This window comes from Actinokineospora sp. UTMC 2448 (assembly GCF_024760565.1).
Classification (GTDB): Bacteria; Actinomycetota; Actinomycetes; order Mycobacteriales; family Pseudonocardiaceae; genus Actinokineospora; species Actinokineospora fastidiosa.
Map to the genome: position 1 here is coordinate 6,278,954 of NZ_CP031087.1, position 56,011 is coordinate 6,334,964.

At 72.0% G+C, this 56,011-nt stretch carries 53 protein-coding genes (1 of these 53 only partly in view); 13 read left to right on the forward strand and 40 right to left on the reverse strand.

The features are described 5' to 3' along the window. Positions 1–18: 18 nt before the first annotated feature. The 19 genes from Actkin_RS28860 to Actkin_RS28950 form a co-directional block, all read right to left on the reverse strand. Positions 19–738, reverse strand: a complete 720-nt coding sequence (locus Actkin_RS28860) for a barstar family protein (RefSeq protein WP_258904985.1) — start codon at positions 736–738, stop codon at positions 19–21. 317 nt (positions 739–1,055) lie between these two features. After that, entirely contained in the window at positions 1,056–1,631 is a 576-nt protein-coding gene (locus Actkin_RS28865) for a YdeI/OmpD-associated family protein (RefSeq protein ID WP_229786682.1), read from the reverse strand. A 152-nt stretch (positions 1,632–1,783) separates the two neighbouring features. Continuing rightward, complete coding sequence (locus Actkin_RS28870) at positions 1,784–2,227, reverse strand: hypothetical protein (RefSeq protein ID WP_258904986.1); 444 nt, start codon at positions 2,225–2,227, stop codon at positions 1,784–1,786. Between the two features lie 110 nt (positions 2,228–2,337). Then, positions 2,338–2,745: a PaaI family thioesterase gene (locus Actkin_RS28875; RefSeq protein WP_189209638.1), complete on the reverse strand. Its 408-nt coding sequence runs from the start codon at positions 2,743–2,745 to the stop codon at positions 2,338–2,340. Beyond that, complete coding sequence (locus Actkin_RS28880) at positions 2,742–3,500, reverse strand: thioesterase II family protein (protein ID WP_189209637.1); 759 nt, start codon at positions 3,498–3,500, stop codon at positions 2,742–2,744. Before Actkin_RS28880 ends, Actkin_RS28875 begins: the two co-directional genes overlap by 4 nt. Further along, a complete protein-coding gene (locus Actkin_RS28885; RefSeq protein WP_258904987.1) occupies positions 3,497–4,456 on the reverse strand; it encodes an LLM class flavin-dependent oxidoreductase in 960 nt (319 codons plus the stop codon). The genes Actkin_RS28880 and Actkin_RS28885 overlap by 4 nt, the downstream gene beginning before the upstream one ends. Continuing rightward, a complete protein-coding gene (locus Actkin_RS28890; protein ID WP_258904988.1) occupies positions 4,453–5,994 on the reverse strand; it encodes a long-chain-fatty-acid--CoA ligase in 1,542 nt (513 codons plus the stop codon). Before Actkin_RS28890 ends, Actkin_RS28885 begins: the two co-directional genes overlap by 4 nt. 10 nt (positions 5,995–6,004) lie before the next feature. After that, on the reverse strand, positions 6,005–10,930 hold the full coding sequence (locus Actkin_RS28895; protein WP_258904989.1) for a type I polyketide synthase: 4,926 nt from the start codon (positions 10,928–10,930) through the stop codon (positions 6,005–6,007). Positions 10,931–10,940: 10 nt separating this feature from the next. Next, positions 10,941–11,333 (reverse strand): acyl carrier protein, encoded by a 393-nt coding sequence (locus tag Actkin_RS28900; RefSeq protein WP_258904990.1) that lies wholly within the window; start codon positions 11,331–11,333, stop codon positions 10,941–10,943. 139 nt (positions 11,334–11,472) lie between these two features. Continuing rightward, positions 11,473–12,693: a beta-ketoacyl-[acyl-carrier-protein] synthase family protein gene (locus Actkin_RS28905; protein WP_189209632.1), complete on the reverse strand. Its 1,221-nt coding sequence runs from the start codon at positions 12,691–12,693 to the stop codon at positions 11,473–11,475. Next, positions 12,693–12,929 carry an acyl carrier protein gene (locus Actkin_RS28910; protein ID WP_189209631.1) on the reverse strand — a complete coding sequence of 79 codons (237 nt, stop codon included), beginning with the start codon at positions 12,927–12,929 and terminating at the stop codon, positions 12,693–12,695. Before Actkin_RS28910 ends, Actkin_RS28905 begins: the two co-directional genes overlap by 1 nt. A gap of 48 nt (positions 12,930–12,977) precedes the next feature. Further along, a complete protein-coding gene (locus Actkin_RS28915) occupies positions 12,978–13,967 on the reverse strand; it encodes a VlmB-like protein (protein WP_258904991.1) in 990 nt (329 codons plus the stop codon). Between the two features lie 4 nt (positions 13,968–13,971). After that, complete coding sequence (locus tag Actkin_RS28920; protein WP_189209629.1) at positions 13,972–14,475, reverse strand: hypothetical protein; 504 nt, start codon at positions 14,473–14,475, stop codon at positions 13,972–13,974. Between the two features lie 17 nt (positions 14,476–14,492). Further along, positions 14,493–14,981: a type II toxin-antitoxin system RatA family toxin gene (locus Actkin_RS28925; RefSeq protein WP_189209628.1), complete on the reverse strand. Its 489-nt coding sequence runs from the start codon at positions 14,979–14,981 to the stop codon at positions 14,493–14,495. Beyond that, on the reverse strand, positions 14,981–16,318 hold the full coding sequence (locus Actkin_RS28930; RefSeq protein WP_258904992.1) for an aspartate aminotransferase family protein: 1,338 nt from the start codon (positions 16,316–16,318) through the stop codon (positions 14,981–14,983). The genes Actkin_RS28925 and Actkin_RS28930 overlap by 1 nt, the downstream gene beginning before the upstream one ends. Before the next feature lie 10 nt (positions 16,319–16,328). After that, the gene (locus Actkin_RS28935) at positions 16,329–17,468 is read right to left on the reverse strand and encodes an acyl-CoA dehydrogenase family protein (RefSeq protein WP_189209627.1); all 1,140 of its coding nucleotides are present in this window, start codon (positions 17,466–17,468) and stop codon (positions 16,329–16,331) included. A 21-nt stretch (positions 17,469–17,489) separates the two neighbouring features. Continuing rightward, the gene (locus tag Actkin_RS28940) at positions 17,490–19,115 is read right to left on the reverse strand and encodes an aldehyde dehydrogenase family protein (RefSeq protein ID WP_258904993.1); all 1,626 of its coding nucleotides are present in this window, start codon (positions 19,113–19,115) and stop codon (positions 17,490–17,492) included. Positions 19,116–19,281: 166 nt separating this feature from the next. After that, complete coding sequence (locus tag Actkin_RS28945; RefSeq protein ID WP_258904994.1) at positions 19,282–20,694, reverse strand: MmgE/PrpD family protein; 1,413 nt, start codon at positions 20,692–20,694, stop codon at positions 19,282–19,284. Then, entirely contained in the window at positions 20,691–21,632 is a 942-nt protein-coding gene (locus tag Actkin_RS28950; RefSeq protein WP_189209625.1) for a diacylglycerol/lipid kinase family protein, read from the reverse strand. Before Actkin_RS28950 ends, Actkin_RS28945 begins: the two co-directional genes overlap by 4 nt. Before the next feature lie 170 nt (positions 21,633–21,802). Between Actkin_RS28950 and Actkin_RS28955 the strand changes: the two genes are divergently transcribed. From Actkin_RS28955 to Actkin_RS28965, 3 genes are all read left to right on the forward strand, one after another. After that, complete coding sequence (locus tag Actkin_RS28955; RefSeq protein WP_258904995.1) at positions 21,803–22,804, forward strand: MprF family protein; 1,002 nt, start codon at positions 21,803–21,805, stop codon at positions 22,802–22,804. 13 nt (positions 22,805–22,817) lie between these two features. Beyond that, complete coding sequence (locus tag Actkin_RS28960; protein WP_258904996.1) at positions 22,818–22,949, forward strand: hypothetical protein; 132 nt, start codon at positions 22,818–22,820, stop codon at positions 22,947–22,949. A 79-nt stretch (positions 22,950–23,028) separates the two neighbouring features. After that, positions 23,029–24,096 carry a fatty acid desaturase family protein gene (locus Actkin_RS28965; RefSeq protein ID WP_258904997.1) on the forward strand — a complete coding sequence of 356 codons (1,068 nt, stop codon included), beginning with the start codon at positions 23,029–23,031 and terminating at the stop codon, positions 24,094–24,096. A 330-nt stretch (positions 24,097–24,426) separates the two neighbouring features. On the opposite strand, the gene Actkin_RS28970 is transcribed toward Actkin_RS28965, so the two are convergent. Continuing rightward, positions 24,427–25,596 (reverse strand): saccharopine dehydrogenase family protein, encoded by a 1,170-nt coding sequence (locus Actkin_RS28970; protein ID WP_258904998.1) that lies wholly within the window; start codon positions 25,594–25,596, stop codon positions 24,427–24,429. Between the two features lie 166 nt (positions 25,597–25,762). On the opposite strand from Actkin_RS28970, the gene Actkin_RS28975 reads away from it, so the two are divergent. Next, entirely contained in the window at positions 25,763–26,920 is a 1,158-nt protein-coding gene (locus tag Actkin_RS28975) for an ROK family transcriptional regulator (RefSeq protein ID WP_258904999.1), read from the forward strand. A 32-nt stretch (positions 26,921–26,952) separates the two neighbouring features. On the opposite strand, the gene Actkin_RS28980 is transcribed toward Actkin_RS28975, so the two are convergent. Then, complete coding sequence (locus Actkin_RS28980) at positions 26,953–27,297, reverse strand: hypothetical protein (RefSeq protein WP_189209620.1); 345 nt, start codon at positions 27,295–27,297, stop codon at positions 26,953–26,955. 136 nt (positions 27,298–27,433) lie between these two features. Here Actkin_RS28980 and Actkin_RS28985 point away from each other — a divergent pair, with 136 nt between their 5' ends. After that, a complete protein-coding gene (locus tag Actkin_RS28985) occupies positions 27,434–28,714 on the forward strand; it encodes a D-alanyl-D-alanine carboxypeptidase family protein (protein ID WP_258905000.1) in 1,281 nt (426 codons plus the stop codon). A 1,155-nt stretch (positions 28,715–29,869) separates the two neighbouring features. Here the strand turns inward: Actkin_RS28985 and yhjD are convergent. Next, a complete protein-coding gene (yhjD, locus tag Actkin_RS28990; protein ID WP_373292341.1) occupies positions 29,870–30,874 on the reverse strand; it encodes an inner membrane protein YhjD in 1,005 nt (334 codons plus the stop codon). A gap of 32 nt (positions 30,875–30,906) precedes the next feature. Continuing rightward, positions 30,907–31,920, reverse strand: coding sequence for a tryptophan--tRNA ligase (trpS, locus tag Actkin_RS28995; RefSeq protein ID WP_229786676.1), 1,014 nt, complete (start codon positions 31,918–31,920; stop codon positions 30,907–30,909). Between the two features lie 172 nt (positions 31,921–32,092). Between trpS and Actkin_RS29000 the strand changes: the two genes are divergently transcribed. Next, positions 32,093–33,589 carry a S8 family peptidase gene (locus tag Actkin_RS29000; RefSeq protein WP_258905001.1) on the forward strand — a complete coding sequence of 499 codons (1,497 nt, stop codon included), beginning with the start codon at positions 32,093–32,095 and terminating at the stop codon, positions 33,587–33,589. Between the two features lie 493 nt (positions 33,590–34,082). Here the strand turns inward: Actkin_RS29000 and Actkin_RS29005 are convergent, their stop codons facing one another. The 4 genes from Actkin_RS29005 to Actkin_RS29020 form a co-directional block, all read right to left on the reverse strand. Then, complete coding sequence (locus tag Actkin_RS29005) at positions 34,083–34,256, reverse strand: hypothetical protein (protein WP_189209617.1); 174 nt, start codon at positions 34,254–34,256, stop codon at positions 34,083–34,085. Positions 34,257–34,491: 235 nt separating this feature from the next. Beyond that, positions 34,492–34,803, reverse strand: a complete 312-nt coding sequence (locus Actkin_RS29010) for an SH3 domain-containing protein (protein ID WP_308425861.1) — start codon at positions 34,801–34,803, stop codon at positions 34,492–34,494. Positions 34,804–34,934: 131 nt separating this feature from the next. Next, positions 34,935–36,155 (reverse strand): NADP-dependent isocitrate dehydrogenase, encoded by a 1,221-nt coding sequence (locus Actkin_RS29015; protein ID WP_189209616.1) that lies wholly within the window; start codon positions 36,153–36,155, stop codon positions 34,935–34,937. 110 nt (positions 36,156–36,265) lie between these two features. Further along, the gene (locus Actkin_RS29020) at positions 36,266–37,468 is read right to left on the reverse strand and encodes a serine hydrolase domain-containing protein (protein WP_258905002.1); all 1,203 of its coding nucleotides are present in this window, start codon (positions 37,466–37,468) and stop codon (positions 36,266–36,268) included. Positions 37,469–37,654: 186 nt separating this feature from the next. On the opposite strand from Actkin_RS29020, the gene Actkin_RS29025 reads away from it, so the two are divergent. Continuing rightward, positions 37,655–38,458 (forward strand): metal-dependent hydrolase, encoded by an 804-nt coding sequence (locus Actkin_RS29025; RefSeq protein ID WP_189209614.1) that lies wholly within the window; start codon positions 37,655–37,657, stop codon positions 38,456–38,458. 2 nt (positions 38,459–38,460) lie between these two features. On the opposite strand, the gene Actkin_RS29030 is transcribed toward Actkin_RS29025, so the two are convergent. From Actkin_RS29030 to Actkin_RS29040, 3 genes are read right to left on the reverse strand one after another with little or no spacing between them, the layout of a single operon-like run. After that, positions 38,461–39,111, reverse strand: coding sequence for a SecDF P1 head subdomain-containing protein (locus tag Actkin_RS29030; protein WP_258905003.1), 651 nt, complete (start codon positions 39,109–39,111; stop codon positions 38,461–38,463). A 34-nt stretch (positions 39,112–39,145) separates the two neighbouring features. Next, positions 39,146–39,406, reverse strand: coding sequence for a metallothionein (locus Actkin_RS29035; RefSeq protein ID WP_189209612.1), 261 nt, complete (start codon positions 39,404–39,406; stop codon positions 39,146–39,148). Between the two features lie 38 nt (positions 39,407–39,444). Next, the gene (locus Actkin_RS29040; protein ID WP_258905004.1) at positions 39,445–40,689 is read right to left on the reverse strand and encodes an MFS transporter; all 1,245 of its coding nucleotides are present in this window, start codon (positions 40,687–40,689) and stop codon (positions 39,445–39,447) included. Between the two features lie 379 nt (positions 40,690–41,068). On the opposite strand from Actkin_RS29040, the gene Actkin_RS29045 reads away from it, so the two are divergent. Continuing rightward, positions 41,069–41,641, forward strand: coding sequence for an HhH-GPD-type base excision DNA repair protein (locus tag Actkin_RS29045; protein ID WP_258905005.1), 573 nt, complete (start codon positions 41,069–41,071; stop codon positions 41,639–41,641). Here the strand turns inward: Actkin_RS29045 and Actkin_RS29050 are convergent. Next, entirely contained in the window at positions 41,607–42,275 is a 669-nt protein-coding gene (locus Actkin_RS29050) for a spermine/spermidine synthase domain-containing protein (protein WP_258905006.1), read from the reverse strand. The two genes, Actkin_RS29045 and Actkin_RS29050, sit on opposite strands and share 35 nt — an antisense overlap. A 30-nt stretch (positions 42,276–42,305) precedes the next feature. Here Actkin_RS29050 and Actkin_RS29055 point away from each other — a divergent pair, with 30 nt between their 5' ends. Both Actkin_RS29055 and Actkin_RS29060 read left to right on the forward strand, forming a co-directional pair. Then, positions 42,306–43,643, forward strand: a complete 1,338-nt coding sequence (locus Actkin_RS29055) for a serine/threonine-protein kinase (RefSeq protein WP_258905007.1) — start codon at positions 42,306–42,308, stop codon at positions 43,641–43,643. Positions 43,644–43,685: 42 nt separating this feature from the next. Beyond that, the gene (locus Actkin_RS29060) at positions 43,686–44,063 is read left to right on the forward strand and encodes a bacteriophage spanin2 family protein (RefSeq protein ID WP_258905008.1); all 378 of its coding nucleotides are present in this window, start codon (positions 43,686–43,688) and stop codon (positions 44,061–44,063) included. A 148-nt stretch (positions 44,064–44,211) separates the two neighbouring features. On the opposite strand, the gene Actkin_RS29065 is transcribed toward Actkin_RS29060, so the two are convergent. The 3 genes from Actkin_RS29065 to Actkin_RS29075 form a co-directional block, all read right to left on the reverse strand. After that, positions 44,212–44,610: an SsgA family sporulation/cell division regulator gene (locus Actkin_RS29065; RefSeq protein WP_258905009.1), complete on the reverse strand. Its 399-nt coding sequence runs from the start codon at positions 44,608–44,610 to the stop codon at positions 44,212–44,214. A gap of 197 nt (positions 44,611–44,807) precedes the next feature. Beyond that, positions 44,808–45,623 (reverse strand): inositol monophosphatase family protein, encoded by an 816-nt coding sequence (locus Actkin_RS29070; RefSeq protein ID WP_258905010.1) that lies wholly within the window; start codon positions 45,621–45,623, stop codon positions 44,808–44,810. Positions 45,624–45,690: 67 nt separating this feature from the next. Then, positions 45,691–46,674 (reverse strand): malate dehydrogenase, encoded by a 984-nt coding sequence (locus tag Actkin_RS29075; RefSeq protein WP_229786673.1) that lies wholly within the window; start codon positions 46,672–46,674, stop codon positions 45,691–45,693. Positions 46,675–46,893: 219 nt separating this feature from the next. On the opposite strand from Actkin_RS29075, the gene Actkin_RS29080 reads away from it, so the two are divergent. Continuing rightward, positions 46,894–47,691 (forward strand): helix-turn-helix domain-containing protein, encoded by a 798-nt coding sequence (locus tag Actkin_RS29080; protein WP_258905011.1) that lies wholly within the window; start codon positions 46,894–46,896, stop codon positions 47,689–47,691. Here Actkin_RS29080 and Actkin_RS29085 read toward each other — a convergent pair. From Actkin_RS29085 to Actkin_RS29100, 4 genes are all read right to left on the reverse strand, one after another. After that, on the reverse strand, positions 47,684–47,917 hold the full coding sequence (locus Actkin_RS29085; protein ID WP_189210135.1) for a DUF3017 domain-containing protein: 234 nt from the start codon (positions 47,915–47,917) through the stop codon (positions 47,684–47,686). The two genes, Actkin_RS29080 and Actkin_RS29085, sit on opposite strands and share 8 nt — an antisense overlap. Positions 47,918–47,994: 77 nt before the next feature. After that, positions 47,995–48,849 carry a bifunctional methylenetetrahydrofolate dehydrogenase/methenyltetrahydrofolate cyclohydrolase gene (locus Actkin_RS29090; RefSeq protein WP_258905012.1) on the reverse strand — a complete coding sequence of 285 codons (855 nt, stop codon included), beginning with the start codon at positions 48,847–48,849 and terminating at the stop codon, positions 47,995–47,997. A gap of 5 nt (positions 48,850–48,854) precedes the next feature. Next, entirely contained in the window at positions 48,855–49,778 is a 924-nt protein-coding gene (locus tag Actkin_RS29095; RefSeq protein ID WP_189209602.1) for a DMT family transporter, read from the reverse strand. Then, on the reverse strand, positions 49,769–50,755 hold the full coding sequence (locus tag Actkin_RS29100) for a helix-turn-helix transcriptional regulator (RefSeq protein WP_189209601.1): 987 nt from the start codon (positions 50,753–50,755) through the stop codon (positions 49,769–49,771). The genes Actkin_RS29095 and Actkin_RS29100 overlap by 10 nt, the downstream gene beginning before the upstream one ends. 176 nt (positions 50,756–50,931) lie before the next feature. On the opposite strand from Actkin_RS29100, the gene Actkin_RS32670 reads away from it, so the two are divergent. Beyond that, positions 50,932–55,230, forward strand: a complete 4,299-nt coding sequence (locus Actkin_RS32670) for a glycohydrolase toxin TNT-related protein (RefSeq protein ID WP_309569089.1) — start codon at positions 50,932–50,934, stop codon at positions 55,228–55,230. Between the two features lie 3 nt (positions 55,231–55,233). Here Actkin_RS32670 and Actkin_RS29110 read toward each other — a convergent pair whose 3' ends face one another. Continuing rightward, entirely contained in the window at positions 55,234–55,425 is a 192-nt protein-coding gene (locus tag Actkin_RS29110; RefSeq protein WP_189209600.1) for a hypothetical protein, read from the reverse strand. A gap of 106 nt (positions 55,426–55,531) precedes the next feature. Here Actkin_RS29110 and Actkin_RS29115 point away from each other — a divergent pair, with 106 nt between their 5' ends. Continuing rightward, positions 55,532–55,726 carry a hypothetical protein gene (locus Actkin_RS29115; protein WP_189209599.1) on the forward strand — a complete coding sequence of 65 codons (195 nt, stop codon included), beginning with the start codon at positions 55,532–55,534 and terminating at the stop codon, positions 55,724–55,726. A 1-nt stretch (position 55,727) separates the two neighbouring features. On the opposite strand, the gene Actkin_RS29120 is transcribed toward Actkin_RS29115, so the two are convergent. After that, on the reverse strand, positions 55,728–56,011 hold the 3' portion of the coding sequence (locus Actkin_RS29120; RefSeq protein ID WP_189209598.1) for a pentapeptide repeat-containing protein. Its footprint extends 304 nt past the window's final position; only the last 284 of its 588 coding nucleotides appear in the window; its start codon lies off the right edge, out of view — the gene reads right to left on this strand; it ends in the stop codon at positions 55,728–55,730.

Consider the following 56,011-nt stretch of genomic DNA (forward strand, 5'->3'; position numbering starts at 1 on the left):
CAGTGCGCCCCCTTGTTCTCACCGGAGCGTTACTCGTACCCCGAACTCCCGCAAGACCTCGATGACCGGACTTACTAGCGCTTCACCCATCCTTTCTCGCGTGTCGTCGTAGCGCTTCCAGATCAATTCAAACATCGAACTGGTGGCCCGGGTCGTCGCCAGACAGTCGGCGAGGCCGTCGAGCGTGGACCCAAAGTACCCACCCGGGCCGTTGACGGATTCGCCGAGCGCGCAATAGAAGCTGGCTTCCCCCAGAATCAGTTCACCATCCAGCTCGCATATATCGCCAACCTCATACCGCTGAGCCGCATGACCGGCGGTGAACCATGCGTTCTGCGCCACGTGCAGCCAGCTGGCGTGGCATGAGGCCGGGCTCCTCGCCCACTCTCCCCGTAGCACCGGACCTCCAGTGGCCCATCGTCTCCACACCGCTCCCGCAGCGGCGTACGGGCAGGTGTAGCCGTAGAACGTGGCTACGAAGCCCGGTGAGGCGCGACCACTTTCCGCACCGAATTCAGACCGCAAACCCACTCGCCCGACGAAGTATCTTCCAATCAGCCTTCCCGTCACATCGACTACTTGCAGTTCCACATCCAGCAGGTCCGCGCCGACGCGAATTGGTCCTACCGCCGACCCGAAGATCAGGACATCCTCGTCGTGAGCGTGCCGGGAATCCGCGAAGAATCCCTCAATATCCTGCGCAAGAATGTACGGCGCTTCCGAGTCCTCGTCGACCAAGCGGTACAGCGGAGCAGTAGCCGAGCAACTATCCATCACACTCCTCCCGCTAGCGACACAGCCATCCATCATAACGGAGAATACCGCTAGCCTGCTGGCGGTCTTCCAACTTCTTCAACTACCTTGGCCAGTATTAGGGAAGAGGGTGCGGTGAATTATCCCGCCGACTTCCGGCGCTGCGGACGTTCGGCCTTCGCATACGCGCGACAGGAGAAGCCGTCCCAAACCCGGAGGCGGAGCGGCTTCCCCTGATCAGGACTAGCTGCGTTCAGTGAGCACACCTGGTGGCCGCGGGCGCGAGTCCACGGCCTCCGCGACTACGGGTACGGCTTCTCGCCCTTCGCCAGCATCGTTACGTACTTCTCGATTCGGCGCGTTCGGGTCTCGGGCTTCTTGGCGTCCTGGATTTGGTACAGGATCGCGTAGCGGTTGCGTCGGTCCAGCGTCTCGAAGGACGCCGCGGCGGTCGGGTTGGCGGCCAGGGCGGCGGCGAGGTCTTCCGGGACCGTGGCGGTCTTCGCGCTGTCGTAGGCGGCATCCCAGCGGCCGTCTGCCTTGGCGCGGTCGATCTCGGCCTGTCCCGGCGGACGCATTCGGCCCTGCTCGATCAGGGCGGCCACCTTGTCCCGGTTGACCTTGGACCACTTGCTGTTCGGCCTGCGCGGGGTGAACCGCTGGAGCCACCACTGGTCGTCGAACCTGGCTTTCTGGCCGTCGATCCAGCCGTAGCAGAGTGCCACGTCGAGCGCCTGGGTGTAGTCCAGCGCGGCGATTCCCGGGCCCTTCTTGCGCAGCTTGAGCCAGATGCCGGGCGAGACGGCGTGGTTCTCGCCGAGCCATTCCTCGAATGTCTCGGCGGACTCGAACGTGACGGTCTCCAGTTCCTGGGGCACGCCTGCAGTGAACCACGCCCAGCCGACAACCATGACGCATCCGGGGCACGGTTAGCCGTACCCGGTCGGCATCCTGCGTCCGAGGCGCCAGCCACCAAGACGCCGGAAAGCCGCCCCACCCCGGAGGGCGGAGCGGCTTCCGGCGATCAGGGCTAGCGGGTGGCCTTGTACTTCTTCAGGCCCCACAGCTGCAGCACCGCGAACAGACCCACAACCAGGGCCTGGGCGATGGTCCACAGGGTGCCGATGGTGTTGGCCCCCATGATGCCGAACGCCGCCACCACGATGCTGCCGACGGCCCACAGGATGTTGACGTCGGCGACCACGGTGGTGCCCGTGGTGGAGGGGTTCGCGGAGATGGCCAGGGCGCCCACCCCGAGGCCGAAGGCCGTCAGGAAGGCGCCGATGTAGACCAGGGCGGTGGCGTCGACGCCGAGCAGGGATGCCGCCCAGGACGAGAACGCCAGGTAGATGAGGCCGTTGCCGGTGGTTACTACGGCGTCCAGCGCGAGGAACCGACGGAGCAGGGTCGCCGCGGACGTGGCCGGGGCGGGGGTGTCGGTCAGTCGCGAGGAGCCGTGCGCGGTCGTGGTCACGACGATTCTCCTATCAGAGTGGTTCCGTCCCAGGGTCTCGAACCTCGGACGAGAAAGCCATTGCCTATCAGGGTGAAACAGTGTTCTGTCAGCACACTGTCAGTGAACTGTCAGCGGCGGAGCACGGCCTGGGTCTGGGTCGTCTGGGCGACCAGCGCGCCCGTGTCGTCCAGCAGGTCGGTCTGGCAGACGATGAACTGGGCGCCGACGTGCATGGGTCGCGACACCGCGGTCACGACGCCGCCGCGCACGGCGCGCAGGAAGTTGGTCTTGGACTCCACCGTCGTGGTGGCGGCGCCCGGGGGCAGGTTGAGGTACGCCAGGACGCCTCCCACGGTGTCGGCCAGGCCCATCAGCGCGCCCCCGTGCATCGCCGACATGACGGTGCAGCGTTCCGGGGACCAGTCCAGCTCGCCCCTGACCTCGGCGGCGGTGGCCTCGACCAGCCGGACGCCGAGCAGCCGCGCGAACGGCAGCTGGGCCAGGATGAGCTCGGCGGGTGAGCTGACGGCGGTCATACCAGCGCCATCCGCCGCTGCAGGTGGCGCGTGAGGTCCGCGGTCACGGCGACCGCGTGCTCGGGGGTGTCGATGTAGAAGTGGTCGCCGGTGAACTCGCTGTTGCCCAGGAACTCCGGGGTCCGGGTGCGCCAGGACTCCATCGCGCCGGGGTACATCAGCGGGTCGGACTTGCCGCTGTAGCTCACCAGGGGGACCCCGCAGTCGGCGGCGTCGTCGACGTAGGTCGAGACCACCGCCAGGTCCGCCCGCAGCGCCGGGATGATCCGGGCCATGACCGCGGGGTCGCCGTAGACCTCGGCCGGGAACGACCCCAGCGTCTGCATCCACTCGATGAGGTCGGGCTCGGGCATCTGGCTCTGCTCGTAGGTCGACTGCTGGAAGCCCTCCGGCGCCCAGCCCGACGCCCCCACCAGCAGCGGCGGGCGCTCGCCGTCGCGGTGGATGTTCACCGCGACCCGGTACGCCAGCTGCGCGCCGAGGCAGTGCCCGAACATCGCGTACGGGCGGTCGTCGAGCTCGTCGAGCAGCGCGTCGTACAGCGCGTCGACCAGCGGCTCGATCTCGGTGAACGCCTCCTCGGCGAAGCGCCGCTCGCGGCCGGGGGCGCACACGATGTGCTGGGCGATGTCGCCGGGCAGCAGCGAGCCCCAGTTGCGGTAGATGGTGCCGCCGCTGCCCGCGTGCGGCAGCAGGAACAGCCGCAGCGGCGCGTCCGGGTTGCCCGCCGCGGTCTCGAACCAGCTCGCGCTCATGCCTGGCCTCCCAGCCTGCGGACGGCGGGCAGGACGGCCGCGGCGAGCTGCTCCAGCTGGTCGCCCGGGTCCAGCGAGCCGATGCGGATGATGATGTGCCGCGCGCCCGCCCGGACGTAGCCAGCGAGCCACTCCGCGCAGTCGTCGGCGCTGCCGTAGCCGTACGCCTGGAAGGTCGACATGACCTCCAGCGAGCGGCCGTAGTAGCCCTGCAGGTAGTCCTCCAGGGCCTGCTTGGCCTTGCCCGCGTCCGGGTTGATGTTCACGGTCGCGTACAGGGCGGGCGTGATGGTCCGCCCGTCGGCCTGCTCCTGGATCCGCTCCCACGCCGCGGAGTACGCCGACGCCGAGGGCAGGAACGGCAGCCAGCCGTCGTACAGCCGCGCCACCCTGGCCAGCACCTTCGGGGTGTCGCTGCTGGCCAGCCACACCGGCGGCCCGCCCTTGGTGGCGGGCGCGGCGAGGCGGTCGAGACCGTCCTGCCGCCACAACCTGCCCTCGTGCGACGTCCCGCCCGACCAGGTCGTCTTCCAGTACCGGACGGTCTCGTCCAGCCGCCCGACCCGGCCGCTGAACGGCACGCCGACGCTGGTGAACTCGTCCTCGCTCTCCGGCATCGGGAAGCCCGCGCCGAGGCCGAGGACGAGCCTGCCGCCGCCGGAGGCGTGGTCGAGCGAGGTCGCCATGTTGGCCCCGAGCAGCGGGTGCCGCAGGGACGCGGTCAGCGCGGCGGTGCCCAGCCCGATCGTGGAGGTGACCGCGGCGGCCGCGGACAGCACGACGAACGGGTCGAGGCGGGTGCGCGCGGTCAGCGAGTCGCCGGTCCACAGCGAGTCGTAGCCCAGGTTCTCGGCGCGCCGGGCGAAGTCCAGCAGCGGGGCGACCGAGAAGTCGTTGAGGATCGCCATCTCGCGGGTCGGCAGCAGCGCGCCGATCCGCACGGCCGGGGTCGTCATCGGGATGCCCTTTCGGTCATGCGCTCCTCGCGCAGCACGCGGCGCAGGATCTTCCCGGACGGGTTGCGCGGCACGGAGTCCGGGAACTCCCACTCGGTGGGGATCTTGTAGTCGGCGATGCGGCCGGACAGGTACACCATCAGCTCGCGCGCGGTCGCGGTCTCCCCGGGCCGCAGCACGACGCAGGCGTGCACGGCCTCGCCCCACAGCGGGTGCGGCAGGCCGATCACCGCGGAGTCCTGCACGGCGGGGTGCCCGGCCAGCGCCCGCTCGATCTCGGCCGGGTAGATGTTCTGCCCGCCCTGGATGATCGTGTCGTTGATCCGGTCGCAGAGGTAGACGTAGCCGTTCTCGTCGAGATAACCGGCGTCGCCCATGTGCAGCCAGTCGCCGACCAGCGTCTTGGCCGTGGCCTCCGGCAGGTTCCAGTACCCGAGCATGTGCGCGGGCGTCCTGATGCACACCTGCCCGATCTCCCCGGGCGGCAGCTCGTTGCCAGCCGGGTCGATCACCTTGAGCTCGTGGCCGGGGCAGGCCTTGCCAGCGGCCTTGAGCAGCGGGCTGCCCGGCACGTGGTCCTCCGGCGGCAGGCACACCGCGCAGGTGCCGGTCTCGGTGGCGGCGTAGATCTGGGCGAACTCGCAGCCCATCATGTCGATCAGCCGCTCGAGCAGCTCCGAGGAGATCGGCGCGGCGCCGTAGGCGACCTTGCGCAGGGACCGGAAGGTCTCGCGGGTGACGCCGCGCTCCTCGATCATCATCTGCAGCATGGCGGGCGCGGCGAACGTCGTGGTGACGCCGACGCGCTCGATCAGCTTGACGGCCTCCTCGCTGATGAACATGCGCATGACCACGTTGGTCGCGCCCGCGTTGAAGCCGTGCATGAACCAGCCCATGCCCGCGATCCCGAAGCCGGGCAGCGAGATCAGGCTGCGGTCGCTCGGCAGCCAGTCCAACCAGGACACCCCGGCCCCGGCCTGCGCGGCGGGGAGGGTGAAGAACGCCCGGTTGGCCAGCACGACGCCCTTGGGGAAGCCGGTGGTGCCGCTGGTGTAGATCTGCAGGATGGCGTCGTCCGGACCCGTCGCGGCGGCCAGGTCGGCGGCGGACGCGTCGCCCTTCCAGTCCTGGAACCCCGCGCCGCGCGCGACGGCGTCCATCTCCACGATCGTCGGCACCGCGATCTTCTCCGCGATGGCCAGGAACTCCCGCTCGACGAACAGCAGCGCCGCGCCGGAGTCGCGCAGGATGTGGTCGACCTCGTCGGCGGTGAGCCGCCAGTTGACCGGGACCAGCACGACCCCCGCCTTGGCGCAGCCGAGGGCGATCTCGTAGTAGTGCTCGGACTCCAGGCCGAGGTAGGCGACCCGGTCGCCGACGCCGAGCCCGGCGGCGAGCAGCCGGTGCGCGGTGCGGTTGGACTCGCGGTGCAGCTGGTCGTAGGTGACGACCCGGTCCTCGCAGAGGATCGCGGGGTGCTCGCCACGCTCGGCGGCGTGCCGGGCCGACGTCGCCGTCAGCGTCCAGTTCTCTCTCATCGGTGCTCCCTCACGCGGCCACGACGGACGCTGTCATGCACTGGTTCACGAACTCGGCGAGCCGGGTCGGCGTCGGGTGGTCGAAGGTGACCCCGGACGGCAGCGCCACGCCGGTCGCGTTCTCGACGGAGTTCTTCAGGTCGACCGAGGCCAGCGAGTCCATGCCGAGCCGGACGAACTCGGTGTTCGGGTCGACGTCGGCGAGGTCGTCGATGTGCAGGATGCGGGCCACGGTCGTGCGGATGTGCTCCCGCAGGGTCGCGATCCGGTCCTCGGTGGACATCGCCGCCAGCGCGATGACGTCGAGCCCGCCCGCGTCCTCGACCCGGGTGTGCAGCTCGGAGTACAGGCCGCTGGCGACCGGCTTGGCCGAGGTGAACCGGGCCCAGTCGACCTCGCCCGCGGCGACCTGCGGCCATGGCCTGCGCAGCAGCACGGCCAGCGCCCGCAGCGCCTTCTCCGGGGTGAAGTAGAAGACGCCCTCGTGCTCCAGGGCCTTGACGTGCAGGTCGGACAGCCGCGCGGACATGCCGACCTCCGACCACGGGCCCCAGTTCACCGCGAGCGCGGGCAGCCCCCGGGCGGCGCGGTAGTGGCAGAGCTGGTCGAGGAAAGCGTTTGCGGCGGCGTAGTTGGACTGCGACATCCCGCCGACCACGGACGCCGCCGACGAGTACGCGACGAAGAAGTCCAGGTCGAGCCCGGCGGTGGCTTCGTGGAGCAGCCAGGAGCCGTAGACCTTCGGGCCGAACAGCCCGTCGATGGACTCCCAGGTCTGCGCCGCGATCGGCGCGTCGGCCAAGCCGCCCGCCGCGTGCACGACGCCCGCGAGCGGGTGCTCCCCGCCCGCGACCTCGCCCACGATGCGGGCCACGTCGGCCGGGTCGCTCAGGTCGCCCTTGAGCACCCGCACCCGCGCCCTGGCCTGCAGCCGCTCCCAGATCCCTGCGGCGTCGGCTGCCGGGGTGCCGCGACGGCCGACGAGCGCGATGTGCCGCGCGCCGAGGTCGACCAGCTTCTCGGCCGTCACCAGGCCCAGCGCGCCCAGACCGCCGGTGATGAGGTAGGTCCGGTCGGGGCGGACGGGCGTCTCGCGCACGTCCGGCTCCAGGTCGGGGCGGTAGGGCCGCAGCCGCTTCACGAACCGCTCGCCGTCGCGGTAGGCGACCTGGAAGTCTCCGGTGTCGACGGCCGCAACCTCGGCGAACACGGACTCCAGCCGGTCGGTGTCGACCAGCGTCGGCCGGTAGGACGGGTACTCGTTGAGCAGCACCTGCGCGAAGCCCCACAGCGTCGACGCGACCGGCAGCCCGGCGTCGTCCCCGGGGAGCGTCTGTCCATCGCGGGTCACGAGCCAGAGGCGCTGGCCTCGGCCGAAGTTGGCGTCGGCCAGGGTCTTGAGCGTGTCCAGCAGGCGGGTGAAGTTGTGCTCGTTCTCCGCGCGCAGGCGTTCCACGCCGGTGCCGGGCACGGGCTGCCAGCAGAAGACGACGTCGGTCGGGTTGTCGTCCAGAGAGGACACCACCGGCGCCGACTCGGGCGCCTCCGCGCCCAGGAGCAGCACGCGGCGCTCGGCCGCGGCGGGCTCGGCGGCCATCGGGACCCAGTGCATGCGGTGCAGGAAGTCCCTCGGGCCCTCGGCGTCGACCTGGCGCAGGCCGACGCCCTCCAACGACGCGACGACCCGCGCACCTTCAAAGACCAGGACGTCGATCACCAGGTCCTCGTCCACCTGGACCGCGGGCGAGCGGCGGATCACGGCGCGCAGCTCCGCCGCGCGCGGCTTCTTCGCCAGCACGACCCGCGAGACCCGCACCGGGCGGTACGCGGCGTCGGGCAGCACGGCCTTCCACACGTCGTCGAGCAGGGACGCGGGCAGGTACTCGGCGGGCTCGGCGACCGGCAGCGTGGCCTCGGCCATGCCGTCGGACAGCTCGATGCCCGCCAGCGCGGGCTCGCCGCCGATGACGGCCGTGGCCAGCACCGACTCCCCCGCGAAGACCTCGACCCGCGCGCCGCAGTTGGCCGGGTGGACGACGGTGCGCAGGTCGAGCAGCTCGTCGTCGGCGACCGCGGGCGGCTCGAACAGCCGCACGCCGCTCACCGCCCGGGACGTCTCGCCGAACACCTTGTCCTGCACCGCGCACAGCAGGTCCAGCACCGCGCCCACCGGGAACGCGGGCACCGAGGACCGGAACTCGTTCGCGGCCACCTCCGCGCCGAGCAGCGGGTGCCCGCCGGAGCGGGCGACGAGCGCGCCCTTGCCCTCGGGCAGCCAGTAGCGCTTGCGGTCGAAGGCGTAGGTCGGCAGCGTCAGCGGGGTCGCGGGGACGCCGTGGAAGGCTGCCCAGTCGACCGGGAGGCCCGCGGTGTAGAGCTGGGCGACGGACTTGCGGATCGTGGCGCCCTCGGGGTCCTTGGCGTGCACGCTGGTCAGCCAGCGGTGCTCGTCGGCGTCGACGCACTTCTTCGCCAGGCCCGACAGCTGCGCCGACGGCCCGACTTCGATGAACACGTGCTTGCCGCGCCGCTCCAGCGCGGCCATGCCCGCGGCGAAGTTCACCGCCTCGCCGATGTGGCGCACCCAGTAGTCCGGCTTGGAGATCTGGCCGAAGCGGGCGACCTTGCCGGTCAGGTTGGAGATCAGCGTCAGCTTGGGCTCGTGGAAGGCGATGTCGGCGAAGACCGCGCGGAACTCGTCGAACACCTCGGCCATCAGCGGCGAGTGGAAGGCGTGCGAGACCGCGAGCGCCTTGGCCTTGACGCCGCGCTCCTCCAGGGCCGCGACGACCTCGGCCAGCGAGTCCGCCCCGCCCGACACCACGCACTGCGACGGCGCGTTGTAGGCGGCCATCGCCAGGTCGGCGTAGCCCTCCAGCAGCGGCTCCACGTCCGACGCGGGCGCGGTCACCGCGACCATCCCGCCCGGCGCGCTCACCGACTGCATGAGCCGCCCGCGGGCCGCGACCAGCTTGACCGCGTCGGGCAGGGTGAACAGGCCCGCGACCGTGGCCGCGACGACCTCGCCGATGCTGTGGCCGATCAGCGCGGTGGGCCGCGCGCCCCAGGAGATCCACAGCTGGGCCAGCGCGTACTCCAGGGTGAACAGCGACGCCTGGGTGTAGCGGGTCTGGTCGATCACGCCGTCCTCGGCGTCACCGAGCAGCAGCGCGCGCACCGAGCGGCCGAGCAGCGGCGCGAACAGCGCGTCGATCTCGTCCACGGTCGCGGCGAACAGCGGGTAGTCGCGGTACAGCGTCGCGCCCATGCCCAGGTACTGCGAGCCCTGCCCGGTGAACAGGAACGCCAGCTTGCGCGCCTCCGGCACCGACACATCGCCCTGGCGCTCCAGGAACGCGTCGAGCCCGCGGGCGTCGCGGACGAGCCCGGCGACCCGCAGCGGGAAGTGCGCGCGGCCGGTCGTGGCCGTGCGGGCCAGCTCGGCGATGTCGACGTCCGGGTGCTCGGCCAGGTACTCGCGGTACCGGGCGATCTGCCCGGCCAGCGACCGCCGGTTCTTGGCCGACAGCGCGAAGACCGTCCCGGCCTCCGGCATCGGCTCGACGGCGCGCACGGGAGCGGGCGGGGCCTGCTCGATGACCGCGGCGGAGATCGTGCCGCCGAAGCCGAAGCTGTTGACCAGCGCGCGCTTGACCTCGGCGGTCCACGGGCGGCACTCGGTCGGGATCTCCACCGGGTAGCTCGACCACGGGATGCGGCCGGACAGCGTCGTCAGGTTCAGGTGCGGGAAGATCGTGGACTCGCGCATCTGCAGCACGGTCTTGATCACGCCGACCACGCCAGCGACCGGCTCCATGTGGCCGAGGTTCGTCTTCACCGAGCCGACCGGGATCGGCGCCGCGCTCGTGTGCGAGTCGCGGAAGACGTCGGCGATGGCGCCCATCTCGATCGGGTCGCCCAGCGGGGTGCCGGTGCCGTGCGCCTCGACGTAGGAGATGTCCTTGGGCTCCAGCGCGGCCGCGGCGATCGCCGCGCGCATGACCTTCTCCTGCGCGGGCCCGTTCGGCACGGTCAGGCCCGCGCTGTCGCCGTCCTGGCCGACGGCGGACCCGCGGATCAGCGCGAGCACGGTGTCGCCGTCGCGGCGGGCGTCGGAGAGGCGCTTGAGGACCAGCATCCCGCAGCCCTCGGCGCGGGCGTAGCCGTCGGCGGCCTCGTCGAAGGTCTTGCACCGGCCGTCGGGGGCCAGCATGTTCGCCGCGGAGAAGATCACCTGCGTGCGCGGGTGGTGCAGCGCGTTGACCCCGCCCGCCAGGGCGATCTCGCACTCCCCCGAGCGCAGTCCCTTGACCGCCAGGTGGATCGCGGTCAGGCCGGACGCGCACGCGGTGTCGACCGTCATGCAGGGGCCGTGCCAGCCCAGGAAGTACGACAGCCGCCCGGACAGCGGGAAGAACGTGACGCCGGAGGCCAGGTGCCCGTCGAGCTCGGCGGGGGCCAGCTGGTCCATCTCGAAGGCGTAGTCGATCGAGCTGGCCCCGACGTAGACCCCGCCGGTGCCCTTGCGCAGCGGGGTGGGGTCGATGTTGGCGTGTTCGAGCGCCTCCCAGGACGTCTCCAGCAGCAGCCGCTGCTGGGGGTCCATGTACTGGGCCTCTTTCGGCGAGATGTTGAAGAACGGCGCGTCGAACTGGTCCAGCCGCTCCAGGTAGCCGCCGTTCTCCGCGCGGATCCTGCCCGGCTCGGACTCGCCGGTCGGGGCGTAGGTGTCGAAGTCCCAGCGGTCGCGGGGCAGCGGTCCGATGCCGGAGCGCCCCTCCCGCAGGAACTCGGCGAACTCGGCTGGGGTGCGGGTCTCGCCGGGGAAGCGCAGCCCGATGCCGACGATCGCGATCGGCTCGTACTTCTCCAGCATCAGCTCGCGGATGGTCGCCTGCTGACGCGCGACGGTGGCGCGCAGGTCCGGCTCAGTCATGGTTAGTCCCTTACGCCCGGTAGAGGTCCTGGAGCAGGTCGTCGACGAGCGCCTTGTCGGACGCGCTCACCCCGGACGCGGCGGCCGAGTGGCTCGCGGCCGCCGGGAACACCTCGACCAGCACGTCGGACATCAGGTACGCGACCAGCTCGCGCACGGTGGGCCGGTTGAACAGCGCGTTGGCGCTGATCTCGCAGTCCAGCGCGGCCTCGAGGCGGCGCTTGATGTCGGTGATGCGTAAGGAGGTCAAACCGAGTTCGAAGAACGCTTTGTCCAGCGGCAGCGTCTCGGTCTCGTCCATCAGCATCGCCGCGCGGAACTCGGCGACGACGGTCGCCTCCAGGGCGTCGGCGCGTTCCGAGGCGGGGAGCGCGAGCAGCGCCTCGACGGTGGGTGCGGTCATGGCGGCCTCCGGGAGGGAAAAGTGGTCCGGCGCGCGGTTCATGTCGCGGCAATCCAACAATGGAGTCCTGATCGGACCCTGAAACACAGCTGACGGGGGCCGCGCGCTCGAGGCGCACGACCCCCGTCGGGGCACGGGGTCAGGCGGCCGCGATGGCCAGCACCGCGTTCTGCCCGCCGAACCCGAAGGAGTTGCTCAGCACGATGCCCTTCGGCACCGGCCTCGGCTCGAAGGCCACGTCGATGTCGATGCGCGGGTCGAGCCTGCTGGTGTTCGCCGTGGGCGGCGCCAGCCCGTTCTCCAGGGCGAGCACCGAGAACACGGCCTCGGCCGCGCCCGCGGCGCCCATCATGTGCCCGGTGACGCCCTTGGTCGAGCTCACGACCGGCCGGTTCGGCAGCACCCTGGCGAGCACCTGCGCCTCGACCAGGTCGTTGAGCGGCGTGGACGTGCCGTGCGCGTTGACGTGCACGACATCGCGCGCCGACGCGCCCGCCTCGGCCAGCGCCGCCTGGATCGCGGCCTGGACGCCGACCCCGCCGGGGTCGGGCGAGGTGACGTGGTGGGCGTCGGCGGTGGCGCCGTAGCCCAGCACCCTGCCCCGGACGCGCCTGCCCGCCGCCACGGCGTCGGGCACCCGCTCCAGCACCATCATCCCCGCGCCCTCCGCGCCGACGAACCCGTCGCGGTCGATGTCGAACGGGCGGGACGCGAGCCCGGCCTCCTCCCGTTTGGACAGCGCGCCCATGCGGGCGAAACCGGCCATGGTCACCGGGTTGAGCAGGGCCTCGGTGCCACCGGCGAGCACGATGTCGCAGCGGTCCATGACCAGCAGGTCGCGGGCGATGCCGATGGCGGTGGCCCCGGACGCGCAGGCCGTGGCCACCACCATGTTCGGCCCTCGCGCGCCGAACTCCATCGCCACCTGGCCCGCGGCCATGTTGGACAGGTGCATCGGCAGCAGCAGCGGCGAGACCCAGGCCGGGTTCTCCTCGAGGAGGACCCTGTGGTTGGCCTCGAACGTCTCCGCCCCACCGCCCGCGCTGCCGATGACCACCCCGACCCGGGCGCCGTCCCACGTCTCGGTGTCGAGCCCGGCGTCGGCGACCGCCTCGTGCGCGGCCACGAGGGCCAGCTGGACGAACCGGTCCAGCCGGTGGGCCTTGCGCCCGCCCAGCCGCTCGGCGGGGTCGAAGCCCGGCACCCGGCAGGAGATCGACACCGGGTTGTCGGCCAGGACGGGGTCGTGCGCCGCGCGGGACCGGCCCGACAGCACGGCCGCCCAGCTGGGCTCGACCCCGATCCCGCCGGGGGTGACCAGGCCGAGCCCGGTCACCGCGACGTCGTCGGGGCCTGCCATCAGACCGTCACGCTCCCGGCGCGCTGCTCCATCAGGGCGACGATCTCGCCGACGGTGTCCAGCTCCATCAGCTCGTCGTCGCTGATCTTGAGGCCCAGCTCCTTCTCCAGCACCAGCGACAGCTCGACGACGGCCAGCGAGTCCAGCTCGATGTCCTCCTTGGTGGCCTCGGCGACGATCTGGTCCCCGCTGATCTTGAGCTTGTCGACCAGGATGTTCTTCAGGGTCTCGAACACGGCGTTCTCCTTACCTGTGGTGGGGATCTCCTCCGGCGGGACGCCGGTTCAGGCTGAGACGGCGACGCTGCCGGACAGCCAGTCGGTGGGCAGGCCCATGAAGCTCATGCGGGCCTCGGCCATCTCGTCGGTCCACCGCTCGGCGGCGTCGTAGCGCTCCTCGGGCGTGGTGTCGAGCATCCGCACGCCGGGCCACAGCTCGTAGTCGGCGACGAGGTCGGCGTGGCGGAGCATGCCCTCCTGGAACAGCTCCTCGCGGTGGATGACGTACTCGCGGTCGGGCACCTCGTTCCACAGCTGCCGCCCGGCCTCCAGGATCTCCAGCAGCCGGGGGCGGTACTCGGGGGTGCGGACCAGGTGGTCGCGCAGGATCGTCGAGCCGACCACCAGGTGGCGGATCTCGTCGATGGAGGTGCCCCGGGAGATCTCGCCCGCCGCGGGGTCCAGCACGCCCCACTTGCGCTCGCTGAGCTCGGCGGCCGGGGCGAGCACGCCCTCGATGACGATGGTGAACACCGCGACGCCGCCGTAGAAGTCCTTGCGGTCGCGCACGATGTCCAGCGCGTACTCCTCCACCGGCGCGAGCACCCTGCGGCGGTAGTCCGCGGTCATCTCCTCGATCTCGGCGAACAGCCGGTCGCGGGGCACGCCCATCGACACCAGGTGCTCGCGGAAGACGCGGGCGTGGCGGGCCTCGTCGATGAGCTGGGTGGCGAAGAACTCCATCTCCGGGATGCCCGGGGCGTTGGCCACGTAGTACGACAGGACCCGGGTGGCCAGCTCCTCCGACAGGGCGCGGAAGCCGAACTCCAGCACCAGCGCCTCGCGCAGCGGGTGGCCGGGCTGGCGCATGTAGTCCGGGACGAGCGCGTCCGGGGCGTGCCCGGTGGCGCCGCGCCCGGCCAGGGTGCCCTGGGCGACGTCGGTGAACCAGTAGGCGAGGTTGCAGTGCTCCGCGGTGAGGACGAGTTCCTTGGCGCCGTCCAGCAGGCTGGGCGCGCTGTCGAAGTCGGCCTCGGGCGCGATCGTGTTGGTCATGCTCTCAGCTCCCGGTGAGCGCGGGTTCCGGCTTGGCGGGCGCGGCTGCGTGCTCCGGCCCCTTCTGGTCGATGCCCAGCTCGTCCAGCATGCGCTGGTAGGCGGGCTGGGCGACGGGCTCGAACGGCAGGCCCAGCGGCTTCATGAAGTTGCCGAAGATGCCGCGGTCGCCGAACAGGTGGAACGGGATGATCAGCAGTGCCCACTCCGGACCGATGGTGAGGCACCACACGAGGATGACCGCGCCCTGCGTGATCATCGAGTGCATCACGTTGTACAGGACGTGGTACACCTTCGGGATGGGCCCGCCGTTCGCCTTCTTGTAGGCGATGGCGCCGGGCAGGTAGCCGATCAGGTCGATGTAGAAGAACAGCGCGACGGCGACCCACCAGCGCACCTCCGCGATGTTCCAGACGAGCAGCCCGGTGACGACCGCCAGGCCGAACAGGTACTCCGCGCGGTGGGCCTTGAACGTGTTGGGCGTCTCGTAGGGGTTGAGCTGGTCCATTGTGGACTCCCGAGGTGCTACTGGCCGGGCGTTGCCGCGGCGACGGGGGTGAGCGCGAGGCCGCCTGCGAAGCTGACCTCGGGGAAGGAGCCGTCGATGGCCCAGGCCACCGTCTCCCGGATGACCCGCTCGGCGATCGGGTCGAGGATGCCCTCCATGGAGGGGATGCCGAAGTCGAAGTCGCCGTCGAAGCGCACGCGCGTGTCGGCGCCGTCCTGGGTGAACCGCCAGACGCCCTCGAACACGTCGAAGTCGCCGTCCTCCTGCGCGAACTCGACGGTCAGCGCGGCGAGGTCGATCGTCTCGTTCTCCGTCCAGCGCAGGATGCCGCTGCGGAAGTACAGCTCCCAGCTGGAGGACGCCGCGGTCTCCGGCAGGGTCTTGTGCACCTCGGTGGCCCGCACGTGCGGGGCGAGGTCGGGGTAGCGGTCGAACCGGATCAGCGCGCGCAGCACGTCCTCGGCCGTGGCGTTCCGGACGGTGGCTTCCAGGTCTACGTGTCGCATTACTTGCCCTCCGGCGTGTGTGAGTCCGGCCTGTGGGAGTCCGGCATGGTGGCCGAGTTGGTGATGAGGTCGCGGGTGGCCTGGTCCCACGCCGAGAGCAGGGTCTGCACCTCGACGTCGGTGAGGATCGCGGGCGGGGTGAACCGCACGACCGCGCTGCCGGTCATCGAGTGGTTGGCCACGACGCCGTTGTTGAACAGCTCGGTCAGCAGCTCGCCTGCCAGGCCCGGCTCGACGAGCTCGACGCCGATCAGCAGGCCCTGGCCGCGCACGTCCTTCACCAGGTGGCCGATGTTGCGGTAGGCGATGTCGGCGATCCTGGGCAGCAGCTGGGTGCCCAGCTCCATGGCCCTGGTGACCAGCCGCTCCTCCTGCAGCGCCCGGATGGACCCCTTGACGGCGGCCATCAGCACGGGCATGGCCGCGAACGTCCCGGTGTGGACGAACGGGTCCTTGTCGAAGGGCTTGAACGCCTTGCGGGTGGCCACGGCCGCCGACACCGGCATGACGCCGCCGCCGATGCCCTTGCCGGTGAGCAGGACGTCCGGGGTGATCTCCTCCAGGTCGGCGCCCCACCACTCGCCGAGGCGGCCCATGCCGGTCTGCACCTCGTCGAGGATGAGGAACCCGCCGTACTCGCGGACCAGGGACTCGACCTGGCGCAGGTAGCCAGCGGGCGGCAGGATCACGCCCGCCTCGCCCTGCACCGGCTCCAGGATCACCGCGGTCTCGCCCGGGTGCGCCTTGAGCTCGGCCTCCAGCGCGTCGGAGTCGCCGAAGGGGATGTGCGTGAAGTCGGGGATGAGCGGGCGGAACGGGCGCTGGTAGACCTCCTTGGCGGTGGCCGACAGCGCGCCGAGCGACTTGCCGTGGTAGCCGTTGACCATCGACACGGTGTGCTTGAACCCGTTGGCCCTGGCCAGCTTGAGCCCGGTCTCCACGGCCTCGGCGCCGGAGAGCGAGAAGTGCACGCGCTCCAGGCCCTTGGGCACGACCGAGCACAGCATCTCGGCGGCCTCGGCCGCGGTCGGCTCCAGCAGGATGCGGGTGCCCATCGGGTTGGCGGCGAGCTGGCGCTGCACCTCCTCCAGCACGATGGGGTGGCGGGCGCCGAGGATGAACACCCCGTAGCCGCCGCAGTTGAGGAAGCGCTCGCCGTCGGTGGTGGTCATCCACGCGCCGTCGGAGTGCGCCTCGACGTGGCAGCCGAACAGCTCGGCCAGGGTGGCCCGGCCGCGGCTGAGGTGCCTGCGGTAGAGGTCGAGCACGTGCTGCTCGGCCGCGCCGTGGTCGGCGACCGGCGCGTGGGTGGTGTGGCCCTTCGCCATCGCGGTCATCGCGGCCCCCTCAGCCCAGCACCAGCGGCTCGCCGCCGAGGTAGGCGATGAGCGACTCGGCGACCGAGGCCCGCGACGGCGGGTGGAAGGCCAGCGGGCGCACGCCGGAGGCCAGCCGGGCGCTGTCGGCCGAGGTGATGAAGTCCAGCCCGCCCAGCAGCTCCAGCGCGGTCGCGGTGGACTCGGCGATGAGCTGCTGCGCGCCGTAGCGGGCGATGAGCGCGTTGGCGACGGCCTCCTCGCCGTCGACCCCGTCGAGGACCGCGCGGGCGGCGCCCTCCAGCAGCGCGTAGGCCGACTCGACCCGGATGGCGAGCTGGACCTGGTCCTGCGCGCCGCCGCGCTTGCGCTCCAGCACCTTCTCCACCAGCGCGCCCGCCGCGCCGACGTACCCGGCCGAGATCAGCAGCTCGAACCAGACGAACCCGGCCAGCTGCAGCGCCTGCATGCGCTCGGGGTCCTCGTCGGTGGTGCGGATCACCAGGTCCTCGGTGATGAACACGTCGGTGAGCCTGACCTCCTCGCTCTCCGCGGCGGCCAGCACGTCGTTGCCCCAGAACGGGTGCGTCGTGATGCCGGGGCTGTCGGCGGGGATCAGCGCCATCGCCAGCTCGGGCTCGCCGGTCGGGCCGGTCACCGCGATGCTGGCGGTCAGGATGTCCATCGACCCGGACAGGCTGCACGGCTTCTTGCTGCCGTTGAGCACATAGCCGCCGTCGACGCGCTCGGCCTTCACCGCGGGGGCGAGGATGTTCTGCTCGGTGCGGCCCTCGGCCCAGCCCGACGCCATGATCCTGCGGTCCGGCACGACCGACTTGAGCACGTCGATCTGCGCGCCGGTCAGCCTGCCCTCGGTGGGCGCGAGGGCGTACAGGGTGGCCGCGGTGAAGTGGTGCATGGTGGCCGCGGCCGCAAGCGACGGCGACAGCGAGCCCAGCGCGCGCATGACCTGCACGGCCTGCACGAGGTCGGCGCCAGCGCCGCCGTGCTCGCGCGGGACGAGCAGCCCGACGCCCTCGTGGGCGCGGAACAGCTCGATCACCGGGCTGCCGGGCTTCTCCCGCTCGGCCCAGGTCAGCTCCTTGAGCGCGCCGACAAGGCCGGGGTGGAACTGCTCGCACACCGCGCGAGCGGCTTCGAGGGTACGCATCTTGTCCTCAGACCTCCGGGATCAGGCACCGTCGAAGACGGCTTGGCGCGGGCGGATACCGGTCGCGACGCTCACGCCCTGCACGTGCGAGGTCTTGAGCATCGGGTAGTTGGCCTCGCCGTAGACGCCGCCGGTCAGACCGGTGCCGCCGTGGCTGGGCAGGTACGGCAGGAAGCCGATGTGCGAGTCGTTGACCTTGAGCAGGCCGCCGTTGACGATCCGCTGCACGAACTGGTCGATGACCTCGTCGGACCGGGCCCACAGCGAGTTGCGCAGGCCGTAGTCGTTGGTGTTGACGAACTCGATGAACGCGTCCAGCAGCTCCGGGTCGGTGGAGGCGTCGGGGACGATGACCGGCAGGAGCGGGAAGAAGGTCTCGTGCTTGACCATGTCCATCTCGCGGGAGGTGTCCAGGCCGTTGACCCGCAGCACGGTCGGCTGCAGGAACACGCCGGTCTCCGACGGGGTGCCGTCGACCTCCATCCGGCCGCCGCCGGAGATCAGCTCGGCGCCGCGCTCGATCGCCTGGCGCTGCAGGGCGAAGAACTTCTCCGCGCGGCGCACCGGCGAGAGCAGCACGTCCTCCTGGTCGGGGTAGCCGGGCTTGACGTCGACGATCTGCGCCTTGATGCGGGCGATCAGCTCGTCGGCGACCTCCGGGTGCACGACGACGCAGTTGGGCACCATGCAGATCTGGCCGGAGCCGTAGAAGCACTCCAGGATCGCCTCGGTGGCCGCGTCGAGGTCGGCGTCCTTCCAGACCACGATGGAGTCGTTGCCCGCCAGCTCCAGGATCGGCTTCTTGCCGTTGGCGATGCAGCGCTCCTGCAGCTTGAGGCCCTCCTCGGAGCCGCCGACGAAGAAGATGTCGTCGACCAGCGGGCTCTCGACCCAGCGGTCGGTGGTCTGCTTCGGGTTGCTGCACAGCGCGTTCAGCACGCCGGGCGGGGCGCCGACCTCCTCGAGCAGCGGGGCGATCAGCTCGCGGCAGAGGTACATCGTGGACAGCGGGATGCTGCGCGGCGCGCGCACGACGACGGCGTTGCCCGCCATCAGCGGCAGCACGGCCAGCGCGGCGGACGGGCCTGCGGCGTTCTGCGGCGGGTTGAAGCACACCACGCCGTCGGGCTGGCGGCGCACGATCAGCCTGCGGTTGCCGTGGTTGAACTCCTTGTGCATCTGCTCGGCGTACCACTCCACGGACTCGCGGCCGTAGAGCTGGTAGAGGCAGCTCAGCTCCCAGCGGGCGAGCTTGACCGGGTGCGACTCGGCGACCAGCAGCTCGAGGAACTCGTCCTGGTTGGCCAGCAGCGTCTCGCGGAACAGCTCGCCGAGGCGCAGGCGGCGCTCCAGCGGCACCCTGGCCCACTCCTTGGCGGCCTCCGCGGCGGCCTGCAGCGACTCGTCGATGTGCGCGGTGGTGGCCACGGCGCAGCGGCCGACGACGTAGCGGTGCCGCGACGCGGCGTCGTCGGGGTCCTTCTCCAGCGCGCGCTTGAGGCTGATGCTGGTGAACACGTCTTCCAGCAGGGAAGCGGCGCTGGTGGTGTAGACCCAGCCGTCACCCGGGACGTCCTTGCCGCCGATGAACAGGTCGTAGCTGCGCAGCGGGGTTTCCCGCGCGGCGTCGGCCGTCCCCCCGGACAACTGGGTGGGATCTCCCTCAAAAAGCATCATCGCATGCCCTTCCCGACAATCAGCGGGGTCTGTGACGATTCCCGGCGACGATTCCCGGCGCGTTCGCCTCGCGCCACGCGATCGACTCTCGCAGGACCGTCTGACCGGCTCCTGACACCGCAGTGATGACGAACGGTCAGCTCAGGGCGGCACGCAGCCAGGACCGCAGTCCCGCGCCGGTCAGCGATTCCAGTTCCACATCGGCCGATTCCGCGCTGCCGCCGCTTTCCCGGAATTTCGCGCGGATCAGCGAGCGGTGCTCCGCGCGCGTTTCGGGCCCGGCCGCGCCGCGCGGAATCGCGCGCTCGCTCGTCAGCGTCTCGCCGGTGTGGAGCCGGACGGTGACGCGGGCCGGGGTGGCCTTGGTCGCGTGCCGGAAGTCACGCTGCCCGCCCTCGGGCGCGGTCAGGCCGAACCTGCGCAGCCACGGCTCGGCGTCGCGGCCCGCCATGCGCAGCGCCGCGCCGAAGGGGGCGTCGGACGCCAGCAGCTCGCGGGTCATCGCCTTGTCCTCGCGCAGGCGCACCTTCTTGGCCAGCGACCACCGCGCCGGGTCCTCTGTGGCCGGACGCTCCAGGTCCGCCGCGGTGAGGTGTCCGGTGAGGAGCGCCGTGGCGACCGGGTAGGCGACGTCCAGGACGAGCGCGCCCAGCGGGGTGTCCGGGCCGTCGGCGTACCGGTCGGCGGTGTGCTGGGCCATGAGCGTGTAGGCCGACGCCTCGACGGTCACCTCGGCGATGTCGTTGTCGGCGAGCGGGGCCAGCTCCGCGGCGGCGTCCACGGCAGCGTCGATGCCCGGGCCGCCGGGGTGCAGCTTGAACGACAGCGTCTCGGTGTGCCACTGCTCGCCGAGGGCGTGGTCGATCTGGCCGGGCAGCGGGACCTCGGCGAAGCGGGCGAGGAACCCGTCCGGGTGCTCCATCAGGTCGTGGGCGCCGGTCAGGCCCGCGTGGGCGGCGTCGCAGGCGTCCAGGGCGGTGCGGACGGGCACCATCGTGCAGAGCAGGCGGGCGTCGCTGGCCAGGAACGCGCGCAGCAGCGGCCAGTTCGGCATCGCGAAGGCGAGCGCGAGCGCGTCGGTCCAGCGCTCGGCGTCGGCGTCCTCGGTTGTGAGCCTGCCCGCGACCGCGCCCGCGAGGTGGGTGTGCATCGCGCTCTGCCCGCGCAGCGGGCCCAGGGTCGCCGCCGCGGTGATGCGGGCCGCGCACTCGTTGGCGACGACCACCGCGGTGATGAGGTCCGCGCCGTCGCGGGCGTAGGCCAGGGGGACGGCGACGGTCGAGTTGGAGAGGTGGCCCGCGTACGCGGTGTCGTCCAGGTTGAGCCAGGAGCCCAGCGCGGCCAGGACGCACGCGGCGGCCTTGCGGTCGGGCTGGGTCGGGCCGCCGAATGCGGCCGTCAGCCGAGCCGCGGTCGGATGGCGCGCTCCCGCGCGGATGGCCGCGACCTGGGAGAGCACCTGGCTGGCCGCGTACTCGCGGACCCGGGTCGGGATGTCCTCGGGCCGGACCCCGGCCGCCCACCCGGCCAGAGCGCGCAGTCTGGTCACCAGGCCGGGCCAGCCGCGATCGCCGGGTCCGCCCACACCGGCAGCGCCCCGGGCGCCACCCGCAGGGTCATGCTGGCCGCGGTGTCGGCGATCAGCTCGCCGTCGTGCTCGAAGACCAGCGTCTCGCCGTCGGTCCGCTCGACGCGGATGCGGCTGCCGCGTCCGTAGTAGACACCCGGCTCGCCGAGGTGCCCGCCGGAGCGGATGAGCTCGGGCACGCGCTCCGGCTCGACCTGGCCGCTGACGACGCAGACGTCGAGCAGGCCGTCGGTGAGCTCCGACAGCGGCAGCAGCAGGTACTGGCCGCCGCGGTAGCGCCCGCCGCCGACGTTGGCCAGCACGGTGTCGCCCTCGAAGAGGACTTTGCCGTCGACGGTGACGCGGCCCGGGTAGGGCTTGTGCGCGGAGCAGGCGTCGGCGAGGGCCTTGGCATAGCGGGCGCGCCCGCTCAGCGGGGTGCGGCGGGCGTAGTCCAGGGCCTCGGCGACGACGCCGGAGCAGGCGCCCAGGCACACCGTCGCGCCGGTCTCGGCCAGCCGGGCGAGGTCCAGCCTGCGGCGCGCGGCCTGGCCGGTGAACACCGCCCGCACCGCCTCGGCCCAGGGCCGCTCGCCCCAGAGCATCCGGTAGACGGAGTTCCCGGTGCCGCCGGGGACGACCAGCAGGGTGGCCGTGCTCGTGCCCGCCATGCCCTCGACGACCTCGCGGACGGTGCCGTCGCCGCCGACCACGACCACCAGGTCCGGCGGCCTGCGCTCGGCCAGGGCGCGCTGCACGCTCTCGGTGGCGTCGCCCTTGGCGGTGGTGATGTGCAGCTCGGACTCGGCGTGCGCGGCGCACGCGTCGCGCACCGCGGCCAACAGCGGCCCGCGCGCGCTGCCCGCGGTCGGATTCGCGATCACCAGCACGTGGCCGGTGTCCGACAGTGGACCGCTCATGCGACTGCTCCCCGCGCGTGTGACCCGGCCGCCGGTCGGCGCCCGACACCGACGATCCCCAGTGGTTCTGACCAGCTGCTGATGGGCTCCTGACAGCGCCTTTCCCAGCTATATCCCCGGTGTTCTACTTGGCGGGCCTCGCCGACGAACCGCAGAAAGGGGTGCCAGGCGTGACCAGCACAGTGAGCAGGACCGAGATCCCGGCGCTGGACGCGATCCGGGCGTACACACAGGCCGAGAACCCCTCCGCCTTCCTCACGCTCAACGCCGGAACCGCGACGTTCACCAGCCCGGGCGTCCCGGGCGCGGTGGCCTACCGGCGTGCCGGGAACTACCTCGTCCAGTTCGGCGGCGTGTTCGCCCCGCCGGAGGACTACGACCGCCTGCTGGCGGCCTTCACGGACTTCGCCCGGTCCCAGGACTGCAAGGTGGTGTCGGTCCAGCTCCAGCGCCACGACGCGGAGATCTACGCCCGCCACGGGTTCACCGTGAACCAGATCGGCGCGTCGTGGGCGGTGTCGCTGCCGGAGTTCACCCTGCGCGGCACCCGCTTCATGCAGCTGCGCAACAAGATCTCGCGCGCGTTCCGCAACGGGCTGGTCGTCGAGGAGGTCGACGCCACCCACTACGCGGGCTCCATCACCGAGATCGACCGCGCGTGGCTCGGCGCCAAGGGCGACGGCGCGCACCAGCTGGAGTTCCTCGTCGGCGAGATCGGCGGCGACGGCCAGCCGTACCGGCGGCTGTTCGTCGGCTCGATCGAGGACAAGCCGGTCGGCTACATCTCCTACTCGCCGGTGTACGGCACCCGCCACGGCTGGATGCACGACCTGTCCCGGCGCATCCCGGAGACCTCGCCCGGCCTGATGGAGGCCATCAACTCCGTCGCCATCGAGAAGTTCCGCGCCGAGGGCGTGCCGTGGCTGCACTTCGGCTTCACCCCGTTCACCGGGCTGGACGCCACCCAGGAGCTGCCCGGCTTCAACCGCGGCTACCAGTGGCTGATGCACGCGCTGTTCGCCCAGGGCGGCGACCTGTACCCGGCGCAGAGCCAGTTGGCGTACAAGCAGAAGTGGGCGCCGACGCTGGTGATCCCGGAGTACATCGCCTTCCCCGACCGCGCGTCCCTGCACGCCTTCGCCCACGTCTTCCGCGCCTGCGGCGCCTTCTGAGGGAGCACGACCCATGTCCACTGAGGAACTGATGCAGGCCACCGTCGGCGCGCTGATGGGCATCTTCGGCGCCCCGGACGACCCGGAGGTCGCCGAGGCGGCGGACGACACGCTCGCCGCCCTGCACGAGGCCCTCGCGGGCTGATCACCGCAGGGTCAGCCCCGGATCAGCCCGGGCCGCCACGCTGGCCCCGCCTCCGTCGTCATCGCTAAGGAGTCACGGCATGCAGTCCACGCAAGTCAGCACCACCACGCCTGATCCGGATGTGCGGCAGGCCAACACGGGCTCGGCCTCGTTCACCGAGCTGCTCCGCCGGGTCAAGGCGGAGGGCCTGCTGGACCTGCAGGCGGGCTGGTACTACCGGCGGATCTCGGTCAACCTGGCGATGCTGGGCCTCGGCATCGCCGCGTTCTTCGTCCTGGGCGACACCTGGTGGCAGCTCGTCAACGCCGTCTGGATCGGCGTGTGGTGCGCGCAGGCGTCGTTCATGTTCCACGACGCCGGCCACAAGTCGATGTTCCGCGCCCGGTCGTCGGCGACCGTGGTGGGGTACACGCACGCGAACCTGATCAACGGGTTCTCCTACGGCTGGTGGGTCAACCACCACAACCGCCACCACAGCCACCCCAACCACCTGTCCCTCGACCCGGACATCGGCCGCCGCACGGCGATCTTCGACATCAAGCAGTACGGCACGCGCACCCGGGTGGGCCGGTTCATCGTCCGGCACCAGTCGGTCCTGTTCTTCGTGCTGCTGACGCTCGAGTCGTACAAGATGCAGAAGACGGCGTGGAAGATGATCCTGCGCCGGGAGGTCAAGAACCCGGCGCTGGAGGCCGGTCTGATCGTCCTGCGCCTGGCGGTCTACCTGACGTGCGCGTTCCTGGTCCTGTCCCCGGGCCTGGCGATCGCCTTCCTGCTGATCCAGCAGGCCGTGATGGGCGTCTACTTCGGCATGATCTTCGCTCCCAACCACAAGGGCATGGAGATCCGCGACGGCGAGGAGGAGACCCTCGACTGGTTGGAGCGGCAGGTGCTGACCTCCCGCAACATCAACCCGTCCCCGCTGATCGACTTCATGTACGGCGGGCTGAACTACCAGATCGAGCACCACCTGTTCCCGTCCATGCCCCAGGGTTCCCTGGCCCGGGCGCGGGAGCTGACGATGGAGTACTGCGCCGAGAAGGGCATCCCTTACGTGGAGATGGGCTTCTGGGCGTCCTACAAGGAGGTCGCCACCTTCCTCCACGACGTGAGCGCCCCCGCGCGTCGCGGTGAAGTGACGGTCTGACCCTTCTCCCGAAGGCTCCCGCCCTCTACGGAGGGCGGGAGCCTTCGTCGTTGTCCGCTCGCTTTCCCCTGCCCGGCGGGTCATCCTCGCCACGGCTCCGTCGGCCATCCGACGGCGGTGGCGTTCGGATAACTCAACCTTCAGGGCCTCGGTACACGGAGGACGCGCACTGGGGCCTGTTCCACTACCTCTCGACGGCCACCACAAGACCGCGACGGCGGTGGGTGGTCGAGTCCGCCTGCTGACCTTCGTCTCGGCCGACCGCTCCGCCGCGACCCCTGGCGCCCTCCGCCGACTGCCCGGAATCCTCGCGCGCACCGGTTGAGGGCGTCAACTCTCCAGCACGGTGAAGCCGATCCCGGCCTTGATCAGCCGGTCCAGCAGCGCGTCGCCCATGGCGACCGCGGTGGTCACCTGGCCGGAGGTCGCGGGCAGGTCGTCGAACGCCAGGCACAGCGCCGACTCGGCGAGCATCTTCGCCGTCTCGTCGTACCCCGGGTCGCCGCCGCTGACCTCCGTGACGATCCGCTTCCCCTCGCCCCTCGCGTCGAAGCGGACCTTGAACCACGACCGCGCGCGCTTCTCCGGAGACGGCCCGTCCCCCGGCTTCTTGCGGTTCAGCAGCCAGTTGCGGGTGAACGGGATCTGCGCCAGCCCGAACAACACCCCCACCCCGCCCACAAGCCCCAACGCCGTAGGCAAGCGCCGCAAGGCGATGTAGTGCCCATAGGTGAAGTCCGGCCCATACGACGCCAACTCCCGCGCCGACCGCAGCACGATCTGCGGATCGACGGTCGGCGCGGGCAGCGCCCACCACCCGAAGGCCGACCGGTGCGGCCGCCCCACACCCCGCACCCGACGCCCCGACGGCCGCGTCTCCAGGGCGCGCCGCTCCTTCGCCACCGCCGCGCTCTCCCGCAGCCTGCTGAACGCGGTGATCGCCGAGTGGTACGTCCCGCCGGAGAAGTCCGCCGACGCCCGCACGAACCCGTCCACCGACACCGGTCCGGACGCCGCCAGCTCGCGAACCGTGTAGTAGACGCCCAAGTCGTACGGGATCGAGTCGAACCCGCAGGCGTGCACCAGGCGGGCGCCGGACGCGACCGCGGTCGCGTGGTGGCGCACATACGTCCGGTCCACGAACTCCGGTTCCCCGGTCAGGTCCACGTAGTCCGTCCCCGCCGCCGCGCAGGCCGCCACGAGGGGATCGCCGTACGCCACGTACGGCCCCACCGTCGTGATCACGACCCGGGTCGCGGACGCGACCGCGGCCAGGGACGCGGCGTCGTTCACGTCCGCGGTCAGCAGGTCCATCGACGCCAGCGCCGGGTTGATCGACGCCAGCCGCGACCGCACCCCGGCGAGCTTCGCCTGGTTGCGGCCCGCGAGGGCCCAGCGGCAGTCCGCGGGGGCGTGCCGGGCGAGGTATTCGGCGGTCAGCTCGCCGGTGAAGCCGGTAGCCCCGAACAGGACGATGTCGTACTCACGGCCGGTAGGCATGGCCCGACATTACCCACGGGTAACCATGCGCGAAACCCGTCAGCACTATTGGCAAGAATCGATCAAAAGTCTTCACACTTATGGCGAAGTTCCGGCGAATCTCGCACGAACCGCGCTACACTTCGGTCAGCCCAGGGCGGCTGGGCCCGGACGAGGAAAGAGCGACGTGCAGATCTCCCCTTCGGCATCTCCCGGCGAGCTGCTGCGGCTGCTGCGCGACGGGCAGGCCCGCACCCGCGCCGAGCTGGTCACCGAGACCGGCCTGGCCCGCTCGACCGTCCGCGCGCGGCTGGACTCGCTGGTCGACGCGGGCCTGGTGACCGACAGGGGCAACGGCGCGTCCACCGGCGGGCGGCCCGCCAGCCGGTTCGTCTTCAACGCCCGCTCCCGCCTGGTCCTGGCCGCCGAGGTCGGCGCGACCCACGCCACCGTCGCGGTCACCGACCTCGCGGGCGAGCCGCTGACCACCGAGCGCCTCGCCCTGGACATCGCCGACGGCCCCGACGCCGTGCTCGGCCTGCTCACCAAGACCTGGCGCGCGCTCGTCACCCCGCTGGGCACGCCCGTCGCAGGCGTCGGCATCGGCCTGCCCGGCCCGGTCGAGCACTCCACCGGCCGCCCCACCAACCCGCCGATCATGCCCGGCTGGAACGGCTACGACGTGCCCGCCCGCGTGGCCGCCGACTTCGACGTCCCCGTCCTGGTGGACAACGAGGTCAACCTGATGGCCCTCGGCGAGCACGCCCGCTGCCACCCCGACGAGCAGCACATGATGGTCGTCAAGGTCGCCACCGGCATCGGCGCGGGCCTGATCAGCAACGGCGAGCTGCACCGAGGCGCGGTCGGCGCCGCGGGCGACCTCGGCCACATCCTCGCCCCCGGCGCGGGCGACGCGCCCTGCCGCTGCGGCAACACGGGCTGCCTCGAGGCCGTCGCCAGCGGACCGGCCGTGGCCGCCCGGCTGAGCGAGGCGGGCATCGAGGCCACCACCAGCGCCGACGTCGTCGCGCTCGTGCAGTCCGGCAACCCGGTCGCCGGGCAGGCCGTGCGCCAGGCCGGGCGCGACATCGGCGAGGTGCTCGCGGGCTGCGTCAGCCTGTTCAACCCGTCGCTGATCGTCATCGGCGGGTCGCTGTCGAACGCGGGCGAGATGCTGCTCGCGGGCGTGCGCGAGGCCATCTACCGCCGGTCGCTGCCGCTGGCCACCGAGCACCTGCGGATCGTGCCGTCGCAGACGGCGGACAACGCCGCCATGCTCGGCGCCGCCGCCATGGTCGTCCAGCACGCGCTGTCGCCGGTCGTGCTGGACCGCCAGCTGGTCTGATCCCCGATCGGCTGAACGGCGACTACCGGCCGTCAGGTCCAGAAGACGGCCAGGCCGACGTTGACCACCACCAGCGCGCCCAGGGTCGGCCCGACCCACTTCGGCAGCGGGGCCTTGCGCAGGAACGCGAACGCGATGCCCGCGATCGCCACCAGCACCAGGGTCTTGATCCCCAGCTTCATGTGGTTGTAGTCGGTGTCGGTCAGCGACGCGGTCGCGATCAGCGCGACACCGGTGACCAGCTGCAGACCCGCGCCGTGCAGCCAACCCGGGTTGAGCGCGCCGTCCTTCGCGCGTAGCTGGATCAGGAAGGTGCCCACGAGCAGACCCATGCCCAACAGGTGCAGGAAGACCAGCAGCAGTCGCACGAACTCCACGTCGCGCCCCTTCCAGATCGCGGGATCTCGCCGACAGCAGTGTCACACCCGCCCCGACCGGCGCGGACACCGGGCGCGCCCGTGTGGGTGACAGGCCGGATAGGGCCCTGATCGTGGCGGGTTCTACCCTGGCCGGGTGCGCTTCGCAGCCCGCGGGACCGTCGCCGCCCTCCTGGCCCTGCTCACCGCCGCCCCCGCGGCGGCGCAGCCCGCCACGGGCGAGCCGCTGATGCAGACCAGCGCCCAGTGCCGCAACCACGACCGGCCGCCGCCCGCCATCGACACCTCCGAGGAGCCCAAGCCCGGGGACCCGTCGCCGACGCCGCTGCCGGTGCCGCCGGAGCCCGTCGGCGGGACGCGGATGGGCGAGTGCGGCCTCGTGCTGCCGCCCGAGGCCCCGGCGCTGCCGGGCGCGGTCAACGCGGCCGCGTGGATCATCACCGACGTCAGCTCGGGCACGGTGCTGGCCGCCAAGGACCCGCACGCGCGCGAGCGGCCTGCGTCGCTGATCAAGATGCTGCTGGCCATCACCGCGGTGCGCGAGCTGCGGCCGGAGCAGATCGTGGTCGGCACGCCCGAGGACGCCCAGCAGGAGGGCTCCCGCGTCGGCATCGGCCCCGGCGGGGAGTACACCGTCGACCAGCTGCTGCACGCCCTGCTGATGCGCTCGGGCAACGACGTCGCCCACGCCCTGGCCCGCGCCCTCGGCGGCGTGCCGGTCGCGCTGGAGAAGATGAACGCCCTCGCCCGCGAGCTCGGCGCCCTCGACACCCGCGCGGCCACCCCGTCGGGCCTGGACGGGCCCGGGATGAGCACGTCGGCCTACGACATCGCGCTGATCTTCCGCGAGGGCATGGAGCACGCCGAGATCGCCAAGGCCCTCCGCACCCGCTCGCTGACCTTCCCCGGCCACGGCGACACCGGCTCGTTCGAGATCTACAACGACAACAAGCTGTGGGACGAGTACGAGGGCTTCACCGGCGGCACGGCGGGCTTCACCGACTCCGCCCGCCACACCTACCTCGGCAGCGCCGAGCGCGACGGCCGCCAACTCGCGGTCGTCCTCCTGCGCGGCGAACCCAACCCCGACCCCCTGGCAGGCCAGGGCGCACTCCTGCTGGACTACGGCTTCGCCTTGGTCGACGCAGGCCGCAAACCCGTCGGCGAACTCGTCACCGGCGCCCCCGACGCCCAACCCAAACCCGACGGCAGCGTAGGCAGCGTCCCGGTCACCGAACCCCCCACAACCGACGGCGAGGACCACCAGACCGCAACGGGCCCAGACACCGAACGCTCAGCCTTCGGCACGTACGGCATGCCCCTGGTGGTGGCCGCGGGCCTGGGCATCCTGGTAGCCCTGGCCCTGTTCCTCCGCAAGAAGCGCGCCGCCCGAGCCCGAGCCGCCCGCACAGCCTGACGATGGCCGCTGGGCAGACCCTCTGCCCAGCACCCCTTCTCCCCTTGGCCGTCCCTCACCCCCAGCCCGCCCCATCCGCGCCAGCCCGCCCCATCCGCGCCAGCCCGCCACCGCCCCGCACCCGCAAGCGGCCCCGGGCCAAACCGCACCCCTGCCCGACTGCCGTTTCACCCTCCGCCGCTCGGCCCTCTCCACGGCCCTGCCGCTCGCTCGGTCCTGCTCTGCCCCTTGCCGCTCTGTCGCTCGGGCACCCTCGGCCGCCTGCCGTCAACCCCCTTGTCTGCCGCTTGGCCCACTGCCGCACAGCCCTCGGCCGCCCTGCCATCCGCCGCTCAGTCCCGCTGGTGGCTCTGCCGCTCTGCGCTGACGCGCCCTGCCACTCGCCGCTGGTTGCCCTGCCGTTCTGCCTCCGCCGCGCTGACGACCAACCCTCCGCCTCCGCACGACCCTCCACCGCCCACCCCAGCCCAACCGGACCCGCCGCCGCTCGCGCCGACCTGCCCCGACCACCCGCACCTGTCGCCGGCCACCTGTCGCCCGGCCACCTGCCGCCAGCCACCTGCCGCCCGGCCACCTGCCGCTGGCCGCCTGTGCCTCCGCCGCGCTGGCGACCAACCCTCCGCCTCCGCACCCCTTCGCCGCCCAAACGAGCCCGACCGGACCCGCCGCCGCCCGCGCCAGCCTGCCCCGACCGCGCAGCCGCCTGCCGCTCGGCCGCCTGTGCCTCCGCCACCCTGGCGGCCAACCCTCCGCCTCCGTACGACCCCACCGCCCACACCAGCCCGACCGGACCCGCCGCCGCCCGCGCCAGCCTGCCCCGACCGCGCAGCCGCCTGCCGCTCGGCCGCCTGTGCCTCCGCCACCCTGGCGGCCAACCCTCCGCCTCCGTACGACCCCACCGCCCACACCAGCCCGACCGGACCCGCCGCCGCCCGCGCCAGCCTGCCCCGACCGCGCAGCCGCCTGCCGCTCGGCCGCCCGTGCCTCCGCCACCCTGCGCTCCGCCACCCCGTGCTCTGCCGCTCGGCCACCCACCACTCGGTCACCCAGCCGCTCTGCCTTCCCCCGCACTGCCGCTCCGGCCCCCACCCGCCAGGCTGCGAGTTACCCACTCCCCGTCAGCCGCTCCACCACCCCTAACCCCACCCCCAGCGGCTACCGTCGCCTGCCGAGGACCAGGCCCAGGAGGGCGCCCGCTCCCAGGAGGCTCGCGGTCTGCTTGGCGTTCGGGCGGTTGGCGACGGTGACCATCGGGCGGATCACCGCGGGCGGCGGGGGCGGGATCGGCTCGTCGACCATGTTCTCCTTGGCCGTGGCCGCCCACGCCGTCACGTAGAGCAGGAAGCGGGCCACCAGGTTCGCGAAGACCAGCAGACCGACGATCGGGCCGACCAGGCTGCCGAGCGGGCCGCCGAGGACCGAGTTCAGGTAGATCGTCCCGATCAGCTTCAGGATCTCGAACCCGATCGCCGCGGCCAGGGCGCCGCGCATCGCGGTGCGGGCGCTCACCGGCTTGCGGGGCAGGCGGGCGATCACCCAGAGGAAGATCAGCCAGTTGGCCGCCAGCGACAGGGCCGTCGTGACGCAGAAGAGGAGCACCCTCGCCCATCCGGCCTCACCCAGGCCTACCCAATTCAGCAGCAGATCCGCCAGACCGCTGCCCGCCGCGCTGAGGCCGAAGGACAGGGCGATCGCCACGCCGAGGCCGAGCAGGGCGAGCAGGTCCATCAGCCTGCCCTTGAGGAACGGCCGGTCCTCGTGCTTCTGCCCCCACTGCGCCGTCAGGGCGTCGCGCAGGTTGCTCATCCAGCCGAGACCGGTGTACGCGGCGGTGAGCAGACCGATGATGCCGACCCGCCCGCGCTCCTCGACGGCCGCCTTGACCAGGTCCGTCAGCAGCCCGCGCAGGTTCTCCGGCGCCGCCGAGGTGATGCTCTCCTGCAGGGAGCGCAACAGGTCCGGCTGGCCCGCGAGGACGAAGCCGAGCACGGCGAAGGAGATCAGCAGCAGCGGGAACAGCGACAGCACGCTGAAGTACGTGATCGACGCGGCGAAGTGGTTGCCGTAGCGATCGGTGAACGCCTCGTTCGCGCGGAACAGGTGATCGATCCACGGGCGCCTGCGGAGCCGGGCCACCAGCGACTCTTTCTCGTCGGTCACCCACAAAACCTAGGTGCCGCCGCGCCCGCCCGCTACTTGAGGAAGCCGACCCGGTCGTAGACCCTCGCCAGCGTCGCCGCGGCGACCTCCCTGGCCCGCTGCGCGCCCGAGGCGAGGATCTTGTCGAGTTCGGCCGGATCGTCCATATAGGACTTGACGGTGTCGCGCACCGGCCCGGCGAAGTCGGCGACGGCCTCGGCGAGGTCCTTCTTCAGGTCGCCGTAACCCTTGCCGTCGTAGGCGTTCACGAGATCGTCGACCGTGCGGCCGGTGAGCGCGGAGTAGATGCCGAGCAGGTTGCTCACGCCCGGCTTGGCCTCCGGGTCGAACCGGATCTCGCGCTCGGCGTCGGTCACCGCGGAGCGGATCTTCTTCGCCGAGACCTTCGGGTCGTCCAGCAGTTCGACGATGCCGCCGGGGCTGGACGCGGACTTGCTCATCTTCGCCTGCGGCTCCTGCAGGTCGTAGATCTTGGCGGTGTCCTTGAGGATGTAGGGCTCCGGCAGCGGGAACGTCTTGCCGAAGCGGGTGTTGAAGCGCTGCGCGAGGTCGCGGGTCAGCTCAAGGTGCTGGCGCTGGTCCTCGCCGACCGGCACGAACTCCGGCCGGTACACCAGGATGTCGGCGGCCTGCAGGATCGGATAGGTGAACAGCCCGACGCTGACCATGCCGCCCTGCTTGGCCGACTTGTCCTTGAACTGCGTCATCCGGCCCGCCTCGCCGAAGCCGGTCAGGCACTGCATCACCCAGCCCAGCTCGGCGTGCTCGGGCACCTGGGACTGGACGAACAGCGTCGTGCGGGCCGGGTCGAGACCGAGCGCCAGCAGCTGCGCCGCCGAGACCCGGGTGCGCTTGCGCAGCAGCTTCGGGTCGTGCTCGACGGTGATCGCGTGCAGGTCGGCGATGAAGTAGAACGCGTCGTGGGTGTCCTGCAACGCGACCCACTGGCGGACCGCGCCCAGGTAGTTGCCCAGGTGGAACGAGTCGGCGGTGGGCTGGATGCCCGACAGCACGCGCGGCCTGCGCTCGGTGTTCTCGGTCGACACGTGTCCGATTGTCCCAGGCAGGGCATGGCCCGCCCCGGTCGGGTGAGGTTCTGGGCCATCCGGTGGATTGCCGCCTAGGGTCATGCGGTGGCAGGTTCGCGTGCGGCCGATCCGCCGCCTGACCGGCACGGATGGGCCAGACAACGACGTCACGGTGTTCGGAGGTATCTCAGTGCGAAAACGATCCCGTTTCCTGGGTGCGGCCGCGGTCATGGCCTGCGCGGCGGGACTGGTCTCGTCGGTCGGCGCGCCCGCGGCGGCGGCGCAGGCCGACGGACCCGAGGCGCACTTCGTCGTGCTCGGACCGCAGAACGCCGAGGGCCTGTCCCGGGTCGAGCAGGCGGTGCGCGACGCGGGCGGCACCATCGTGCAGAGCTGGCCGCAGATCGGCGTGATCGTCGCCGCCTCGCCCAGCGCGGACTTCGCCTCGGTCGTGCGGACCAAGCCCGGCGTGCAGGGCGCGGGCGCGACGCAGAACCTGGCCGAGCTGGCCCAGCCCGCGCTGGCCGCAGGCGGCCTGGAGTCCCGCGCGCTGGAGGCGACCACCGACGTCGTCGCCGCGGGCGCGCCCGGCACCGAGTCCGCCTCCGGCGACCCGATGAGCGTCAGCCAGTGGAACCTGCGGGCGATCGGCGCCGACGAGGCGCACAAGATCAGCGGCGGCAGCGCCGACGTGCTCGTGGGCGTCCTGGACTCCGGCATCGAGGCCAGCCACCCCGACCTCGCGCCGAACGTCGACGCGGCCAACTCCGTCGGCTGCACCGACCGCGGCGTGCCGAACACCGACCCGGCCGCGTGGGCCCCGACCACCAGCGACCACGGCACCCACGTCGCGGGCATCATCGGCGCGGCGCGCAACGGCGTCGGCGTGGTCGGTGTGGCGCCCGATGTCAAGATGGCCTCTATCAAGGTCGTCAACGACGCGGGCTACATCTACCCGGAGTACGCGATCTGCGGGTTCGTGTGGGCGGCCGAGCACGGTGTCTCCGTCACCAACAGCTCGTACTTCATCGACCCGTGGTACCTGTGGTGCCACGACGACGTCGACCAGCACGCGGTGGCCGTGGCCGTGACGCGGGCGATCGACTACTCGGCGCGCCGCGGCGTGGTGAACGTTGCCGCCCTAGGCAACAGCAACTGGGACCTCTCGCACACGATCCTGGACGAGGGCAGCCCCAACAACGGCACCCCGGTCACCCGCGAGGCGGGCAACCAGTGCGTGAAGCTCCCCGCCGAGGTCCGCGGCGTGGTGGGCGTGTCGTCGACCGGGGTGGAGAACCGCAAGTCGTTCTTCTCCAACTACGGCATCAGCGAGACCCAGGTGGCCGCCCCCGGCGGCGACTCCCGGCAGATCCCGGACACCCCGGACGCCAACGGCCGCATCCTGTCGACGGTGTTCAACGGCGGCTGGGGCTACAAGCAGGGCACCTCGATGGCCGCCCCGCACGCCGCGGGCGTCGTCGCCCTGATCCGCTCGACCCACCCGGACTGGAGCGCGAACCGCACGATCGTCGAACTCCAACGCGACGCCGACCGCATCGCCTGCCCGGCGGGCAAGGTCTACGACCCGGACGGCACCGGCGCCTGGCTGGCCACCTGCCAGGGCGGCACCTCCGGCCGAGGCTTCTACGGCTCCGGCCTGATCGACGCCCTGGACGCAGTCCGCTAACCAGCCCGACGGCCGCCAAGCCCGACGGCTGCCAAGCCAGGCCGCTGCCAAGCCAGGCCGCTGCCAGGCCCGCCTGCGACCAACAGCCCCACCTGCCCGTCCCGCCCACCCTGACCGACAAGCCCGACTGGCGGCCCCGCCCCTCGTGGTTCACCGCAGGCCCGCGGGCCAACCCAGCTGAAGATCGGGACTGACGACAACGGCCCCGGCGATTCGGATGTTCACATCATCCGAATCGCCGGGGCTTCTACATCCAGATGACGCGACCATCCGAACTAGCATTTCAGATGATCTGACCATCGGGATGGTCTCATCATCTGAAGTGGCTCGGGGAACGATTGCGATGGAACCGGGGCAGCGATTGAGGCTTGGCGTTGGTCACATCATCCAGATGATTAGGGCATCTGGAATGCGACTTCGGATGATCTCGACATTCAGATGGTCTTATCATCCGGATGATCTGAACATATGGTCAGATCATTTGGAGCTGGGGTCAGCTGTGCGAGCGCTCGTCCGCTACCACGGGGACGCGGGGGGCCGGGAGGGGGACGGCCTTGGTGGCCACGCGCCTGCGGCGCAGTAGGCCCAGCAGCAGACCACCGCCGCCGAGTGCGACCGCGATGCTCCCGACCAGCACGCCGCCCTCGCTGACGGTTGCCGCCGTCACCTGGGCGAGCGTGGCCGATACGCCTGACACCGTTGCACCGTCCCTCTATTGGGCTAAGCACCGCTGTGGACCGGAAGAAAAGCTACCGACTGTGTCAACAGCGGAGACCCACATTGGTGAAGATCGCCCGCTGGCGTCGCCGAGCGTATCTCCCGATGCGGTGAACGGTCCCCCGGGGTAGTCGATCTACACCCGGGCTGATGGTGTAGCTCAGCAGTCGTGGCCGGGCAGTCGCTCAGCAGTCGTGGCCGGGCAGGGGCTTGAGGAACTCCTCGGCGGCCCAGCGGTCCTGCGCGAGCTTGCGGAAGCCGTTCTCGACGGCCTTGTCGGCCACGGTCTCCGCGCCCATGTTGAACTTGCCCACGATCTCGGACTTGACGTCCGGCTTGGCGCGCACATTGAGCACGTCGGCGGTGACGATCACCTTGCACGCGCCCTCGCCGCCGGTCGGGGCGGTTTCGCCGTTGGGGGGCTCCATGCCCATCGAGTACACGAGCGCGACGACCGCGACACCGCCGATGAGCAGGGCCCGCTTCGGCACCAACACGTCAGCACACTCCCCGTACGGCGGATTCCGACGAATCCCACGGTGGCCCAAGCCCGGCGGCGGCGACAACCCGTGTCACCCGAAAAGGCCCCCGCCGGAGCACGTCCGGCGGGGGCCCCGTCAGCGGCAAATCAGCCCGCCATGGCCTTCTGCAGGTTCTCGTCGAGGGTGTTCAGGAACTCCTCGGTCGTCTGGTACGGCTGGTCCTTGCCGATCAGCAGCGCCAGGTCCTTGGTCATCTTGCCGCTCTCGACGGTGGAGATGATGACCCGCTCCAGCGTCTCGGCGAAACCGACGACCTCGGGCGTGCCGTCGACCTTGCCACGGTGGGCAAGACCCCGGGTCCAGGCGAAGATCGAGGCGATCGGGTTGGTCGAGGTCGGCTTGCCCGCCTGGTGCTGGCGGTAGTGCCGGGTGACGGTGCCGTGCGCGGCCTCGGCCTCGACGGTCTTGCCGTCCGGCGTCATCAGCACGGAGGTCATCAGGCCCAGCGAGCCGAAGCCCTGCGCGACCGTGTCGGACTGGACGTCGCCGTCGTAGTTCTTGCACGCCCAGACGTAGCCGCCCTCCCACTTGAGCGCCGCGGCGACCATGTCGTCGATCAGGCGGTGCTCGTAGGTCAGGCCCTTGGCCTCGAACTCGGCCTTGAACTCCGCGTCGAACACGGCCTGGAAGATGTCCTTGAAGGCGCCGTCGTAGGCCTTCAGGATCGTGTTCTTCGTGGACATGTAAACCGGGTAGTTGCGCTGCAGGCCGTAGGAGAACGAGGCCCGGGCGAAGTCCTCGATGGACTTGTTGAAGTTGTACATGCCCATGACGACGCCGCCGTCCTCGGGCATCCGCACGACCTCGTGCTGGATCGGCTCGGAGCCGTCGGCCGGGGTGTAGGTGATCGTCACCGTGCCCGCGCCCGGGACCTTGAAGTTCGTCGACTTGTACTGGTCGCCGTGCGCGTGACGGCCGATGATGATCGGCTTGGTCCAGCCGGGGACGAGCCGGGGGATGTTCTTGATGATGATCGGCTCGCGGAAGACCACGCCGCCGAGGATGTTGCGGATCGTGCCGTTGGGCGAGATCCACATCTTCTTCAGGCCGAACTCCTCCACCCGGGCCTCGTCCGGGGTGATGGTGGCGCACTTGACGCCGACGCCGTGCTGCTTGATGGCGTTCGCGGCGTCGATGGTGACCTGGTCCTCGGTGGCGTCGCGGTGCTCGATGCCCAGGTCGTAGTAGTCCAGGTTGATGTCCAGGTACGGGTGGATCAGCTTGTCCTTGATGAACTGCCAGATGATCCGCGTCATCTCGTCGCCGTCGAGTTCGACGACGGTTCCCTGGACCTTGATCTTGGCCATGAGCCGCGATGCTCCTCTCGCCTGTGGTCTGCCCGCGCTAAACGGTACAAGCGTACTGGTAGCGGGCCGTCGGGGGCACCCGTGTGGGCACTGTCACCGCCCGGCCGATGCTAGGCCAGCCCCGCGGCCGCCACGATGACGCGCTGGCTTACCCGCGGCTGCTCGGGCACACCCATGTGCAGCGTGTTCACCGAGAAGACCACCCGGCGGGCCAGGTCGGGCGTGGCGCCGATGCCGTTGTTGTAGCCGGGGCGGTCGCCGGTCTTGCCCCAGAAGAGGACGTCGCCGACCTGGAACCGGTCGAGCCCGCCGCCGCGCTGGGCGGGGACGTCGTTGGCCGGGTCGTCGTCGCCGTCGAAGGTGGGCACGTCCGGGACGGCGAACAGCACGGCGTTCTGCTCGCGCGGCAGCAGGCGGCCGGTCATCAGGGCGACGAGGAACCGGTCGAGGTCCTCGGCGGTGGAGATCGCCTCGGCCGCCGACCACTGGTAGGTCGGGTTGGCCTCGGTGATGTCGACGTACTGGCCGTCGACCAGCTCATAGCCGTGGGCGTGCGGGCCGGGGATGCCCGTCCTGGCCCCCGGGAAGCTGGTGCCGCGCAGCCGCAGCGGCTTGACCACCGCGTCCCGGACGGTCTCGGCGTACGGCCTGCCGGTGACCTCCTCGATGACCGCCCCCAGCACGAGGTAGCCGATGTTGCCGTAGTGCTGCTTCGCGCCGGGGGCGAACTCCATCTCCCGGTCGGTGAACGCGAGGTCGAACATCTGCCGAGGGGTCCACGTGTCGAACCGGTGGGCGAGGAACCAGTCCGGGTCCTTGTGGTCGATGGGCACGCCGGGCAGGCCGGAGGTGTGGTCGAGCAGCGTCCGCACCGGGATCGGCGGGTAGCGCTCGGGCAGCAGGCCGGGGACGTAGTGCTGGACGGTCCGGTCGAGGTCCAGCTCGCCGTCCGCGGCCAGGCGCAGCGCGGCGACGGCGGTGAACACCTTGGTGATGCTGCCGATCCGGAAGCGGCCGTCGATCGGCACGGGCCTGCCCGTGCGGATGTCGGCGACGCCCGCGGTGCCGTCCCAGCACCCGGCCCACCCGCGGATGCGGACCAGGGCCCCGCTGGTGTCGTCACCGAGGTCGGAGATGGCCGCGCGCATGGCGGCGGGGTTGAGCGGGGGGACAGAGGCCGTGGCGGACTGCGAGGTGGCGGCCAGCGCGGCGGCGGGCTGCGCGGCTACAGGCTGCGCCGTTGCGGCAGGCGCGGTGGCCGTGGTGAGGCCGACCAGGAGGGCCGCGGCGAGCGCGGCGGTTCGGATTCGCATGGCCGCAAGCCTGTCCTTGATCGACTCCGCCGCCATCGGGCATCAGCCCGGATCGCCACCCTGAGAAATCCCGGGCCGTCCCTCAGGGAACACGTGTTCGCGTTTCGTGATCGAAAACGGCGCTGACGACGGTCGACCGATCGTAGGGTGGCCCGACGCGACGGGCAGACGAGATGTGGGGGGCCGATGGCGACCGGGCCGACGCACGCGATGAGCGGACTGGCGGGGTGGGCGGCGGCCACCGCCCTGGCCGAGGGCACCGCCCTGGGCAGCCTGTCGGTCAAGGGCTGGCTCGTGGGCGCGGTGCTCGCCGCCGGGGCGGCGCTGTTACCCGACCTCGACCACCCCGAGTCGACCGTGTCGACGACGTTCGGGCCGGTGTCGGCCGCGGCGTCGAAGATGCTCAACTGGTTCAGCAGCGTCGTCTACAAGGCCACCCGCACCAACCGCGACTCCAAGCGCGAGGGCGGCCACCGCGGCCTCACCCACACGCTGGTGTTCGCCCTGGGCGCGGCCGTGGTCACCACCGCGATCATCCAGACGAGCAAGTCGTGGGCGCTGCCGGTGCTGATGTTCTTCTTCTGCGGCTTGGCCGTGCGCGGGATCCTGCACAAGTGGTGCCCGCGCAACGACGCCCTGTGGATCACCGGCACCAGCCTGGTGCTCACCTACGCCTGTCTGAAGTGGACGGACCCGACCTCCCCGGACGCGGCCGCCTGCGGGGTGGCCGTGGCGATCGGCTGCGTCGCCCACTACCTCGGCGACGCCATCACCGAGCAGGGCTGCCCCATCCTGTGGCCGGTCCCGATCGCGTGGAAGACCTGGTACCCGGTCGCCCCGCCGAAGATCATGCGCATGCGCACCGGGGGACGCGTCGAGATGGCCATCGTCGGCCCGCTCATCACCGCGGTCGCCGTCTGGATGTCCGCGGTCGCCCTGCAGCGCGCGGGCAACGTGCTGCCGGGCATCGACCTGATCCCCTGGACCTAGGCTCAGCCGCCGAGCGCGGCGACCAGGTTCTCGGCCTCGTCCCTGGTGAACCCGTTCACGCCGCCGTGGATGGTGGTGTCGCCGTGGATCGCGCCCTGGATCGTCGGGGCCGAGACGACCTTGCCGTCCACCAGGAACGCGACCCGCTCGTTGACGTGGCTCTCGGTGTGCCTCGCCCAGATGTCGGTCCCCTCGGCGGTGAAGGAGAGGGTGACGACGTAGCCGACGCCCTGCGGGTCGATGCCGGAGGTCGCCCCGGCGACGTGCCGCTCGTCCAGGAAGGCCTTGTCCAGGATGAACAGCTCGACGCCGTCGCGGTCGCAGGCGGCGAGCGGCAGGGCGGGGTCGGCGTCGAGCGGGTCGGCGCCGCCGCAGTCCAGCGCGTTCAGCGCCGCCATCTGCGCCGCCGGGTCGGCGGGGGCGGAACCGGAGGGCGCCAGGTCGGCCGACTGCCTGCACGCCTTGTCCGCGGAGGCCGCCTTCCCCGGGCACGCGGACGACGTCACGCCGGGTGTCAGCGCGTTCGTCGGGTAGCTCGCGACGACCGGCCGGAACTCCAGCGCCGCCTCCCGCACGGCGCCACCGTCGACCGTCGACTGGCACCCGGTCAGGACCACGCCCGCGGCCACCACCGCCCACCATGCTCGCGCCACACCGTGATCATCGCGCGCGAGCGGTGATCGGTTACTAGCCCGGGTGCGCGCCGACGGCGTCCCTGATCTCGGCGCCGAGGTCGTCGCCGCTGTTGCGGGCGCAGTGGGCGCAGCAGAAGAACCTGCCCTGCACCTCGACGCCGTGCCCGAGGACGCGGCACTTGCAGTGCTCGCACACCGGGGCGAGCCGGTGGGCGGCGCACTCCAGGGAGTCGAAGGTGTGCACCTGACCGCTCACCGTGCGGACCTCGAAAGCCATCCAGTAGTCGTTCCCGCACACGTCGCAGACCGCCATGGGGCGCTCCTTCCGTCCCCGCCAGCCTGCGCCCGCCCTCAGCGCTCGGCAACCCGGAGCCGCGCCACGCAGGCGAGGGCTATCAGGGCGAGCACGGCGATGTAGCCGGAGACGGCCATGGAGGTGCCGGTCGACTCCAGGAGCAGGACCATGAGGAACGGCGCCAGGCCGCCGCCGAGCACCGAGGCGATCTGGTAGGCCAGCGACGCGCCGGTGTAGCGCACCTGCGGGGCGAACAGCTCGGCGAACAGCGCGGCCTGCGGGCCGTAGATGCAGCTGAGGAACGTCGCGCCGACGAGCTGGGCGACGATCAGGGCGGGGATGGCGGCGGTGTCGATGAGCAGGAACATCGGGAACGCCCACACCAGCAGCCCGACCACGCCGATGGTGTAGACCCGGAACCGCCCCACCTTGTCCGACAGCCGCGCGGCGAGCGGGATCGTGACGATCTGCGCCCCCGCGACGATCATGGCGACGACCAGCACGGACCCGCGGTCCATGCCGAGCTCGCGGGTCGTGTAGTCGAGCGAGCCGGTGATGAGGATGTAGAACGTCGCCAGGTGCACGGCGAAGGACCCGCCCGCGAGCAGCACCTTGCCCCGGTGGTGCTTCAGCACCTCCCGCACCGGCGACCGCTCGGCCCCCCGGAACTCCGGCGTCTCGGCGATGCGGGCGTGGATGAACCAGGCGAGCAGCAGCACCAGCGGCCCCACGAGGAACGGGATCCGCCACATCCAGGCCGCGAACGCGTCGGACTTCTGCAGCACGGCGAACGACATGTTGGCCAGCACGACCCCGACGACCACGCCGACCTGCACGAAACTGCCGTACAACCCCCGCTTGCCGGGCGGTGCGTACTCGGTGGCGAGCAGCATCGCCCCACCCCACTGCGCCCCCACGGCGATCCCCTGGAGCAACCGCAGCAACACGAGGATGACCGGCGCCGCGATCCCGATGGCCGCGTACGACGGCGTCAACCCGATCCCGGTGGTCGCCGCCCCCATGGCGATCAGCGCGAGGACCAGCGTGGGCTTGCGCCCGTACCTGTCCCCCATATGCCCCGCGATCGCCGCCCCGATCGGCCGCACCACGAACCCGACCGCGAACGTCGCGAACGCCGCCAACACCCCGGCGACAGGACTGGCGACGGGGAAGAAGACGTCCCCCAGCACGAGAGCGGCGGCGGTGCCGAAGATGAAGTAGTCGTACCACTCGAAAGTGGAGGCCAGGAACGCCGCGACCGCGACCTTGCGGTGCTTGGTGGTACTCGCCTCTTTCAGCATCGCCGCCTCCACGTGTGGACGTGGTGACCAGGGTGAACGGCAGGGGCAGCCGACCACATCTCCGGCGATGCCCAACGGGCGTGAACGACCGCTCTGCCTCAGGCCGTCCTCAGGCCGTCCTCAGGCCGTCCCGGACCGGGCCGTGCCCGGCGGCGGTGGCCACGGCTCGGCGTCCGACGTTGAGCACCTTGCAGCCCATCCCGCTAGACGCAACTCCGCGAGAACCGAATCCGGAAGACACGCCCAACCGACGCTCATCTCGTCGCCCCAATTCGAGCGCACGTGCCTTCTCCACCCCGATCGGACGACACCAAGCGGCGGGGCGACGCTGTTCGCGTCCAAGGGTGGCCCGGACCGCCGGATATGCGATCCTTCCGCCATGACGCCGAAGCTCTGCATCGCCCAGAATCCCGAGGCCGACGCGCTGCTGGAGGAGAGTCCGCTGGCACTGCTCATCGGCATGCTGTTGGACCAGCAGATCCCCATGGAGGTCGCGTTCAACGGGCCCAAGAAGCTGCACGACCGCCTCGGGAAGCTCGACGTGCGGGAGATCGCTGAGTACGACCCGGAGGCGTTCGCCACGATCGCGACCACCCCGCCTGCGATTCACCGGTATGGGGGCAGCATGGCGAAGCGGGTGCAGGCGCTGTGTCAGTACCTCGTCGAGCACTACGACGGGGATGTGGCGCAGATCTGGACCAAGGACAAGCCGACCGCTGAGGTGGTGCTCAAGCGGTTGAAGGATCTGCCGGGGTACGGGGAGCAGAAGGCCAAGATCTTCCTCGCCCTGCTCGGCAAGCAGCTCGGGGTGACGCCCTACGGCTGGCGCAAGGCGGCCGGGGACTACGGGACGAAGGGGTCCAAGCGCAGCGTCGCGGACGTCGTCGACGCCGGGTCGTTGGCTGAGGTTCGGGCGTTCAAGAAGGCGATGAAGGCCGCGGCGAAGGCGTAGCCAGGTAGACCACGTCCGGTTCGCCCCGGGGGACCGGGACGGTGAGTTCCTCGACGTCGGCGAAGTGGGCGCGCAGGCGCGCGTGGAAGTCCGCGCTGGCCGCGGCGCTCCAGACGGCCAGGACGCCGTCGGGGGTCAGGGCCGAGGCGAGCAGGTCGAGTCCGGTGTCGGTGTAGAGGCCCGCGTTGCCCTCGTCCAGGGTCCACTCGGGACCGTTGTCGATGTCCAGGCACACCGCCCCGAAAGGCTCCTCCACAGTGGACAGCCACGTCACCAGGTCGGCCGGGACGCAGTGCGCGCGCGGGTCGGCCAGCAGGTCGGCGTTGCCCAGCGGGCCCGCGTTCCACTCGATGACCGCCTGCTCGCGCTCGACCACGACGACCTCGCCCACCCTCGGGTGGGACAGGGCCGCGGCCAGGGAGAAGCCGACGCCCAGGCCGCCGACGACCAGCGGGGCGCCGTCGGGCATGCGGTCGGCCGCGGCGTCGACCAGCAGGCGCTCGGACTCGCCCGCGCGGGTGTCCATCAGGAACATCCCGTCGGCGATGATCTCGTGGTGGGCGCCGACGCGGCGCAGGACCAGTTCGCCGCACGCGCCGGGAGCGCGGGCGATCACGGTGGGCAGCTCGTCCATATGTCCGCCCACTGTGCCAGAGTCCGCGCCATGCTTCCCACGGTTCCCGGGCTGGCGTTCGTGCGGCCGCTCGGTCAGGGCGGGTTCGGCACGGTGCACCTGGCCCGCCAGCACCGGCTCGACCGGGACGTCGCCGTCAAGCTCGACAACCGGGTGCTGACCACCGAGCGCGACCAGGCCCGCTTCCTGCGCGAGGCCCGCGCCGCGGCCCGGCTGTCCGGGCACCCGAACGTCGTCAACGTCTACGACGCGGGTGTCGCCGAGGACGGCAGGCCCTACATCGTCATGGAGCTGTGCACCGGCGGCTCGCTGGCCGACGTGCTGCGCGAGCGCGGGCCGCTGCCGGTCGACGAGGTCGTGGAGATGGGCGCGCGGCTGGCCGACGCCCTGGCGCGGATGCACGCCGCGGGCATCCTGCACCGCGACATCAAGCCCGCGAACATCCTGGTCAACGCGTTCGGCGCGGTGAAGCTCGCCGACTTCGGCCTGGCCGCGATCCTCGACGCGCACGCCGAGAGCACCGTCACCGTGGGCGCGCTGAGCCCGCACTACGCCGCGCCCGAGGTGTTCGCCCACGCCGCGCCGAGCCCGGCAGGCGACCTCTACTCCCTCGCCGCGACCCTCTACACGCTGATCGCGGGCTCCATCCCCCGCACCATCCCCTGGCCTGCCGACTCCCTGGACCAGCTGGTCGGCGCGCTGAACGCGCCGGTGCCGCCGATCCCGCACGCCCCGCCCGCGGTCAACGCCGCCCTGCTCGGCGCGCTCGCCGCGGACCCGGCCGCGCGGACGGACTCGGCCGAGCGGCTGCGCGACGAGCTGAGCGGACTGCGGCCCGCCCGGCAGGCGCCCCGGGTCGAGCGGCGCCGCAGGGCGGCCGCGGTGCTCGCCGTCCCCGCCCTGCTCGCGGCGGGATTCCTCGGCCGTGGGTTTCTTCCGCCGGACGAGCGGACCGCCGAGCCGGAGCCGCCGCCGGAGAGCGCCGTCGCCGCGCCCGCCGGGATGGCCGAATGCCCCGGCCACGAGACCGACGGCTACTGCGTGGCCGACAGGTGCTTCGGCGGGCTCGTCAACAGCGCCGACATGCAGATCACAGCCCGCCCGATCCCCTGCACCGAACCGCACGCCTGGCAGGCGTTCAGCGGCCTCCCGCTTCCCCCGGAGGCCGCCACGATGACCGGCACGCAGATCCTGGCGTTACCGCAGGTCAGCGCGGCTTGTTCGGCCCGGGTGATGACCGCCCGCGCGGGCGTCGACACGGCAGGATGGGCGGTGGAGGTCCTGCCGAGCCCCGACCGGGCGTCGGTGCTGTGCCTGGCGTCGGAACCCGGCGCGGAGCGCACCGGCAGCGCCTTCGGCCCCGGCTGATCGGTAGCCTTGCTGCCGTCCACTCCTACTGACAGGGGCACGATGCGTTCTCGGATTGCCACCACCCTGACCGCCGCCGCACTGCTGGGCGCGCTGACCGCCTGCGCCGAGATCCAGGAAGCCGCCGACACCGCGGGCAACGCGGCCGACAAGGCGAGCGTGTGCGTCAAGGCGCTGGAGCTGGCCGGGTTCACCCCGGACGCCAACGACCCGCAGCAGGCGGTCGACGAGGCCCAGCAGAAGGCCGACGAGCTGACCACGCTCGCCCAGGACGTGTCCGACACGACGCTGAGCACCGCGTTGACGGACATGGCCACCCAGCTGCGGGAGATCCCCGCCAACCTCGACCCGGCGAACCTCGCCGACTGGACCCAGCAGAAGCTGGACGCCTTCAACGCGCTGAGCCAGGCCTGCCTGTAACCCCGCGCTGAACCCCGATGGCCGCCCACCCCGTGCGCTCGGGGAGGGCGGCCATCGCGCCGCGGGAGCGGGTTCCAGATGATCCGATCATATGATCGCATCATGCCGATGGCGCGATCATATGATCAGATCATCTGAAATCGCCGGTTCAGACGTTGGTGATCTCCGCGATCAGGGCGTCGACGTCGAAGAAGTCGCTCTCCTCGCCGACCGGCACCATCGCGGCGGTCACGGCGGCGAAGTCGGCGACGTCGGCGTGGCTCATGACGAGCATCGCGTGGCCGTCGGGCGACTCGATCTCGACGTAGAGCACCCGGTCGCTGGCGTCGGACCCCGGCCGGAACCGCACGTCGCCCTCACCGGCCGCCGAGGACAGCCCGGCCAGCAGCAGGTCGCGGGCGAAGACCCACTTGACCCAGCTGTCGTTGTCGGTCTGGAAGGCGGCCGCGATGGTGAACGGCTCGGCCGTCCGGTAGGTCCACCGGGACCGAACCGGAATGCTGCCGTTGTAGAGCGAGATGAGCTGCTCGGTGTGCTCGCTGGTCATCGGTGCCTCCCTGTCCTCCAGGCCCCGGGGTAGTCGTTCCCGGGTCCGTCGACAGGGAAACGCGGGCGGCAGCGGTCCGTGATGCCATTACCTGCAGTTTCCCTCTATCGGGGGAAGGAGTTACGGCGGAGTTAATCCGGACGTCCCCTCCGTAGCGCTGATTGCCGGGTTGGCGACCCGATCGCGTGAGCCTCGGGTCACCCGAGAATCGTGGCGGCGAGTTCCTCGGCCAGCGCCGGGGTCGCCGCGGCGATCCCGGACCACCGCCGGGTCAGGTCCGGGTCGAATTCCAGGGCCCGGCCGCGCGCGTCGATGACCGTCCCGCCCGCCGCTGGCACGGTCACCAACGCGGCCGCGAGGTCGACGATCCGCAGGGTGTCCGAGCCCGCGTCGGCGAAGGCGTCGACCGAGCCCTCGGCGACGAGGATCGCCTCGAGGCACGTGGTGCCCAGGATGCGCAGCCGCCCGGCCCGGTCCGCCACGCGCAGCCAGGCGTCCCGGTTGGCCGTCTTCGGCCGCAGCAGGTTGACCGTCGCGCCCGCCAGCCGCGTGCGCCCGCTCGTGCGGAACGCCGTCGGGTGCCCGACCCGCGCCCACCACGCCCGGCCGGTGTCCAACCAGGTCGTCAGCGCCTCGGCGGGCAGGGTGTCGCGCACCAGCGCCCCGGCGAAGCACGACAGCGGCACCCCCGACGCGGCGTTGGCCGAGCCGTCCACCGGGTCGACCACCAGCGTCAGCGCCGAGCCGTGGTCGAGGAAGCCGATCTCCTCCGACAGCAGGTTGACCCCGCTGCGCTGCGCCGACTCCGCGATCGCCTCCTCGACGACGGCGTCCACCCGCATCGTCGGCGTGCCGTCCGCGCCCATGCCGACCTCCTCGGCGAGCGCGGCGCGCCCGTGCGAGCGGCGGATCACGCCGTAGGCGGCGGAGGCGGCGCGGGCGGCGTCGGCCAGCGCGGGGTGGACGTCGGCGGGCAGGTCGGGAACCGGCACAGGCCAGGCGATCAGGCTCACCCCGGCACCGTAACAAGACGAACGGCCCCTCCCGCCGGAAAGCGGGAGGGGCCGTCGCGATCGGACTCTAGATGAGGCCCAGGGCCTTCACCGCGTCGCGCTCCTCGACCAGCTCGGCCACGGAGGCGTCGATGCGGGCGCGGGAGAACTCGTTGATCTCCAGGCCCTGCACGATGGAGTACTCGCCGCCGGAGCAGGTCACCGGGAAGGACGAGATCAGGCCCTCGGGCACGCCGTAGGAGCCGTCCGACGGGATCGCCATGGAGGTCCAGTCGCCCTCGGCGGTGCCGTTGACCCAGTCGTGGACGTGGTTGAGCGCCGCGTTCGCCGCCGACGCCGCGCTGGACGCGCCGCGCGCCTCGATGATCGCCGCGCCGCGCTTGGCCACGGTCGGGATGTAGGTGTCGGCCAGCCACGCCTCGTCGTTGACCACCGACGCCGCCGACTGCCCGTTGACCTCGGCGTTGAACAGGTCGGGGTACTGGGTGGCCGAGTGGTTGCCCCAGATCGTCATCTTTTTGATGTCGGTGACCGCGCAGCCGACCTTGGCCGCCAGCTGCGAGAGCGCGCGGTTGTGGTCGAGGCGGGTCATCGCGGTGAAGCGCTCGCGCGGCACGTCGGGGGCGTGCGCGGAGGCGATGAGGGCGTTGGTGTTGGCCGGGTTGCCGACGACCAGCACGCGCACGTCCGAGGCCGCGCCCGCGTTGATGGCCTCGCCCTGGGGCTTGAAGATGCCGCCGTTGGCCTCCAGCAGGTCGCCGCGCTCCATGCCCTTGGTGCGGGGCCGGGCGCCGACGAGCAGGGCCACGTTGACCCCGTCGAAGGCCTTCTTGGCGTCGTCGGTGATCTCGATGCCCGACAGCAGCGGGAAGGCGCAGTCGTCCAGCTCCATCGCGGTGCCCTCGGCGGCCTTGACCGCCTGCGGGATCTCCAGCAGCCGCAGGTTGACCTTGGTGTCGGGGCCGAGCAGGTGCCCCGATGCGATGCGGAACAGCAGCGCGTAGCCGATCTGTCCCGCGGCTCCGGTGACGGTCACGTTGACGGGTGCCACTTGGCAGTTCCCTCCCGGTGTCAGCGGGCTGCCATGCCTGCGGCGTCGCCCGGCGCAGTGGAGGCTACCAACCGCCGGGGGCGGCGGCGGTAGACGGTGAGCAGGGTCTCCGGCCGACCCCATCGGGTGGTTCTGCCGCGACACCGTAACGCGCGGGCGTTCGGGCGGGCACCCTGCGGCGATCATGGCGCGCGTCCCCCAGATGGCCCAGGGAGAACGATGTCGGACGTGCGTGTCGCCCTGCTCGGCGCGGAGCTGCGCACCCAGCGCGACCGGGTCGGGCTGAGCCTGGCCGAGGTCACGGCCAAGGTGGGGATCAGCGCGGCCAAGCTGAGCCGGATGGAGAACGGCCGCGCGCCCCAGGCCCCCGACGACGTCGCTGCCCTGCTCGGCCTCTACGGCGTCACCGGGCTCAGCCGCGACGACCTGATCGACCTCGCGGCCAGCCTCGGCGACGGCGCGGGCGGGTCGGACTCGGCGCTGCGCTTCCTGGAGACGCGCGCGGCGATGATCGTGGACTACCAGTCGGCGCTGATCCCCGAGCTGCTGCAGACCGTCCCGTACGCCCAGGCCGCGCTGCGCGAGGTGGCCATGCTCGACGACGACTCCGTGCTGGACCGCTGGACGCAGCGCATCCACCGGCAGTCCGTGCTGCGCAAGCCGCAGCCGCCGCGCTACTACGCGATCATCGCCGACGCCGTCCTGCGCACCGCGGTCGGCGGGCCGGACGTGCTGCGCGAGCAGCTGCGGTACCTGGTCGAGGCGGGCGCGCGCCGGTCGGTGACGATCCGGGTGATCCCGGACCTGCCGCACGGGCACCCCGGCCTCGGCGGGCCGTTCCAGCGGCTGCAGTTCCCGCACCGGGGCGCGGTCGTGGTGCTGGACAAGCGCACGTCGCGGCTGTTCGTCGAGGACCAGGCCGAGGTGCGCCACTACGACCGGGTCGTGGTGGAGCTGCTGAGCACGGCGCTGTCCGAGGAGGACTCGCTGGCCAGGATCGCGCGGCTGGCTAGTTGAGCGGGCCGCCCTCGATGGTCACCGCGACCGCGATCACCATCGTGCCGAAGGCGGCGTAGGTCAGCACGTCGACGGCGCGGCCGCGGATGGCGACCAGACCCGCCTGCTCGTCGCGGAGCAGGGCGCGCAGGCCCGCGGCCAGCAGCAGCGCCAGCCCGATCCAGACGCTGCCCTCGCGCCAGTGGTACATGCTGATCCGCACGAGCCCGACCGCGACCACGGCCATGACCAGCACGAACGGCAGGTGTACGAGCGCCGGGTGCCGGGTCCTTGGCGGCTCGCCCCGGCCGCCGACCGGCTCGCTCACGACCGCGCGGTCCGCTCGGCGACCTCGACGGTGTTGCGCAGCAGCATGGCGATGGTCATCGGGCCGACGCCGCCGGGCATGGGCGCCAGGTACCCGGCGACCTCGCGCACGTCCGGGTGCACGTCGCCGACCAGGCCCCGGTCGGTGCGGGTGACGCCGACGTCGAGCACGGCCGCGCCGGGCTTGACCATGTCGGCGGTGATCAGGCCCGCGCTGCCCGCGGCGGCGACCACGATGTCGGCCCTGCGCACCTCGGCGGCGAGGTCCTTGGTGCCGGTGTGGCACAGGGTCACGGTCGCGTTCTCGCTGCGGCGGGTCAGCAGCAGGCCCAGCGGGCGGCCCGCGGTGACGCCGCGGCCGACGACGGTGACCCGGGCGCCGGCCAGCGGGACGTCGTAGCGGCGCAGCAGCTCGACGATGCCCACCGGCGTGCACGGCAGCGGGGCGACGTCGCCGAGGACGAGCTTGCCCAGGTTGGTGGGGTGCAGGCCGTCGGAGTCCTTGGCCGGGTCGACGCGCTCCAGGGCGCGGCCCGCGTCGAGGTGGCCGGGCAGCGGGAGCTGGATCAGGTAGCCGGTGCAGTCCGGGTTGGCGTTGAGCTCGTCGATCGTCGCCTCGAGCTCGGCCTGGCTGACGGTGGCGGGCAGGTCGCGGCGGATCGAGTTGATGCCGATCTTGCGGCAGAAGTTGTGCTTGCTGCGCACGTACGCCTGCGAGCCCGGGTCGTCGCCGACCAGGACGGTGCCGAGGCCGGGCACCACGCCGCGCTCGGCGAGGGCCGCCACGCGCACGCGCAGCTCGTCCAGGATCGCGTCTCGGGTCGCCTTGCCGTCCAGAATCGTCGCCGTCACGGCCGTCATCCTCTCATTGCGGGCCGACGCGCCGCCGCGACCACCACCGCGAGGAGGGTGACCGCCGCGCCCGCGAGCGTCGCCGTCGAGACGCCCCGGCCCAGCAGGTCCACGGCGATCGATCCGGTGATCTGCCCGCACACCGCGCACAGCCCCAGCAGCAGGACGCCGATGTGGCGGACGGCGAAGACGGCCGTGGTCAGCGCGACGATCCCGATGGCCCCGCCGGTGTAGAGCCACCAGTCCGTCGGCGGCGGCGCGGGCCAGCCGCGCACGACGACGTCGACGGCACACGCGAGGAGCAGCGCGACCGTGCCGACGGCGAAGTTGACCAGCGTGGCGAACCGGACGCTGCCGCTGGCCGCCCGCACGAGCCCGTTGACCGCCTGCTGCCAGCCCATCGCCGCGCCGCCGAGCGCGGGCAGGACCGCCAGCCACAGCGTCCTCGGCTCGCCGAACTCGTCGGAGACGGCGACCGCCACCGCGAGCACGGCCAGCGCCGCGCCGACCGCCCTCGGCCAGGTGATCGGGACCGGGCCGCCCGGGCCGATGCCCGCGCGGTCGACGACCAGGCTGCTGACCACCTGCCCGGCGACCACGGCGACGGTGAAGACCGCGACGCCCAGGATCGATGCCGTCAGGCCCTGCGTGGTGACGTACCAGGCGCCCGCGACGCCGCCCAGGCACTGCCACGGCCGCAGCTCGCCCGAGCGCAGCGCGCGGACCCAGCGGCCCACCGCCGCCCTCGGGTTCCGCGCCGAGGCCACGACCAGGCACAACAGCGCGAGCCCCACGCCGAAGGAGACCAGCGCGGCGAACAGCCCGTCGCCGAGACCGCGCGCGAGTTCCCCGTTGATCCGGCTCTGCACGGCGATCGCCGTGCCGCCGGTGAAGGCCGCGAGCAGCCCCGCGAGCCGTTTCAGATCCACCGGTGGCGCACCGCGTGGACGGCCAGCTGGAAGCGGGAGGTCGCGCCCGCGTGCTCCATCAGCCGCTGGAGGTGGCGGAAGACCGTGCGCCTGCTGATGCCGAGCTGGCGGGCGATGGAGTCGTCGTTGGCGCCCGCGGCGAGCAGGCCGAGCAGGCGCTGCTCGATCGGCTGCACCGGGGACACCGCGTGCGCCCCGGCCTGCAGCGGCACCGCCAGCCGCCACGACGCCTCGAACAGCCCGACCAGCGCGGAGAGCAGCGAACTGGGGTGCACGACCAGCAGCGACCGGTTGACGTCGGCCTCGGCGACCGGCAGCGACACCGTGGCGAACTGCTGGTCCACGATGGTCAGCTTCACCGGCACCTCGGGCAGCACCCGCGCCTGCTCGCCCGCGGCGACGCACGGCTGGATGTTGTTGGCGTAACGGGCGGGGTCCTCAACGGACGCTCGCGCGTAGACCACGCGGTAGGTGACCTCGCCGCGCGCGAGCTGTTCCAGCTCGGCGTTGTTGACGTGCCCCTCGGTGAAGTACGGCGGGGACTCCAGCCTGCGGATCTCGGTGCGCGCGCTCAGCTCCATCTGCTGGATGCGCTGGGCGATCGCGGTGCCGGTGACGACCTCGATCAGGTCGTCGGTGCGCTGGGGGGAGACCGCGCGGCGGAAGGTGTCGTAGGCGTTGAGGGTGGCGACGCGGGCCTGCTCCAGCTCGCTGGCCCGTCTGCGGCTGAGGATCTCCAGGCCGGACGCGGGCGGCACCGGGGTGAACACGGTGCCGTGCGGGCCGCCGGTGCCGACGAGCCCGGCGTCGGTGAGCGCCCGCACCGCCACGCGCACGCCCGGCTGCGGGCGGCCGATCCCCGCGGCGATCTCCTCGGCCGTGGAGGGGCCGGTGCGCAGCAGGTACTGGTAGGCGTGGATCTCGTCGTCGGGCAGGCCGAGACGGGACAGGTGCGGCGCCAGATCGCCGTCGGACATGCTGACCTCCGTCGGTGCACGCGGAGACTGGCACACCTGTGCCGCCGGCACAAACAGGGCGGTAAATCACCCGCTCGGGTTGACGTTGCCGCTGACTTTGCGTCATCGCCGCAGGCAGGACCGGGGCGGCGGGTCCACCGTGTGCTCTCGCACCCGGGACAGGGGAAGATAGGCGCGTGGCAGGACCTACCCAGCTCAACCCGACCGAACAGGACGCCCTGGTCAAGCAGATCGGGCTGGCGCTGCTGCGGGCCGCGCCGACCGACTGGGCCTCGATCGAGGTGTCGTTCCGCGCCATCGGCCGTTACACGGAGGTGCACGGCCAGGTCGTCTTCCCCGACGACACCACCGCCGACCTGCCGGTCGCCCCCGAGATCGGCGCCCTGTTCGCGCGGCTGCGCGCGGGCATGTACCGGGAGGGCCGGGGCACCTGGTTCAACGCCCGGTACCAGCTCGACCGGCCCGCCGCCTACAACCTGGAGTACGACCGGGACGAGCCGCGCTGGCAGAACCAGCCGCCGCCCCCGGCTTTCTTCGACGAGCTGCGGATGTTCCCCCGCGAGGACGAGAACGTCCCGGAGTGGCTGACCAGGACGCTGGCGGCGCTGCAGCCGCCGTTCCGCACCGCGCGCCTCTTCGACGGCATGGGCCCGGCCGGGCCGGTGCTCAACCGCCCGCCCGTCGACGGCGAGGAGCGCGAGCGCGTCCAGCACTACCTCGACGCCGCGCCGCTGGCGCTGCCCGCGCGCGGCTACGACACCGACCTCTTCGACGAGGAGCGCCGCCAGACGGTCCCGATCGCCTTCCACACCGACGGCGTCTGGATCTGGCCCGCCGCGGTCAACTTCTACCTGCGCACGCACGGCGTCCCGCCGGACCCCGAGCTGGTGGCGCACATCCGCCGGGCCGAGTTCCACATGCCGGAGGTCGACGAGCAGGCCAGGACCGCGGCGGCGGCGTTCATCGCCGGGCCGAGGCGCCCGCCGGTGCGCCCGCCGGACATGGCCCAGCCCGAGCAGCCCGCCGAGGGCGAGCCCGCCGCGCCGACCTTCGACCACCCGGAGCGGGTGCCGGCGGAGTCCGCCCAGGACGAGCCGAACGTGCCCGACCCGGTCACCGTCGACGAGCCGCTGCCGCCGGTCACGCCCGCGGCGGAGGTCGTGGAGCGCCTGCGCGCCCGGCTGGACGAGCTGGGCGTGCCGGAGTCGGCGTACACCGTGGGGACCCCGTCGGGTCCGGCGTGGACGATGGAGCAGACGGGCGAGGGCTGGCGGGTCGGCTGGTTCGACGGGCACTACGTCGCCCCCGCCGTGTTCGCCGACGCAGGCGACGCTGCCGCGTTCCTGGCGGGCAAGCTGATCCTGGAGACCGCGCCCGCGTCGAGCCCCGGCCCGTCGACGGTCAGCGCGCCCCTGGCGGAGCTCGAGGACGACGACGATGACTCCTACGACCGGCGCAGGCCGCTCCCCCCGAGCCGCCCGCTCCAGTCGAGCCCGTCCGGCGACGACCTGTTCCGCCCGGCCCGCCCGGTGGGCGACGGGCTGTTCGAGCCCCGCCAGTTCGATGACGACGACGAGGACTACCGCCCGGGCCGCTTCAGCCAGTTCGCCCGCCGCGACTCCGAGACCCCGGAACCCGGCGCCGCGAAGCACTCCCGCGCCCAGGACGAGCCGTTCACCCCGCCCACCGAGCCCCCGCCGCACGAACAACTCTTCACCCACGGCGGCGCGGCTCCCCAGACGTTCACGGCGCCGGAGGCCCCCGCCGAGGAGGCGGACGCGGCCACCCCGCAGTCGGACGAGCGTCAGCTCCCGCCCACCGACTCGCCCGAGTTCGCCCGCGAGGACGAACTCGCCGCCGACGAGCGATTCGACGGGGGCGCCCAGTTCGACGAGCCCTTCGCCGCCAGCCGGTCAACCGGATCGGGCGAGCAGGACACTCCCACCGGGCCGGGCGAATCCGAAGCGCACGACCAGTCCGCCCCCGGCCAGCCGGGCGAGCACGAGGGCCAAGACCAGCTCGCACCCGGACAGTCCGGCGAGGACAGCCTCTTCGCTCCCCGCCAGCAAGCCGAGGACGACGCCTTCGCTCCCACCGGCCAACCGGGCGAACACGACTTCGCCGCCAGCGGCGCCCCCGGACAGCCGATCGGCCCCGACGATCACGCCCAGTTCGTTCCCCCTGCCGACGCGGGCGGACAGCGGTTCGGCGAAGCCGACAACCAGTTCGCCCCGCCGCATGCCAGCGACGCAGCAGGCCACCGTTTTGCGCCGGGTGAGCAGGAGGGGCAGGAGCAGCTGAGCTCCCAGCCGCCGTTCGCGGGTGGGGAACCGGGTGGGCAGTTCGGGCAGGCTCCCGAGTCCGGGGGCCAGTTCGACCATCCCGAGCCCGGCCACTTCGACCACGCCGAGCCCGGCCAGTTCGGGAAGGCCGAGCAAGGCCAGTTCCACCAGCCCGAGCCCAGCCAGTTCGACCAGGTGCCCGGCCAGTTCGACCAAGCGGGGCGCGGTCAGTTCGGGCAGGCCGAGCCCGCTCAGTTCGGGCAGGCGGAGCCCGGTCGGCTCGGGCAGGACGAGCCCAGCCAGCTCAGGCAGGCCGAGCCCGGCCAATTCGGCCAGGCCGAGCCCGCTCAGTTCGGCCAGGCCGAGCCCGGCCAATTCGGCCAGGCCGAGCCCGCTCAGTTCGGGCAGGGCGAGCCCGGCCAGTTCGGGCAGGGCGAGCCCGGCCAGTTCGGGCAGGGCGAGCCCGGCCAGTTCGGGCAGGGCGAGCCCGGCCAGTTCGGGCAGGGCGAGCCCGGCCAGTTCGGGCAGGGCGAGCCGGTGGGGCAGTTTGCGCAGGCAGGCGAGCCCGGGGGCCAGTTCGGGCACGGTGGACCTGGGGCCCAGTTCGGCCGCCCGGGCGAGCTCGGCGGCCCGTTCAACCAGGCAGGCGAGGGTGCAGGCCCGTTCGGCCAGCAGCCAGCAGGCCACTTCAACCAGCCAGGCGAACCCGCAGGCCCATTCGGTCAAGCGGGCGAGCCCGCAGGTCAGTTCGGTCAAGCGGGCGAGCCGGTCGGCCAGTTCGGGCAGACAGGAGAACCCGGCAGGCAGTTCGGGCACCAGGGCGAGCCCGTGGGTCAGTTCGGGCAGGCAGGCGAGCCTGGCGCTCAGTTCGGCCACCCAGGCGAGGCTGGCGGGCAGTTCGCTCCCCCGGGCGAGGCTGGCGGGCAGTTCAACCAGGCAGGCGAGCGGTTCGGGCAGGCTGGAGAGCCCTCAGGGCAGTTCGGGCGACCCGGCGAGCCCGTGGGGCCGTTCGGGCAGCCGGGTGAGCCGGTCGGTCCGTTCGGCCAGGAACCCGGGCGCCAGTTCGGGCACCCGGGCGAGCCGGGGGCTCAATTCGGGCAGCCGGGTGAGCCCGTGGGCCAGTTCGGTCAGGCGGGCGAATCCGGACGTCCGTTCGGGCACGCGGGCGAGGCCGCTGCGCACGGGCAGGCAGGCGAGCCTGGCCGTCAGTTCGGACACCCAGGTGAGGCAGGCCACTTCGCCCAGCCTGCTGAGCCCGGTGGGCAGGCGGCACCGGCTGGCGACTCTGTTGGCCAGTTCGCGCAGGCAGGCGAGCCGGTGGGGCAGTTCGCCCAAGCGGGCGAGCCGGGCGGACAGTTCGCCCAGCCCGGCGAGCCCGTGGGGCAATTCGCGCAGGCAGGCGGACAGTTCGCACACCCAGGCGAGCCCATGGGGCAGTTCGCGCAGGCGGGCGAGCAGGTCGCCCAGCCGGGCGAGCACGGCGGGCAGTTCGGGCAGCCAGGTGACCACGGCGGGCAGTTCGCACAGCCGGGCGAGCACGGCGGGCAGTTCGCACAGCCGGGTGACCACGGCGGACAGTTCGGGCAGCCAGGTGAGCGCGGTGGGCAGTTTGTGCCCTCGGGGGAGCCGGTGGGGCAGTTCGCCACCGCTGGTGGGCAGCCGTTCGGGGCTGGGCAGCAGGAGTTGGGGGTTCAGCAGGGGCGGCGGGACGAGCAGGGCAGGGCGTTCGGCGAGGGTGGGCCGGGGCAGTTCGTGCCTCGGGGGCCGGAGCGGGCGCAGTCGGCTGAGCAGATGGCGCAGCAGGCCGGAGAAGGTGGGCGGCCGCGCAGGCCGCAGGACTGGCCGATCCAGCCGTTGCGGGGTGAGCCGCCGCTGACCCTGTTCCGGGGCAAGCAGCTGATCCAGCTCCCCGAAGGCACCGAGCTGGACCGCTACGGCGACCCCTCCGGCAACCTCACCTACGCGGTGGGCACGCCGTTCGACCGGCGGTCTCTGGTTCCCGACTGGATAAACCGCCCGTACCGGGCATACCGCGTCGTGCGGGCGACCGAGGCGTTGACCGGCGCGGCGATTCCGTGGTTCGACCAGCCGGGGGGCGGCACCGCGTACGTGCTCCCGCAGTCCATCGCCGAGCTCGTCAGCAACGGCGTGCTGGAGGAGATCCCCGACCGGCAGCCGCCTGCCAGGGCCTGAGGGTCAGACGGGCGGGATCAGCCCGGGGAAATGGCCGTCCTTGCGGCACGTGGGGCAGGGGCGGCCATTGTCCACCGTGCGGGGGACGCCGCCGATGATGGCCAGTTTGGGGTCGGCGACCATGCCGGACCCGCCGCACAGCGGGCAGATCGTCTGCAGCTCCGACGGCACCGTGCCGAACTCTTCTTCCCTCATCACCGACCTATCCACGCAAAACACCTGCCGCCCCACGGTACCCGCCGGGTGATCGGCGGTTCCCGGCGCGCCGCAAGGGGCGTACGGTGGGCAACCGGAGGCGCGGATGACCGACGAGACCGAGGACGAGCCGGACGTTCCCCCGCTGGTCCAGACCCTGTGCCACAACTGCCACGGATCCCGCTACACCGTGCAGACCGTCCACGCGGTCGTCGGCGGCGTGGGGCGCACCGTGCAGACGTCGCGGCCCTGCCCGTTCTGCGAGCAGGGCACCCTGGCGGGCATCGTCCCCCCGGTCTGACTCACCCGATCCGCAGCCCGTGGGCGGCGGCGAACACCACAGCCGCGTCGAGGTCGATGCGCGCGCCGCGCAGCTTGGCCTGGACCCAGCCGTCGGCGTCCACGCGGGCGCCGCGCAGGTCGGCGTCGCCGAGGTCGGTCTCGAACAGCCGGGCGCCGGTCAGGTCCGCGCCGCGCAGGTCGGTCTCGCGCAGGTCGGCGCCGTTGAGGTTCGCCTCGCGCAGCCGCAGGGCCGACAGGTCGGTCTTGCGCAGCGCCGCCCCGGCCAGGCTGACCAGGGTCAGGT

Excerpts from the sequence above, each read along its gene's own strand:
- Actkin_RS28935 (WP_189209627.1), bottom strand. The coding sequence starts at position 17,468 with ATGCGTACCCTCGAAGCCGCTCGCGCGGTGTGCGAGCAGTTCCACCCC.
- Actkin_RS28900 (WP_258904990.1), bottom strand. The coding sequence starts at position 11,333 with ATGACCGCACCCACCGTCGAGGCGCTGCTCGCGCTCCCCGCCTCGGAA.
- Actkin_RS29080 (WP_258905011.1), top strand. The coding sequence starts at position 46,894 with ATGTCGGACGTGCGTGTCGCCCTGCTCGGCGCGGAGCTGCGCACCCAG.
- Actkin_RS28905 (WP_189209632.1), bottom strand. The coding sequence starts at position 12,693 with ATGGCAGGCCCCGACGACGTCGCGGTGACCGGGCTCGGCCTGGTCACC.
- Actkin_RS29040 (WP_258905004.1), bottom strand. The coding sequence starts at position 40,689 with ATGCTGAAAGAGGCGAGTACCACCAAGCACCGCAAGGTCGCGGTCGCG.
- Actkin_RS28970 (WP_258904998.1), bottom strand. The coding sequence starts at position 25,596 with ATGCCTACCGGCCGTGAGTACGACATCGTCCTGTTCGGGGCTACCGGC.
- Actkin_RS28960 (WP_258904996.1), top strand. The coding sequence starts at position 22,818 with ATGTCCACTGAGGAACTGATGCAGGCCACCGTCGGCGCGCTGATGGGC.
- Actkin_RS29065 (WP_258905009.1), bottom strand. The coding sequence starts at position 44,610 with ATGACCAGCGAGCACACCGAGCAGCTCATCTCGCTCTACAACGGCAGC.
- Actkin_RS28880 (WP_189209637.1), bottom strand. The coding sequence starts at position 3,500 with ATGAGCGCGAGCTGGTTCGAGACCGCGGCGGGCAACCCGGACGCGCCG.
- Actkin_RS28920 (WP_189209629.1), bottom strand. The coding sequence starts at position 14,475 with ATGGACCAGCTCAACCCCTACGAGACGCCCAACACGTTCAAGGCCCAC.
- Actkin_RS29050 (WP_258905006.1), bottom strand. The coding sequence starts at position 42,275 with ATGGACGAGCTGCCCACCGTGATCGCCCGCGCTCCCGGCGCGTGCGGC.
- Actkin_RS29025 (WP_189209614.1), top strand. The coding sequence starts at position 37,655 with ATGGCGACCGGGCCGACGCACGCGATGAGCGGACTGGCGGGGTGGGCG.
- Actkin_RS29055 (WP_258905007.1), top strand. The coding sequence starts at position 42,306 with ATGCTTCCCACGGTTCCCGGGCTGGCGTTCGTGCGGCCGCTCGGTCAG.
- Actkin_RS28915 (WP_258904991.1), bottom strand. The coding sequence starts at position 13,967 with ATGACCAACACGATCGCGCCCGAGGCCGACTTCGACAGCGCGCCCAGC.
- Actkin_RS28895 (WP_258904989.1), bottom strand. The coding sequence starts at position 10,930 with ATGACTGAGCCGGACCTGCGCGCCACCGTCGCGCGTCAGCAGGCGACC.
- Actkin_RS28890 (WP_258904988.1), bottom strand. The coding sequence starts at position 5,994 with ATGAGAGAGAACTGGACGCTGACGGCGACGTCGGCCCGGCACGCCGCC.
- Actkin_RS28965 (WP_258904997.1), top strand. The coding sequence starts at position 23,029 with ATGCAGTCCACGCAAGTCAGCACCACCACGCCTGATCCGGATGTGCGG.
- Actkin_RS29035 (WP_189209612.1), bottom strand. The coding sequence starts at position 39,406 with ATGGCGGTCTGCGACGTGTGCGGGAACGACTACTGGATGGCTTTCGAG.
- Actkin_RS29045 (WP_258905005.1), top strand. The coding sequence starts at position 41,069 with ATGACGCCGAAGCTCTGCATCGCCCAGAATCCCGAGGCCGACGCGCTG.
- Actkin_RS28885 (WP_258904987.1), bottom strand. The coding sequence starts at position 4,456 with ATGACGACCCCGGCCGTGCGGATCGGCGCGCTGCTGCCGACCCGCGAG.
- Actkin_RS29015 (WP_189209616.1), bottom strand. The coding sequence starts at position 36,155 with ATGGCCAAGATCAAGGTCCAGGGAACCGTCGTCGAACTCGACGGCGAC.
- Actkin_RS28950 (WP_189209625.1), bottom strand. The coding sequence starts at position 21,632 with ATGAGCGGTCCACTGTCGGACACCGGCCACGTGCTGGTGATCGCGAAT.
- Actkin_RS29060 (WP_258905008.1), top strand. The coding sequence starts at position 43,686 with ATGCGTTCTCGGATTGCCACCACCCTGACCGCCGCCGCACTGCTGGGC.
- Actkin_RS29115 (WP_189209599.1), top strand. The coding sequence starts at position 55,532 with ATGACCGACGAGACCGAGGACGAGCCGGACGTTCCCCCGCTGGTCCAG.
- Actkin_RS28875 (WP_189209638.1), bottom strand. The coding sequence starts at position 2,745 with ATGACCGCCGTCAGCTCACCCGCCGAGCTCATCCTGGCCCAGCTGCCG.
- Actkin_RS29020 (WP_258905002.1), bottom strand. The coding sequence starts at position 37,468 with ATGCGAATCCGAACCGCCGCGCTCGCCGCGGCCCTCCTGGTCGGCCTC.
- Actkin_RS29110 (WP_189209600.1), bottom strand. The coding sequence starts at position 55,425 with ATGAGGGAAGAAGAGTTCGGCACGGTGCCGTCGGAGCTGCAGACGATC.
- Actkin_RS29100 (WP_189209601.1), bottom strand. The coding sequence starts at position 50,755 with ATGTCCGACGGCGATCTGGCGCCGCACCTGTCCCGTCTCGGCCTGCCC.
- Actkin_RS28925 (WP_189209628.1), bottom strand. The coding sequence starts at position 14,981 with ATGCGACACGTAGACCTGGAAGCCACCGTCCGGAACGCCACGGCCGAG.
- Actkin_RS28930 (WP_258904992.1), bottom strand. The coding sequence starts at position 16,318 with ATGACCGCGATGGCGAAGGGCCACACCACCCACGCGCCGGTCGCCGAC.
- Actkin_RS29085 (WP_189210135.1), bottom strand. The coding sequence starts at position 47,917 with ATGGCCGTGGTCGCGGTCGGGCTCGTGCGGATCAGCATGTACCACTGG.